48 protein-coding genes and 1 riboswitch (2 of these 49 cut by a window edge) are annotated in these 57,671 nt (G+C 34.6%); of the genes, 16 read left to right on the forward strand and 32 right to left on the reverse strand.

Annotated elements, in window-relative coordinates; genetic code table 11:
* The 4 genes from BLT80_RS05010 to BLT80_RS05025 form a co-directional block, all read left to right on the forward strand.
* On the forward strand, positions 1-985 hold the 3' portion of the coding sequence (locus tag BLT80_RS05010) for a carbon-nitrogen hydrolase family protein (RefSeq protein ID WP_092466467.1). Its footprint begins 548 nt before the window's first position; only the last 985 of its 1,533 coding nucleotides appear in the window; the start codon falls outside the window, past its left edge; it ends in the stop codon at positions 983-985.
* Between the two features lie 135 nt (positions 986-1,120).
* Positions 1,121-1,447, forward strand: a complete 327-nt coding sequence (locus BLT80_RS05015; protein ID WP_092466468.1) for a hypothetical protein — start codon at positions 1,121-1,123, stop codon at positions 1,445-1,447.
* A gap of 121 nt (positions 1,448-1,568) precedes the next feature.
* A complete protein-coding gene (locus BLT80_RS05020) occupies positions 1,569-1,982 on the forward strand; it encodes a VOC family protein (RefSeq protein ID WP_092466469.1) in 414 nt (137 codons plus the stop codon).
* Positions 1,983-2,152: 170 nt separating this feature from the next.
* On the forward strand, positions 2,153-2,524 hold the full coding sequence (locus BLT80_RS05025) for a hypothetical protein (RefSeq protein WP_139181015.1): 372 nt from the start codon (positions 2,153-2,155) through the stop codon (positions 2,522-2,524).
* 28 nt (positions 2,525-2,552) lie between these two features.
* On the opposite strand, the gene BLT80_RS05030 is transcribed toward BLT80_RS05025, so the two are convergent.
* The 5 genes from BLT80_RS05030 to BLT80_RS05050 are packed head-to-tail and all read right to left on the reverse strand — an operon-like array spanning position 2,553 to position 9,025.
* A complete protein-coding gene (locus BLT80_RS05030; protein WP_092466471.1) occupies positions 2,553-3,920 on the reverse strand; it encodes an MptA/MptB family glycosyltransferase in 1,368 nt (455 codons plus the stop codon).
* Positions 3,917-5,407, reverse strand: a complete 1,491-nt coding sequence (locus BLT80_RS05035; RefSeq protein ID WP_092466472.1) for a cellulose synthase family protein — start codon at positions 5,405-5,407, stop codon at positions 3,917-3,919. The genes BLT80_RS05030 and BLT80_RS05035 overlap by 4 nt, the downstream gene beginning before the upstream one ends.
* Positions 5,404-6,096, reverse strand: coding sequence for a glycosyltransferase family 2 protein (locus BLT80_RS05040; RefSeq protein WP_092466473.1), 693 nt, complete (start codon positions 6,094-6,096; stop codon positions 5,404-5,406). The genes BLT80_RS05035 and BLT80_RS05040 overlap by 4 nt, the downstream gene beginning before the upstream one ends.
* Before the next feature lie 32 nt (positions 6,097-6,128).
* Positions 6,129-7,718 (reverse strand): 4Fe-4S binding protein, encoded by a 1,590-nt coding sequence (locus BLT80_RS05045; RefSeq protein WP_092466474.1) that lies wholly within the window; start codon positions 7,716-7,718, stop codon positions 6,129-6,131.
* A complete protein-coding gene (locus tag BLT80_RS05050) occupies positions 7,718-9,025 on the reverse strand; it encodes an NAD(P)/FAD-dependent oxidoreductase (RefSeq protein ID WP_092466475.1) in 1,308 nt (435 codons plus the stop codon). The genes BLT80_RS05045 and BLT80_RS05050 overlap by 1 nt, the downstream gene beginning before the upstream one ends.
* Before the next feature lie 97 nt (positions 9,026-9,122).
* On the opposite strand from BLT80_RS05050, the gene BLT80_RS05055 reads away from it, so the two are divergent.
* The gene (locus BLT80_RS05055; protein ID WP_092466476.1) at positions 9,123-10,130 is read left to right on the forward strand and encodes a glycoside hydrolase family 113; all 1,008 of its coding nucleotides are present in this window, start codon (positions 9,123-9,125) and stop codon (positions 10,128-10,130) included.
* 76 nt (positions 10,131-10,206) lie between these two features.
* Positions 10,207-11,484: a POTRA domain-containing protein gene (locus BLT80_RS05060; RefSeq protein WP_245710114.1), complete on the forward strand. Its 1,278-nt coding sequence runs from the start codon at positions 10,207-10,209 to the stop codon at positions 11,482-11,484.
* 6 nt (positions 11,485-11,490) lie between these two features.
* Here the strand turns inward: BLT80_RS05060 and BLT80_RS05065 are convergent, their stop codons facing one another.
* A complete protein-coding gene (locus BLT80_RS05065) occupies positions 11,491-13,020 on the reverse strand; it encodes a carboxypeptidase-like regulatory domain-containing protein (RefSeq protein ID WP_092466477.1) in 1,530 nt (509 codons plus the stop codon).
* A 183-nt stretch (positions 13,021-13,203) separates the two neighbouring features.
* On the opposite strand from BLT80_RS05065, the gene BLT80_RS05070 reads away from it, so the two are divergent.
* Positions 13,204-13,935 (forward strand): metallophosphoesterase family protein, encoded by a 732-nt coding sequence (locus tag BLT80_RS05070; RefSeq protein WP_092466478.1) that lies wholly within the window; start codon positions 13,204-13,206, stop codon positions 13,933-13,935.
* 3 nt (positions 13,936-13,938) lie between these two features.
* Positions 13,939-14,406: a hypothetical protein gene (locus BLT80_RS05075; protein ID WP_092466479.1), complete on the forward strand. Its 468-nt coding sequence runs from the start codon at positions 13,939-13,941 to the stop codon at positions 14,404-14,406.
* Here the strand turns inward: BLT80_RS05075 and BLT80_RS05080 are convergent.
* The 13 genes from BLT80_RS05080 to BLT80_RS05140 form a co-directional block, all read right to left on the reverse strand.
* A complete protein-coding gene (locus BLT80_RS05080; RefSeq protein WP_092466480.1) occupies positions 14,403-15,185 on the reverse strand; it encodes a TIGR04283 family arsenosugar biosynthesis glycosyltransferase in 783 nt (260 codons plus the stop codon). The genes BLT80_RS05075 and BLT80_RS05080 overlap by 4 nt on opposite strands.
* A gap of 32 nt (positions 15,186-15,217) precedes the next feature.
* Complete coding sequence (locus BLT80_RS05085; protein WP_092466481.1) at positions 15,218-16,102, reverse strand: DUF547 domain-containing protein; 885 nt, start codon at positions 16,100-16,102, stop codon at positions 15,218-15,220.
* Between the two features lie 27 nt (positions 16,103-16,129).
* Positions 16,130-17,038, reverse strand: coding sequence for a sterol desaturase family protein (locus BLT80_RS05090; RefSeq protein ID WP_092466482.1), 909 nt, complete (start codon positions 17,036-17,038; stop codon positions 16,130-16,132).
* Between the two features lie 119 nt (positions 17,039-17,157).
* Positions 17,158-17,970 carry a purine-nucleoside phosphorylase gene (locus tag BLT80_RS05095; protein ID WP_092466483.1) on the reverse strand — a complete coding sequence of 271 codons (813 nt, stop codon included), beginning with the start codon at positions 17,968-17,970 and terminating at the stop codon, positions 17,158-17,160.
* Positions 17,963-18,592, reverse strand: coding sequence for a TIGR04282 family arsenosugar biosynthesis glycosyltransferase (locus BLT80_RS05100; protein ID WP_092466484.1), 630 nt, complete (start codon positions 18,590-18,592; stop codon positions 17,963-17,965). The genes BLT80_RS05095 and BLT80_RS05100 overlap by 8 nt, the downstream gene beginning before the upstream one ends.
* A complete protein-coding gene (locus tag BLT80_RS05105) occupies positions 18,585-19,079 on the reverse strand; it encodes a rhodanese-like domain-containing protein (protein WP_092466485.1) in 495 nt (164 codons plus the stop codon). The genes BLT80_RS05100 and BLT80_RS05105 overlap by 8 nt, the downstream gene beginning before the upstream one ends.
* Positions 19,080-19,109: 30 nt before the next feature.
* Entirely contained in the window at positions 19,110-19,937 is an 828-nt protein-coding gene (locus BLT80_RS05110; protein WP_092466889.1) for a metallophosphoesterase family protein, read from the reverse strand.
* Positions 19,938-19,962: 25 nt separating this feature from the next.
* The gene (locus tag BLT80_RS05115) at positions 19,963-21,303 is read right to left on the reverse strand and encodes a sodium:solute symporter family transporter (RefSeq protein WP_092466486.1); all 1,341 of its coding nucleotides are present in this window, start codon (positions 21,301-21,303) and stop codon (positions 19,963-19,965) included.
* A 6-nt stretch (positions 21,304-21,309) separates the two neighbouring features.
* Positions 21,310-22,752, reverse strand: a complete 1,443-nt coding sequence (locus BLT80_RS05120; RefSeq protein WP_092466890.1) for a SusD/RagB family nutrient-binding outer membrane lipoprotein — start codon at positions 22,750-22,752, stop codon at positions 21,310-21,312.
* 82 nt (positions 22,753-22,834) lie between these two features.
* Positions 22,835-26,029, reverse strand: coding sequence for a SusC/RagA family TonB-linked outer membrane protein (locus BLT80_RS05125; RefSeq protein WP_092466487.1), 3,195 nt, complete (start codon positions 26,027-26,029; stop codon positions 22,835-22,837).
* Positions 26,030-26,118: 89 nt separating this feature from the next.
* Complete coding sequence (locus BLT80_RS05130; RefSeq protein ID WP_092466488.1) at positions 26,119-26,799, reverse strand: DUF2064 domain-containing protein; 681 nt, start codon at positions 26,797-26,799, stop codon at positions 26,119-26,121.
* Positions 26,800-26,869: 70 nt separating this feature from the next.
* Positions 26,870-27,925 carry an arsenosugar biosynthesis radical SAM (seleno)protein ArsS gene (gene arsS / locus BLT80_RS05135; RefSeq protein ID WP_092466489.1) on the reverse strand — a complete coding sequence of 352 codons (1,056 nt, stop codon included), beginning with the start codon at positions 27,923-27,925 and terminating at the stop codon, positions 26,870-26,872.
* 56 nt (positions 27,926-27,981) lie between these two features.
* Positions 27,982-28,317 (reverse strand): arsenosugar biosynthesis-associated peroxidase-like protein, encoded by a 336-nt coding sequence (locus tag BLT80_RS05140; protein WP_020895861.1) that lies wholly within the window; start codon positions 28,315-28,317, stop codon positions 27,982-27,984.
* Between the two features lie 176 nt (positions 28,318-28,493).
* Between BLT80_RS05140 and xdhC the strand changes: the two genes are divergently transcribed.
* The 3 genes from xdhC to BLT80_RS05155 are packed head-to-tail and all read left to right on the forward strand — an operon-like array spanning position 28,494 to position 30,796.
* Positions 28,494-29,276 (forward strand): xanthine dehydrogenase accessory protein XdhC, encoded by a 783-nt coding sequence (gene xdhC / locus BLT80_RS05145; protein WP_139181016.1) that lies wholly within the window; start codon positions 28,494-28,496, stop codon positions 29,274-29,276.
* A 30-nt stretch (positions 29,277-29,306) separates the two neighbouring features.
* Positions 29,307-30,314 (forward strand): hypothetical protein, encoded by a 1,008-nt coding sequence (locus tag BLT80_RS05150; RefSeq protein ID WP_092466491.1) that lies wholly within the window; start codon positions 29,307-29,309, stop codon positions 30,312-30,314.
* On the forward strand, positions 30,311-30,796 hold the full coding sequence (locus BLT80_RS05155) for a nucleoside-triphosphatase (protein ID WP_092466492.1): 486 nt from the start codon (positions 30,311-30,313) through the stop codon (positions 30,794-30,796). The genes BLT80_RS05150 and BLT80_RS05155 overlap by 4 nt, the downstream gene beginning before the upstream one ends.
* A gap of 301 nt (positions 30,797-31,097) precedes the next feature.
* Here BLT80_RS05155 and BLT80_RS05160 read toward each other — a convergent pair whose 3' ends face one another.
* From BLT80_RS05160 to BLT80_RS05215, 12 genes are all read right to left on the reverse strand, one after another.
* Positions 31,098-31,472: a hypothetical protein gene (locus tag BLT80_RS05160; RefSeq protein ID WP_217630748.1), complete on the reverse strand. Its 375-nt coding sequence runs from the start codon at positions 31,470-31,472 to the stop codon at positions 31,098-31,100.
* A 121-nt stretch (positions 31,473-31,593) separates the two neighbouring features.
* Positions 31,594-32,169 carry a GNAT family N-acetyltransferase gene (locus BLT80_RS05165; RefSeq protein WP_092466494.1) on the reverse strand — a complete coding sequence of 192 codons (576 nt, stop codon included), beginning with the start codon at positions 32,167-32,169 and terminating at the stop codon, positions 31,594-31,596.
* A complete protein-coding gene (locus BLT80_RS05170) occupies positions 32,170-34,503 on the reverse strand; it encodes a xanthine dehydrogenase molybdopterin binding subunit (protein WP_092466495.1) in 2,334 nt (777 codons plus the stop codon).
* A complete protein-coding gene (locus BLT80_RS05175; RefSeq protein ID WP_092466496.1) occupies positions 34,496-35,905 on the reverse strand; it encodes an FAD binding domain-containing protein in 1,410 nt (469 codons plus the stop codon). Before BLT80_RS05175 ends, BLT80_RS05170 begins: the two co-directional genes overlap by 8 nt.
* A 21-nt stretch (positions 35,906-35,926) precedes the next feature.
* Positions 35,927-36,121 (reverse strand): hypothetical protein, encoded by a 195-nt coding sequence (locus BLT80_RS05180; RefSeq protein WP_139181017.1) that lies wholly within the window; start codon positions 36,119-36,121, stop codon positions 35,927-35,929.
* Between the two features lie 79 nt (positions 36,122-36,200).
* The gene (locus BLT80_RS05185; protein ID WP_092466498.1) at positions 36,201-36,674 is read right to left on the reverse strand and encodes a nucleoside deaminase; all 474 of its coding nucleotides are present in this window, start codon (positions 36,672-36,674) and stop codon (positions 36,201-36,203) included.
* Positions 36,675-36,782: 108 nt separating this feature from the next.
* Positions 36,783-39,065, reverse strand: coding sequence for a translocation and assembly module lipoprotein TamL (gene tamL, locus BLT80_RS05190; RefSeq protein ID WP_394331384.1), 2,283 nt, complete (start codon positions 39,063-39,065; stop codon positions 36,783-36,785).
* Positions 39,066-39,067: 2 nt separating this feature from the next.
* The gene (locus BLT80_RS05195; protein ID WP_245710117.1) at positions 39,068-44,152 is read right to left on the reverse strand and encodes a translocation/assembly module TamB domain-containing protein; all 5,085 of its coding nucleotides are present in this window, start codon (positions 44,150-44,152) and stop codon (positions 39,068-39,070) included.
* A gap of 151 nt (positions 44,153-44,303) precedes the next feature.
* Positions 44,304-45,311, reverse strand: coding sequence for an alpha/beta fold hydrolase (locus BLT80_RS05200; RefSeq protein WP_092466500.1), 1,008 nt, complete (start codon positions 45,309-45,311; stop codon positions 44,304-44,306).
* 9 nt (positions 45,312-45,320) lie between these two features.
* Positions 45,321-45,773, reverse strand: coding sequence for an OsmC family protein (locus tag BLT80_RS05205; protein ID WP_092466501.1), 453 nt, complete (start codon positions 45,771-45,773; stop codon positions 45,321-45,323).
* 81 nt (positions 45,774-45,854) lie between these two features.
* Positions 45,855-47,153, reverse strand: a complete 1,299-nt coding sequence (locus BLT80_RS05210) for an O-acetylhomoserine aminocarboxypropyltransferase/cysteine synthase family protein (protein WP_092466502.1) — start codon at positions 47,151-47,153, stop codon at positions 45,855-45,857.
* A gap of 144 nt (positions 47,154-47,297) precedes the next feature.
* Positions 47,298-47,421, reverse strand: a riboswitch (SAM riboswitch).
* Between the two features lie 102 nt (positions 47,422-47,523).
* Positions 47,524-49,071: a hypothetical protein gene (locus tag BLT80_RS05215; RefSeq protein WP_175455560.1), complete on the reverse strand. Its 1,548-nt coding sequence runs from the start codon at positions 49,069-49,071 to the stop codon at positions 47,524-47,526.
* 148 nt (positions 49,072-49,219) lie between these two features.
* Here BLT80_RS05215 and BLT80_RS05220 point away from each other — a divergent pair, with 148 nt between their 5' ends.
* From BLT80_RS05220 to BLT80_RS05240, 5 genes are all read left to right on the forward strand, one after another.
* A complete protein-coding gene (locus BLT80_RS05220; protein WP_092466504.1) occupies positions 49,220-50,395 on the forward strand; it encodes a 2-isopropylmalate synthase in 1,176 nt (391 codons plus the stop codon).
* A gap of 5 nt (positions 50,396-50,400) precedes the next feature.
* Entirely contained in the window at positions 50,401-51,783 is a 1,383-nt protein-coding gene (leuC, locus tag BLT80_RS05225; protein ID WP_092466505.1) for a 3-isopropylmalate dehydratase large subunit, read from the forward strand.
* Positions 51,784-51,863: 80 nt separating this feature from the next.
* Positions 51,864-52,454: a 3-isopropylmalate dehydratase small subunit gene (gene leuD / locus BLT80_RS05230; protein WP_092466506.1), complete on the forward strand. Its 591-nt coding sequence runs from the start codon at positions 51,864-51,866 to the stop codon at positions 52,452-52,454.
* A 47-nt stretch (positions 52,455-52,501) separates the two neighbouring features.
* Positions 52,502-53,620 (forward strand): 3-isopropylmalate dehydrogenase, encoded by a 1,119-nt coding sequence (gene leuB / locus BLT80_RS05235; protein WP_092466507.1) that lies wholly within the window; start codon positions 52,502-52,504, stop codon positions 53,618-53,620.
* Positions 53,621-53,629: 9 nt separating this feature from the next.
* The gene (locus BLT80_RS05240; RefSeq protein WP_092466508.1) at positions 53,630-56,209 is read left to right on the forward strand and encodes a phosphoenolpyruvate carboxylase; all 2,580 of its coding nucleotides are present in this window, start codon (positions 53,630-53,632) and stop codon (positions 56,207-56,209) included.
* A gap of 172 nt (positions 56,210-56,381) precedes the next feature.
* Here BLT80_RS05240 and BLT80_RS05245 read toward each other — a convergent pair whose 3' ends face one another.
* Positions 56,382-57,671, reverse strand: the 3' portion of a protein-coding gene (locus BLT80_RS05245) for an ammonium transporter (RefSeq protein ID WP_394331385.1). 6 nt of this gene lie beyond the right edge of the window; 1,290 of the gene's 1,296 nt are visible here — the last part of the coding sequence; its start codon lies beyond the right edge, outside the window; it ends in the stop codon at positions 56,382-56,384.

Below are 57,671 nucleotides of genomic sequence, written 5' to 3' on the forward strand. Positions count from 1 at the left end.
GATTCGGATTATCAAAGGTTACTTAGAAGGAGATACGGCATCTAGTGAGTATGCGGTTTTAATGGAATGGGATAATATTTATTATACCAAACCTAATAAAAAAGCAAGTAGCGTTAAAACAGTTGTACGTTTAGGTTTAATTCAGTGGCAAATGCGTCCATACAATGGTTTAGATGACTTAATGCAACAGGTAGAATACTTCGTAGATAGTGTTTCTGCGTATCGTTCAGATTTTGCCGTATTCCCTGAGTTTTTCAACGCACCATTAATGGCCAAGTATAACCATATGCACGAGCCACAAGCGATTAGAGAATTAGCAAGTTATACACAGACTATTGTAGAGAGAATGCAGCAATTATCAATTTCTTACAATATCAATATCATTACAGGTAGTATGCCAGAGGTTGTTGATGATGTGCTTTATAATGTGGGGTATTTATGTCGTAGAGATGGAAGTTTAGAGCGTTATGAGAAAATTCATGTTACTCCAGATGAAGCTAAAATTTGGGGAATGCAAAGAGGGCATCAATTAAAAACTTTTGAAACGGATGCTGGAAAAATCGGAGTTTTAATTTGTTATGATTCTGAATTCCCTGAATTATCAAGGTTATTAGCAGACGAGGGTATGGATATTTTATTCGTTCCGTTTTTAACAGATACGCAAAATGGCTATTCTAGAGTGCGTTTATGTGCACAAGCAAGAGCCATAGAAAACGAGTGTTATGTTGCTATTGCTGGTAGTGTTGGTAATTTACCAAATGTGAATAATATGGATATTCAGTATGCACAGTCAGCTGTGTTTACACCTTGTGATTTTTCATTTCCGAGTAATGGCATAAAAGCAGAAACGACGCCAAACACAGAAATGATATTAGTTGCTGATGTAGATTTGGGATTATTAAGAGAATTGCATTCCTTTGGAGCGGTGAAAAATTTAAAAGATCGTAGAAAAGATTTTTATGATGTTATACGAGTAACCAAATAAGTATTATATTTAAAAAAAAATAGCTTCAGAAATATTATTAAAGAATGACATATCCATTGCTAAAAGTTTATCATGGAGAATCATTTTTAAAATAGATATAACATCTGACATATAGAAAAAAATAGAATTTACCTGATGAAACCAAAAGACGCACATTTAAAACGAGTTATAGTTGATTTTAAAAAATTGACACCAGAAATTTTAGCACTTCTGGTGGAGAAATATCCTGATGGGTATGACGACGATAATGTTATCTCGTTTAAAAATGCAAAAAACGAAACAGTCGAAGCCGTAGAAGTCACTACAGAAGATACCAAATATTTGGTAAAAGTGAGTACGAAACTAGAGCAAACCATGGAGAATTATGACGAAGACGATTATGAAGACTTCGACGATGACGATCCAGACGCTGTTGTAGATCCAGATTTAGAGCCTGGAGCAGAAGACGAAGATTTCGATTAAAGTTTAGTTTAGTTGAAACTAATTTTGTAATTTACTATAAGATTTCAACTTAACTTTTTGGTTTATTAAAAGTTAAGTTGAACTTTAAATTAAAATTGTATAAATTTTAAATGGTTGAATTATGGAATCATCATTTCACATGTCATTACCATGTTTAAGTGTAGAAGACACGAAAAACTTTTATACTAATAATATTGGCGCTTCTATAGGAAGAACTAGTGAGAATTGGTTGGATATAGATTTATTTAATCATCAACTCACTTTTATTCAAGCCGAAAAATTCAATTTCAATAGTCCAAATTATGTGTTTGAAGGTAAGTTATTACCCTCATTTCATTTTGGTGTTATTATTGATGTTGAGAAATGGGGAGAACTCTATGCTAAACTAAATCAGTTGAATTTAAAAGTGGTTACTCAAACCACGTTTTTAAAAGATAAAACGGGTGAGCATTTATCATTTTTCATTAAAGATCCGAATGATTACATGTTAGAATTTAAGAGTTTTAAAGAGTCCAAAGACATATTTAAAATATAATTGTTACTATTTATTTAGTACGATACAGAAAAATAGACTTCACTTATATCCACGTAATTATAACCAAGAGGTTGTAATCTAAAAGCATTTGGGCTTGAGGTGGCAAATTCCCAAAACCACAATCTATATTTAAAACATGCTGATGACATTCAGCATAAAAATTAAACACAATGAATACAAAAAAAATTACAGTATTTGTGCTTCTGGTAATGGTTTTAAGCGCAAATGCATTTTCAATATCGAATGAAAAAATTCAGGAAAAGTTGAAAGTAACAACCACTGGTGTTTTTGATGGTTACGACCCAGACGATGGTTATGCTTTTTTAATTAATGAGGATGCAGACGATGAAGATAGTGAAGAAACAGTATATTTTGCTGAAATTTCTGAAGAAGCTCTTAAAGCTGTGAACCTAAAGTCTAAAGACATGGTTGGTAAGCGTTTTGAGATCACTTACGAAATTACTGAGTTTGAAGAAGACGATGAAAATGGGTTCACAGAAATATATGAAACTTATAAAATAGTTCAAATAAAGAAATTGTAAATAGAACTTAATTCATAGAATTAGACTGCTAGGCAACTAGTGGTCTTTTTTTTATAAAAACTTCCCAAATAAAAACGGAAAATACTAAGGTATATTCTAAGCCAATGATCCAAAGGTTTTCGGAATAGCTACTATTAGAATACGCCAAATAACTTAATATAATAACTAAGGACCAAACTAAAGGAAACTTGTAATTGGTGAATACACTAAGCATAACTAAGGTGGCAATATACCATGGATGGACCGTTGTACTTAAAAACAAATAGCAGGTGAGCGCTAACAACATCGACGTAGCTAATTTAGGTAAGCTATTGTTGTGTTTTAGGAATGTAAATCCTAGGATGATAACGACGGAAATTAGAGGTAGAATTTTACCTATAATTGCAATTTCATTGTAACCAGTTATGGCATATCCAATAGCTCTTGCTATATAGTAAATACTGGCATTAAATTCGAAATTACCAAACCAAAGTCCAACTGTTTTGGAGTAATTCGTTACAAATTCCATTGAAAAGAATGGTAAGAACAATAACAAGGTCGTGGCAATGACAATGATGTAAAATGTAATTAATTTTAATAGTCCTAATTTCTCGGTTTGACCATTCAACTTATTAGACGTGAACCATCCAAAAAATAACGGTAGCAACATTAAGGGTATTAATTTTATTGAAATAGAACACGCTAACACCACTGCCGCCCATTTCCATTTACGAGCGTGTAGTAAATATAATGCCCAGATGAAGAAGAAAATCATAACGCCTTCAAAATGAAGATTTCCAGTTAATTCAATAATAATAAACGGATTTAAAATGTACCAAAAGATTCTGTTTGAGGGTAGTTTTAAGCGTTCTAAAAGTTTCTTTCCAAAGTATATGGTTCCAATGTCTGCGGCTATAATAACAAGTCTTAAACCAATTGCAGAGCCTAAAATAGTTTGACTAGGAATTATATTAGCAATAACAAAGCACAATTGATTTAAAGGCGGGTAATTAGAAAAATGAGAGGAGCTTAAGCTTCCCATACCATTGTACAATTCCTGAGCGTTAGCTACAGGTAATTTTCCACTATTAATAAAAGAATCTGGCGTGTAGAGATACGGGTTAAAGCCTTCTAGAATCATTCGTCCATCCCAAACAAACCGATAGAAATCTTGAGATAAATTTGGAATTGAAAAAAGGAGTAATACCCTAAAAGCAATCGAAAAGATAACTAAGAGTCTAAAGTTAAATCCAGAAGTCTTTATAATTTTATAGGCAAATACAAATAAGGCAATGTATAAAAGTAGAAGTTGGGTTGTTTCAATACGTGTTGTATGATAAGCAAACCATAAATAAACAATACAACTAGCAATAGAAAATAGAAATGGAATTTTGTGATATTTCCAAAGCGAAATCACACCTTCGAACTTAAAGATTTAAAAAACACATATCCAAAGCCTATAAAAAGCATTAGATGAAAAGGAAATAACCCGAAGTCACCACCTTGGTCTCCAACTATAAAAGCACTATACATACCAAAAGCAAAATAAAGCATTAAAATACCTTCTATAATCACGTGAGGTGACATCTTTTTCATGATATATTTATTACCCTTCCAAGAATCTCTAATGGTACTAATATTAAACTTTGGTGTTCTTACAAATTCACTTCGTTTACCAATATGTCCTTCAATAACAGCTATAGAGTTATGAAGTGAAAAACCCATAGCAATTGAGAAAAAGGTAAAAAACATACCTATGTAATTGAAGAATTTTTTAAAGCCACTACCGTAAATGCTGCGGTACATAAACCAATAGCATACAAAGAAAATGATCGTACTCATTACAAAGAAACTCATTACATAAAAGTAGTTTCTTAAATGTTCGTATTCATTCTTTATATAGAGCATTGGGATACTTAAAATAGCGACTGTAAATATGCTTAAGAACATAGAGCTATTCAATAAATGAAGTAAACCGTGTGCTTTAGTTTTGGCTGAAATATTATCAGATTTTAGAACACGCCAAAGCATTTTCCTAAAGTTTTCTGCGCCACCTTTATTCCAACGAAATTGCTGTGATCTAGCCGCACTAATCACCACAGGTAATTCTGCCGGAGTTTCAACGTCTTCTAAATATTTAAATTCCCAATTCTTTAACTGCGCTCTGTAACTTAAATCTAAATCTTCGGTAAGTGTATCACCTTCCCAATTTCCGGCATCTATAATACAGGTTTTTCTCCAAACACCAGCTGTACCATTAAAATTGATAAAGTGCCCTTTGCTGTTTCTACCTACTTGTTCTAAAGTGAAATGGGCATCTAATGCGAACGCTTGGATTTTCGTCAATAAAGAATAATCGCGATTAATATGTCCCCAACGTGTCTGAACAACTCCTATTTTCTCATTTTTAAAATAAGGAATAGTGCGTTTTAACCAGTTAGGTTGTGGTAAAAAATCGGCATCAAAGATGGCAATATATTCACCTTTTGCAATTTTTAGACCTTCTTTAAGCGCACCAGCTTTAAAACCACTTCGGTCGGTTCTGGTAATATGAGTGATGTCTAAACCTGTTTTAGCCAATTGGTCTACATGTGCCTTTGTTGTTGCAATGGTTTCATCTGTAGAATCATCTAAAACCTGGATTTCTAATTTGTCTTTAGGATATTCTAAAAGCGCAATATTATTTAACAAGCGCTCCATCACATACATCTCGTTAAAAACAGGGAGTTGAATGGTAACAAAAGGAATTTCTTCAGGATTTGAAAAATCAAAGGTCTCACAATCTAGTCGCTTCTTTTTTGAAGACAAATAATTGTAGAGTAGATTTAGTTGCGCCAAAGCGTACATAAAGATGAGTACAATGGCAATGGTGTAAATAACAATAACTATTGATTCGAGAATCATTTTTTAAAACTGTATTTAAAAATCCAACCTAGGATTTTTATGCCTGCAAAGATAGCACCTTTTACGGTACCTGAAACTTTTGAGACACCAATTCTGTTTCTATAATTAACAGGAATTTCCTTATAACTTAATTTTTGTTTTAATACTTTGAGCTGCATTTCTACCGTCCAACCATATGTTTTATCTTCCATGTTTAAGCCTAAGAGGGTATGGTATTTAATAGCTCTAAAAGGTCCTAAGTCTGAGAAAGTTGAACGGAAAAATAACGCCATTAGGCTTGTTGCTAGCCAATTACCAAATATCTGAGGCGACGTCATAGAGCCTTCTTCTCGTAAGTCCTTGTCGCGAGCACCAATCACAAAATCAATATTGTCTTCTAAAATAGGTTGAATGATTTTTGTTAACTCTTCGGGGTAATCACTGTAATCTCCATCTAAAAAAACAATGATGTCTGGTTTTTTTTCTAGATTTGAAATATAATCCATGCCTTTTAAGCACGCATAACCATAGCCTTTTCTGTTTTCAACTAAAACCGTTGCACCAGCATTTTTGGCATTAATTTCCGTGTTATCAGTTGAGTTATTACTGACCACAATAATTTCACTAACAATAGAAGGGATGTCTTTAACCACAAGAGGAATTGACGCTTCTTCATTATAAGCAGGAATAATAACTTTTATATTGGGCATTGTGTGCGTTTAAAAGTGCAAAAGTAATCTTCTTATTTTTGATTCACTAAATCCATTAAATCTACATCGTTTCCTAAAAGCACTTCTGTTGGATTAATACGTCCTTTCATAGAATCATTTTCTAATTTTAATACACCTCTTGGGCAAACTGCAGAACAAATACCACAACCAACACAACTAGAACGTACGATGTTTTCTCCCTTTTGAGCATAGTGTCTTACATCGATACCCATTTCGCAACTGTTAGAACAGTTACCACAAGAAATACATTGTCCACCATTAGTGGTAATTCTAAATTTTGAAAACAAACGTTGTTGGAATCCAAGAATCGCTGCCATAGGACAACCAAAACGACACCAAGAACGATTTCCTAAAATGGGATAAAATCCAGTTCCAATCACTCCAGAAAAAATAGAACCTATATAAATACCATAAGCAGATCTTAAGGCTCCGGCTTTAATATAGAACAGATGATCGGTTGTGCCTGTATAATGCATAATTAGTAAAAGAGAAATCACAATGAAAAATCCTATCGCTCCGTATTTTGCATCTTTTTCTAATTCTTGTCTTTTAAATAACATTACGGCTGCAAAAACTATGGTTAAAAACCCAATCACTAAGCTTATAAAAACACCTCTAGTTAGCCAAAAATGATTTTTATCGTAACCTAAGTAAGTATAAACCATTGCAGTTGTCATTACAATAGAAAACACTAAAACGGTATGGATTAACCAACGTTCTAGTTTCCAAGCCGACATTTTTTTAGACGATAATTGTCTAAACGAATCACCAGCAGTTTCTGCTAATCCACCACAACCACAAACCCAAGAGCAATACCAACGTTTACCGTATTTGTAAGTTAAAATAGGTGTAAACACAAAGATGGATAGGATACCAAATATGAGTAAGGCGATACCAATATTTCCATTAGATAAAAAGCCGTTTACAGACCATTCATCAAAAATGTAATAGTTAAGAGGCCATATACTTTTAAGGTCGTAGTATGGTAAATCGTTGTTCATAACGTACATAAATTCAGGAATCAAAAAGGCAAAACCTAACTGAAAAAACATCACTGAAATAGTACGTAATTGTTGGTAACGATTATGTCTGTATTTTAATATGAATTTATATCCAAAAGCTAAAATAGCAACGGTATAAAGCGTTCCATACACAAACCATTGGCTCGCGTTTCTGCCACTTAATAAGTGACTTAACGGGTCGAATAAACTAATTAAGCCTGTGTTTTCTGCTCCGTCAGTACCTAAACCTAAATATTTAGGAAAGAAGTAAAGGACGATATAGAAGGTGGTTAAAATAACACCAACAATCCAGCCCCAAACTCCACGAGAAGAAATAGATTTAAACCAAACTCCATCATTTTTTATACCTTCTAATTTAGATAAATAGGCTTCTCTAGAATATACAACGATACCACCAATTATTAAACCTAATGACAAGGTTAAAAACAGGGCTTTGTTAGGGAAATTAGTATTAAAAAGGGCTAAGGCTAAAATAAATAACCCAATCACTCCTGCCGAAAGTGCTACTTTTTGTTTGTTCGAAATATCTAAAGCATCTGGTTTCGCCAAAGACATACTATGATTTAATTTATTACTCATTATGATACAGTTTGTAATTGGTTAGTGTAAGCTTGTAAAATTTCGTTTTCAAATCTTGAATAAAATTCAGGATCAAAGTTGGCTTCAGAGAGGTGATTCATGACGTAATCCATGTCGCGTTTTTCAGTAAGCCATTTATCAAAAACTTCATGGCGCATTCGTATACCGAAGGTGTTTATGCCTAAAAATTCATTGGTGTTTTTATCGTAGGCTACTGAGATACATTTAGTATCGTCTTCATGTTTCCAATGAAAATGTTGCTCATAATCTGGACGTCCATTTTTTCCAAACACCCAACCATAGGTTTGATATTCGATATCTAAGAATTTAGCCGAATTAAACCAATGACCTGGTTTGTATTCCATTTTATTACCACAAATGGTTTGCGCTAAAGTTTCACCCATCATGCGACCAGTGTACCAAACGGCTTCAATTGGTCTTCTGTTTCCAATAGCTTCATGTTGCTCGGCACAATCGCCAATGGCATATATATCTGGAATATTCGTTTCTAAAAATCGATTCACTTTAACACCACGTCCTATTTCAATACCAGAATCTTTTAAAAAATCAACATTTGGTGTCACTCCAGCAGTTAAACCAACTACGTTACATTCTAATTCTTCACCGGTTTCTTCAATAATAACAGATTTTACATTACCGTTCTCGTCTGAATTAATGGCTTTTAGATTTGTGGAAAGTCGTAAATCGATATGGTGATTCTTAATGTGTCTGTTAATCATTTCACTTTCTCCTTTTGGCAAAACACCATTCCAAAAGCTGTCTTCCCTAACGAGGAATGTTACTGGTATACTTCGGCTATTCAACATTTCCGCCAATTCAATACCTATTAACCCACCACCAACAATTACAGCACGTTTGCACACCTCATTATTTGGTGCATGTGCTTCAAGATTTTCTAAATCTTGTTTGTGGTACATGCCCATTACACCGTTTAAATCTTGTCCCGGCCAACCAAATTTATTGGGTTTACTTCCTGTTGCAATAATTAATTTATCGTATTGAAGCGTATCACCTTCAGCAAAATGAAGTGTTTTAGTTGCTGTTTCAACCTGTTTTACGTACCCTTTTTTGAGTTCAATTCTGTTTTTTTTCCAAAACCAATTCTCGTAAGGTTGGGTGTGTTCAAACTTCATATGTCCCATATAAACGTACATTAACGCAGTACGAGAGAAGAAATAATCGGCTTCGGCTGAGACGATAGTTATTTTTTTGTCGGATAACTTTCTGATGTGTCTCGCAAGTGTAACTCCAGAAATGCCGTTGCCAATAATAACGATGTGTTCCATATAATTGAGGTTGTTGATATGAGCTATAGGTCGAAGCTTTTGTTAAAACCTTAATCTATTAGTCGAATTTCTTTAAATTTAGGCATAATTTTACAGTATGCGATATGTTTTTTATTTCCTTTTAAGCGTCATTTTTATTAGTTGTGCTGCGATTCCACATCAATCTTCTAAGATTAATGGTGTTAGTTTTGTCGCTTCTAGAGGCGTCGTAGATTCGACACATGTTAAACCAATAATGAACATTAATGCAAATGCTGCTTCTGTTATGCCTTTTGGTTTTATTAAGGATATGAATCATCCTGAAATAATTCACAACACCGACCGTCAGTGGTTTGGTGAAACACGATCTGGAGCAGGACAATATATTGAAGCGCTTCATAAGGAAGGTATTAATGTGATGGTGAAGCCACAACTATGGATTTCTCACGGGGAATTCACTGGGTTATTAAAAGCATCTTCGGAAGCCGATTGGCAATTGTTAGAAGCCTCATATACTGATTTTATAATAGAATATGCTGAATTGGCTGAGGAGTTAAATGTGGAAGTATTTTGCATAGGAACCGAGCTTGAAGAATTTGTAAAAAATAGACCAGAGTATTGGCATCAATTAATAAAGGAGATTAGAACGGTTTATACTGGGAATCTAACCTACGCCGCCAATTGGGATGAATTTTGGACCACACCGTTTTGGTCGGAATTAGATTATGTGGGTATTGATGCTTATTTTCCGGTGAGTGAAATGCAAACACCAACGATTGAAGATTGTATAAAAGGTTGGGAAAAGCATAAACCAGGATTAAAGAATTTTTCCAAAAAATTAGATCGACCAATTCTGTTTACGGAGTTTGGTTATAGAAGCGTGGATTATTCAGGGAAAGAGCCTTGGCGTTACGATCGCTCTATGACTTCGGTAAATCTTATAGCACAGAACAATGCTACGCAAGCTTTGTTTGAAGCTGTATGGCAAGAAGATTGGTTTGCTGGTGGTTACTTATGGAAATGGTTTATTGATCACCATAAAGTTGGTGGTTTGCAAGACAATCAATTTACTCCACAGAATAAACCCGTTGAAGAAATACTTAAAGTGCATTACGGAAAGTATTAGCCATTCTCATTTTTATATTTTTTCTTTTGTAATGATGCGTTGTGCTAAACGTCTAATTTTTTATAAATTAAAGAGTTTGAACCAAAAATCAATATTATTTAGTCTTATAGTTTGTTTAGGGCTTTTTGGCTATGCACAAGACGTAAATGTCTCGGAGATTATAATTGAGGGCAATAAACGTACAAGAACTAATTTTTTAAAGCGTTTGGCTTTTGTAAAAGAAGGAAGTACAGTAGATTCTACAAGAATAGCTTCGGATGTTAGACGTTTTAGATTATTACCATCAGTTGCTAGTGCATCTTCAAAATTAGAAAAAGTTGATGATAACAACTATAGACTTGTTTATACAGTTGTAGAAAATTTTGCCATTATTCCAGGGTTGAATGTATCTCAAGATAATAACGACGATTTGGCCTATAGAACCTCCGTTTTCGATTTTAATTTTTTAGGTCAAAATCAAATAATTGGTGGATTTTATAGTAAAAATGTATTCGATTCTTATGGGTTTTATTGGGAAGCACCTAATCTATTTACCAGAAAATTAGGAATCGGCATAAACTATCAAAACAATGTATTACAAGAACCAATATTTTTTGAAGATGAACGCGATGTTAAATATAAAAACACGAGTCGAGCCTTTGAGATAAGGTTAATGTACGAGCATAATTTTAAGAATAAATTCGAATTTGGTTTTAACATCGCTAACGACGACTATAATTACTTAAGTGGTAATTTGCCAGAATCGATACCTGAGACTTTAGGTGTAGATAAAATATCGGCCGTTGGTGAATATGAATTTAACAACATCACCAATGAGTATCAATACGTCGATGGTTTTAGAAGTATTTTTACTTATAGTTTTACATTGCACTCTAATGGTGATAACGACCTATTGCGTAATTTTTTTATTGGTAGAAACGATTTTGAATATTTTAAACGTATTGGTGATAAAGGAAACTGGGCTAATAGATTACGTTTAGGTTATGCGACCAATGATACGACACCGTTCGCTCCATTTGCTTTAGATAACCAACTTAATATTAGAGGTGTTGGTAACACTATAGATAGAGGTACAGCTTCTGTAGTTCTTAATACAGAATATAGACATACGATACTAGAGAAAGGTTGGTTTGCCATGCAAGCAAATGCGTTTGTAGATGCTGGTACATGGCAAGAATCTGGTGGTAGTCTTGGGGATTTAATAGAAGGAAAAAAAGCGACTGTATTCTCTGGTTTAGGTGTTCGGTTTATTCATAAGCGCATCTTTAATGCTGTTTTTCGAATTGATTATGGAGTTGGCATAGGAAAAAAAGCTAATAATGGTATTGTCTTTGGAATCGGCCAATATTTTTAGAGCGTTCTATTCTAGTGGCATTACTTTAAATTCTTTTATGGCTTTATTAGGTTCAATAATATTATAACCTTTCCAAAACTCAGGATCGTATTGGTTTAGTTGTGTTGGTGTCACCTGTGATTTTTCATTGAAATTTTGAAAATCAGACTCAGAAATGGCATTGGTTTCAAAGACAATAAGTTCTGTTTTTTCAATATTTCTAACGATAAAATGAATGTCTCCTTTTAATTCATTTTGTTTGCGTCTGCCTTTTACATTTTTGTTTTTCTCTACAATTTTTATTGGTCGCTTAACTCCTACTAATTGACCTAAAGATTCATCTTTGTATTTTAGAGTATATTTTTCATTGTCGTTTTTTTGAAAGATGATAGTCCCTTCCTTTAAGTATTTTTTCATAGAAATGCCTAGAAGAGAAAACTTACTAAGGGGCTTCACATTTTTATAATCAACTCTTACAACCGCAAAGTCTTCAGTGTTCACATACATGGTGCCAGAAAAGTCTTCACTTCGTTTGGGCTTAAATGGAATGACATATACGAACATATCATTGATATAAGCATAATCTGCGATTTCAAATTCGTACCGTCTAGATTTATGAATAAAATTGAGGTCATTATCATCATCGATAAAATTATTGTTTTCAAAATTATGAATCTGCATTTTTCGCCAATGTAAAAAGCCGATTTTACGGATCGAATCTTTTTTCTTTTGTTCGGCAAGTAAAGCATCAGTAGCGGCTTCCTCTTTTTCATTTGTGTCGCCAAATAAAGACGAATCTATATCCTCTTTTACACTAAACCAACCCGATTTGATTTTAAAATACGAATCGCGTTTTACATACTTTTTAAAGATCTCGTTAAAGCGTTTTTCGTAGTTATCCATATTGATATCTTTAGATTTATCATATAAATAACAAGCTTTTAAGATGTCCATTTTTTGAGAGGCCTTTGGGGCGATTTCACCGTAAATTTCACCTAAAATTTCAGTGTGATTACTATTTGTTTTAGGCATTATTTGAAGCAAACTATCTATTAATTGCTGATTAAATTCGGGTATGGTCGACTTTTCTAAAGTGACATTGTACTTGTCCATTTCAGTATAATAGGATGTTCTATAAAAGAGTTTGCGTTTATTATAACTGAAGTCATAATTAACAGTTAAGCCTTCCTTTATTTTATCTAAAATTTCGTCAATCGTGTAGTTTTTATTGGTGACTAATACTTCCGATAAATCCACAGATTTTGACTTTAAGTAAATAGGGGAATTGTTGAAGTTAAGAAGTGGAATTCGTTTTTCTTCATAACCCAAACAACTTATCATTAGCGAGTCGGTTGCTTTTATGGCACGTGTAATACTGATGTTGAATTCTCCATTATCATTACTGATAACTCCATTCTTTGAGTTGAACTGAATCGTTGCAAAGGCAATGGCTTGTTCTGTTTTAGAGTCTAGTAATGTTGAAGAAAAGGTTTCCTGTCCGTAAGATTGCGACGCTAAAAATAGCATACACGCAATGATGATTTGATTGATTTTCATGATGATGTATTGGTTGGTTGATTACTGCCAAAGTATATGATTAGCAGAGTTTAGAGAGCCAATTTAATCTTTTGTTAAGTAAGATTTATCTTAAGTTTAACATCTTTAAGATAAATTAAGAATTCAATTTAAGAATGTATTTATTAGAAATTAAGCTTTAGCTTTGATGAAAAATGAAGTGATATGAGAACATTAGCGATTGGGGATATTCATGGTGGATTAAGAGGTTTAACTCAAATTATAGATAGAGCACATGTGAACTCTGAGGATGCTTTGATTTTTTTAGGAGATTATGTTGATGGCTGGAGTGACTCTGCACAAGTGATTCAATATTTAATTGAATTGTCTAAAACCAATACCTGTGTTTTTATAAAAGGAAATCACGATGTTTGGTGCGAACAATGGTTGGCCTCAGGTATTATAAATGATGTGTGGTTTAAACATGGAGGCAAGGAGACCATTGAAAGTTATGATGGGTTTTCTAAAGATCAAAAATTAATGCATCTTGATTTTTTTGAGGGCATGCCGTTATATCATCTCGATACAGAAAATAGATTATTTGTGCATGCAGGTTTTACGTCTATGTATCGTGTGGAGCGCGAGTTACACAAAGAAAATTTCTATTTTGATAGAACGCTATGGGAAATGGCATTAACCATGGATAAAAATATTGAACCAAATTCAAAAATTTATCCAAATCGTTTAAAGCATTATTCTGAAATTTATATTGGTCATACACCTACCATTAATTTTGGTGAAGACCAACCGATGAATTGTGGTAATATTTGGAATGTAGATACAGGAGCAACCTTTACAGGGAAATTATCTGCTATAGATATCGATACCAAGGAAGTTTTTCAGAGTGATAAAGTCATGGATTTGTATTCTGATGAATTAGGACGAAATAAGAAATAGTAAATGAAAAAAATATTAGGTACATTATTCGGATTGATTCTCTTTAGTTGTAGTTCTGCTGTTGAAGTTAATTACGAAGTTTTGACTTTTGAATTAGCTAAAGAACAAATGAATTTAGCTGAGTATTCAAACAGAAAAATTTTTGAAAACAAACAAGAGACTTCATTGAGTAGTTTTGAATTAATAGTGCTCAATGAGTTGTTAGATTCAAGTATAAACACATATAATAAAAATCATCCAGATTTTAAAAATATTGATATTAAGGGATACAATTTCTTCTATATTCCAACGAAAAACGATAAAAATGAAAAATGGATATTTATTTATGGTCTATGTAGTTATGAACCCGAATTGAATAGAACACTCAGTCAGTTTTTCTTAGTAGATGATGGTGGAAGTTGTTATATTCAAACAGTAATTAATTTGACTAAAAATGTCGAGGGTTGGATTGCTATTAATAGCAGAGCTTAACAAACATACTTCTTATAATAAGCCAATAACTCATCAGCCGAAGCACCAAACCATTTCTTTACATAAATCGTCCAGAAGTGATATTGTAGTTTCCAAACACCATGTTTACGATAGAGTCGTGCTGAGGTTATTAATTTTTTATTGATGACTGTAAATTCATTCCGAGCATACAATTCATTAATCAGAATATTGTCTTCGTAGATAATATAGTTCTCATTATAACCACCAATGTCGTTAAATAGTGTTTTTGTAATAAACTGACTTTGATCGCCACCTCTACTAGCACGCCAAGAAAATTGGGTAAGCCAACTGGCTAAACGTAACCACCAATGGTTGCTGTCAAATTGCATTCTAAAACAACCTGCTTGGTTCTCTTTTTGGACTTCATTTATAATAAGTTGATCAAAGTCTTTAGGTGGGAAAGAATCGGCATGAAGAAAATACAGAATAGTTCCGGTTGCATGTTTTGCCCCCAAATTCATTTGTTTTGCTCTTCCTTTTTCTGAATGAATTAGTTGTATGTCAGTTCGAGTGAAATTCTTTTTTTGGAATTTTGTATCGAGAACATCTGAAAAAGCTTCTCGATACAATTCTTCACTGCGTTCAGAATCACTCGAAGTGACGAAGTCTTTAACAATGTCCAAAGTCCCATCCGTACTACCTCCATCAACCACAATGATTTCAGAAATGTTCTTAGACAACGAATTCTCAATTAAATGCGTTAACAATCGACCTATACTATCGACTTCATTTAAAACAGGAATAATAATACTAATCATATAGTACTTACGATAAATTTATGACCGTAGTTTTAATCATTTAAATCCCAATTGTAATCGGTGTAACTTTTTTTAGCAGACTCTGAAATGGTAATGTCTGAGTATTGATTTAAGAAATCAATTAAACTTCCACTTTGTTCAAAGTCTTTTTTAAACCATTTAAAGATTTTCGAAATTTTGATTTGGTCTTTTGAAAGTTCATTTTTAGTTGAATCCGCTAAAAATTCCTTTGTGGCTTTGGTTAATTGTGCGTCTAAGTTTGAAGCAGTGAAGGCTTCATTTTGCAATTTCGGACAAGATACAGAAGCACAAACAATAGCAAAATGAATGCGTGGTTCATCCATGTTTCTAAGAATCTTGTGCTCAATATCATTAAGATTTTGCCAAGTATCACCAAATTTCCAAAGTCGTTGATCCCAAGGATCTTTAATGTCTTTAATGCTTTTTGTTGGGTAATTTCTTAGAATTAAATCTACGGTAAGAGCGTTATAAGCGTTTATCCAATAGGCTAGTTTTTGTGTTTTCATCCATTCTTCAGTTGGAAGATTTTTGGATAAATAAGTTATGTATTCTTTGAGTTTCTTTTTGTCTCTTTGAATTCCGTTGTAGTTAACATTACCTATATCAGAAACATGACTTTGTAATAATTCTTGCCATTTTTCATGACTTGTTATTTTGATAACGTAGACATTGTCATGAAGTTTTTTTGTTTTTAATATATAATCAGAACTGTCATTTAGTTTGTTGTTATTTTTAGACTCAATGGGGTTATCAATTTTAACATCAACTAACTTTGACGTTTCGGTCATTTCAACAACTTCTACTGTTACATTTTTCTGATTTTCAGTTGTTTTTTGTAATCCACTACATGATGATGTAAATATTAAGGTGACGATTAAGACTGATAAATATTTCATGTATGGTGTTTTTATATGTTAGTAGTATTATTCTGAACTCTTGATGTCCTGCTTTTTAGAAAACGCAGGATACAATTCTTGTTTTAAAAAATCTTTAGGAAAATTTTCATCACCTTCAAAACCGAGTTCAATATCTCTACCATCGTGTGGTATATAATCGGTTTTAAAAATGTAATCCCATAGACTTAACGTTAGTCCAAAGTTGACACCATACCTTACATCTTCAGGTAATTCTTTAACATGATGCCATATATGCATTTTAGGATTATTGAAAATGTATTTTAAAACACCATAATCCCAACCCAAATTAGCATGATTGAGATGACCAATAGCAATACTAAAGAAATAGACGATAGCAACATCTTGTGCATCAAAACCTCCGATGATTGCGATAGGAATGTAAAGTATAGATTTATAAACTACAGGTTCCATCCAATGGTAGCGCAAGTGTGCCGCAAAGCCCATTTCTTTTACAGAATGATGCACTTTATGGAAATTCCATAGCCATTCAAAACGGTGTAAAAGCCGATGCGTATTCCATTGTACAAAATCTGAAACAATAAAAAAGATAAATAAGCCTAACCATTTAGGAAGTTCATCAACATCAAAAAGTTGAAAGCTTGAAGCTGACAAACCAACAACGCCTAAAATATCATTAAATAGTTCTGAAACCGTATTAGATAAGGCAATGAAAACAATAAGATTCAATAAAAAGAAATTGAAAAACATGTAAAATGTATCTAGCCAAAAATCTTTTCGGAATAAGGCTTGCTCTTTTCTCCAAGGAAATGCAATTTCTAGAATCCAAACTAGAACAGAAATAAGGATAAGTCCATAAAAAAAGTTATCCCAATGATTGAGATCAATGAGTTCGTATTTGAGGTAATTCCAATATCCGGAATAAGAATTTTTAATGAGGTCTAAGTACTTTTCCATGTTTGTTTCCTGAGTAGGCAGGAATTTCTTTTGTTATCCTACAAGGTTTTTAAAACCTTGTAGGTATTATTCTAGTATTTATAGGGTCAACAAGGTTTTTAAATCTTTGCAGGTCTTTTTTATAAGGTCTTAATCAACTCTTTAAAAAGTGTAATCATATTGGGTTCTGCTTTTCCGGCCATAGCAATGATTTCAGAAATATCAACGGGTTTTAAATTTTCCGGATCACATTCGTCTGTTAACACAGAAACGGCAGCAACCTTTAAATTCAAGTGATTTGCCACAATAATTTCTGGAACCGTACTCATGCCAACAGCATCAGATCCCATGATTTTTAACATGCGATATTCAGCACGTGTTTCTAATTGCGGTCCAACAACACTAGCATAAACACCTTTATGTAATGTAATATTATGTTCTTTTGCGATATTTTCAAATTTAGAATTGATATCAGCATCATAAGGAGCGCTCATGTCTGTAAAACGTTCTCCTAGTTCTGAAACGCCTTTAAATGCTAAAGGTGAACCGCCTTGAAGATTAATATGATCGTCAATAAGCATTAATTCTCCTTTTTTATAATCGAGATTAATGGCGCCAGAAGCATTAGAAACCAATAAGGTTGTTATACCTAATTTCTCCATAATTCTCACCGGAAACGTTACATCTTGTAATGAGTAACCTTCATAAACATGAAAACGACCTTGCATAACAACCACCTTTTTACCTTCTAAAATGCCGTAAATAAGTTTGCCTTTATGAAACTCTACGGTTGCTGTAGGAAAGTTTGGAATGTGATTATAACTTGCTTCGGCTATGATGTCAATTTCATCAACTAATTGTCCTAAACCGGTACCTAAAATGATTCCGATTTCGGGTTGATCAAAGCCTTTGCTTTGTAAATATTCTGTGCTTTCTATTATTTGGTCAATCATTAAGTTGCTGTATTTTTTCTTGTAATTTATTGTTCGATTTATAAAAGTCTGAAGCAATTAAGTCTTCATAAGTATCAATATCGTTTAAAGTGTCTAAGGTACCAACTGAAATTTGATTACTCTGTAACTCTTGTAACGTTAATTCTAATAAATTGGGTTGACTCCATGGTTTATTGGTGAAAATTTCGGTATTCAATTTAGACATACCTACTAAATAATAACCACCATCTTCTGCTGGTCCAAAAACCACTTCATTAGTGTTTAAAGCCTCTAACCCGTTTTTTATGTGAGCGACATCTATATCTGGTAAATCAGAACCAACTAAAACGATGTTGTTATAGCCAGCACCAAAGCCATCTTTAAAAGCATTAAGCATGCGTTCTCCTAAATCAGCTCCATGTTGCACCACTTTATATTCCCCTTTCCATTGGTCATCTACAATAGCATTAGAAAAATAAATGCGTTTATCTATGTCTAATTTCTGAGTTGCTTTTTCTGTGATTTTTACCAACTCGGTGTACACTTCAAACGCACCAAAATCGCCAATGGTTTTAGCGAGTCTTGTTTTTACAGTTCCTAATTTTATGTTTTTGACAAACACAATAACAAGTGATTTATTCATAGATTTTAATGCCTTTTAATAACCATTTACTCCAATCTTTAGAGTAAGCGTGTACGTAATCTGTTTCATTTCCTTCTGAATCTAATAGAGGAAAATTGTTGTTCTTCCATTCAAAAATACCACCAAATAAATTGTAAACATTGGTGTAACCTTTCTTTTTAAGTTGTTCTGCAATGTCTTCAGATCGAATACCAACAGAACAATAGATTACAATAGTTTTTGAAGTATCTGGAATTGATTTTACGACAGTATCTAAATCAAAATCATCATAACCAACATAAGTTGAGTTAGGGATATGACTTACATTATATTCTTTAATTTCTCTGGCGTCCAATAAAATAGCATCAGTTTTTGGCATTGCCAATTCTTGAACAGAAATATAAGGAATACGCTCTTTATTATGAGTTTTTAATAACTCTTGAAGGGTTTCTTGGCTATTTCCAAAGCAACTTAAGAGTAAAAACGATAAGATAATGAGGTTTCGCATTTCTAATTAGTATAAATAATTGGGTTAACCTTACAGTTCTAGTGGTTTTCCTTGCTGCTGTTTTTCGGGTTCAGGTAAAATTTCCATGTTGTCCCAAATCCCTGAAACGATCGTTTTTGCATACGATTCTGGAAGCAATCCGTTTAGCATTAATTTGTTAGTGAGCGTATGGTTATAGTCTAACTTACGAAAATTTACCTGTAAGGGTTTTACCGAATCCTCCAAAATAGCAAACCAAACATTCGATTTTCCATCATTAGCAGGCATACCAATCACACCAGGATTTATCCAAAGTTTATCGCTGTTTTTGTGTTCGAAAGGTAAACCACAATGACCAGCAATAATGATATCGCTTTCAGTAGCTTCAAAATTAGATTGCTTAGTTGCCCAAGGTGTCGATTTGAAAATAAATTCTGAAACATTAAAATACGAACCATGAACTACAGTCACCTTCTGATTTTCAAATGTGAATTGTATATGATCTGGAAGCGTGTTAAGATAGTCAAGTGAATCTTTAGAGAGTTTACTTTTCGCATAAGGATACCATTGTTGTGAAAAACCATCGCATCGTGAACCTTCTCTAAAATCGCAACCGCAATCGTCTTCATCATCACGTAATTGTATTTCTACATTACCAACAATACTTCTGGCATTCCAATTTTTAAATGTCTGAATGGTTTCTTCGGGTTGTGCGCAATAACCAATAATATCGCCAGTGCAAAGACAATTTTCAGGTGGAATACCTTCATGTTCTGCCACAGCAATTAATGCTTCAAGTGCTTGAAGATTACTGTAAACACCACCAAAGAGTAGTACTTTACCTGAAATTTTTCCTATGTCAACTATATTTTTATTCATAACATTTTCCACGAAAGTGGACATCTTATTTATTTGATTTCAACCATTTCGGTATGAAATATAAAATATTACAACTTAAAATTCCCCAAATATTCACCCAAAGTAAATCCGCATACTTACCTTCTGTAAAAATTAAGGCTTCCGGAAACACATTAAAAACCAAGGTAAATCCAAATACTAATCCGGTAATAACACTCAAATAGAAACTCATTTTGGGTACTTTAATGTTCCAAAACAGAAAGATGGGTGTTAAACCAATAACCATGGTGCCAGATATGGTGGTTGCGGATAAAATTTCGGCTTCAAGAAAAACGGGTAGTGTGCCTAATATAGCAATAGCTGCCATGGATGCTCTACCGAAGGTGATATCGTTAACCATACCTAAATCAATCGCCAATAATTTTGAAAATGATGAAAACGTAGAGTCTAGTGTGGAAGCGGCTGAGGTAATCATTATAAAATTAATGACTAATAAAATAACCACGCCAAAGGCTTTACCAACTTCTACGGCGGCTTGACCTTTAAAGCCTTGGGTTTGTGCATAGACGCCAATAACACTAAATAGTATAATACAAATAGCACCTAATAAACTTGCCCATAAAAAGCTTTTTCGGGTGACTTTTGGTGAACTAATAAAGGCTCTATCCGTTAAAACGGGATCGTGAAACGGATAACTAAAGGATTGGATAATAGCTGCGAAAAATAAATTTAAACCCAACTCAAAGCTCCACGTACCAGAAGTTACCACATCAGTAAAGCTAAAGGTTTCTATAGAAAAGATATTCCATAAAATTACCATGAGTAGAATACTAAACAATACCATTTGAATCACATCAGTAAAAATAGAACTGCTTAAGCCTCCTTTTATCGCATACGCTAGAGTCAAAATGGTAAAAACAATAATCGCCCAATAATAATTGGAACTGCCTGTTTCGCCAAAATAACTACCAATAACCATGATGTTACTCCACACTTCATTAAACAACCTGATGGCAATCAATATAGAAAATAAAGCCATGGCTCCTTTTCCAAATTTGGTGGTTAAAAATTGATGAATACTTTTAAATCCACCAACTACGCGTATTTTGTAAATTAGTAAACCAGCGACAGCAAAGGATACATAATAACCAGCATAGGCAACACCACCAACAATACCAAAGTCTAAACCTAAATTGGCGGCGTTGGTAATGCTCTTGGCAAAAATCCAAGAAATGATAAGACTTCCAGTAAGCACTAAGCTGTTTGGTGCTTTCTTTTTATGAACCGCCTTAAAAAATTCGTCTGTAGTTTTTGCTAATGGTGATAATAGAAAGAGTAGTAAACTCGATACGATTATCAAGGTCCATTGCCAGTTAATTATATCCATCTATGTTTATTCGTTCCACCAAACTGGCACGTTTATACTATTGTTGTCTGTTGCGGTTGCAGCAACACTGTAATTTTCAAAATTTAAAGCTGCCTCTTCAGCAGGATAAGGCATTCTAATCGGAATTAAATCATTGTTTAAACTCGCCGAAATGGTTTGTAGTTCGGGCAAACCTGTTCTTCGGTATTCTATCCAACCTTCATAACCATTAATGACATTAGCTATCCATTTCTGCGTTAAGATTTGTTCTATTGAATTTGACCCAAAAGCATCATAAGCCGCAGGACCAGTGAGGTAATCTGCCGGTAATGCTGTGTTCCAATATTCAAAAGCTAAAGTGACTCCAGTATTATAAAGCGTTTGTGCATCTGCGTTGATAATGCCTTCGGCAGCCGCTTCGGCTAAGGCAAATTGCACTTCCCAGGCGGTAATAAAATTGGCGTCTAAAGTTGAAGTGTCTTCTCGAAAAGCAGTACTTGCTAAAGAATAATTAGCTAAAGCAATAGACGTTGAGGATGCGTCAATACCATTTAGTAAGCCATTGAATTCATTGGAAGTTGAATTGGAAAATGGTCGGAACAAACTTGAAAGTCGCGTATCATTCAAACCCACTAAAATCGTTTCCATTGTTTCGGATAACACAAAATTGTTGAAATCACCAATGCGTAATTGAGCTAACCTAAAACTGTTTGGGTCTGTATTGGTAAAATTGAAAATAGCATTTTCACTGTTGGAAGTGATATAATTACCTTCATCAAAAAGGGATTGTAAATCATTAGAAACATCAATTTTATCAGAAATACGCACCAAATGTTTAATTTTTAAAGCATTCGCGAATTTTATCCAAGCCTCCAAATTGCCATTAAATAAAATATCTCCTTCTAACGGAATCACATCCGTATAGGCTTCAATAGCCGCAATGCCTTTATCTAAGTTGTCTAAAATGCCGTTTTCATTGAGGTAAATCTCTTCTTGCAAATCATATGCTGGTGTTACTGTGCCGTAAACGCCATTAAAAGCTTCAAAATAAGGCACATCTCCAAATAAATCGGTTAAACCAGCCGCCATATAAGCCTTAAGAATTAAAGCAGGGCCTTCGTAAACGGCAAAGGTTTCTATGGTTCTAGCTTTGTTGAGAATAATCTCATTATCTCTTAAATTGGTATAAAAAATAGGCCAAGGATTACCACCTAATTGTGGTGATTTTAGCGCATGTCTATCAAACAAATTAAAATCTAAAGCGGTTCTGTGTTGCGCTAATAAATCGCCAGCAACAAAACCTTCGTAGCTCATGTTTTCGCCAAAATCGTAAATCACTTGTCGCAGTAATAAGCTAGGCTGAACAGAACTTGGTGCATTTGGATTGGTATTAATGTCTTCAAAATCTTTGGTACAGCTTGTGGTGAACATCAAGCTTAAAACCGAAACGATATATATAATTTTTTTCATTGAAAATTTTATTTTCATTCCCTTAAAAAAGGGAAGTTTATTATTTTGTTCACTATTCTTGAGATTCTCATTGTTGTGAGAACTAGAAATTAAATCCGGCTTTAAAACCAATACTTCGTGTGGTCGCATAACTCATATCTTCTACACCACTTACAAAAGCATTCCCTTGAACCGCTAATTGTTCTGGGTCAAAATGCGGATTCTCAGTAATGGCAAATAGATTATTTCCAACTAAGGAAAGGCTTAAATCAGCACCTTCTTTCAATCCTAAAAAGCCATCTTTTATATTGAATGTATAGCCAACGGAAAACTGACGTAGCTTTAAAAAGGAAGCGTCGTAAACGTTGTTTTCTTCGTGATTTCTATCGTAAAACTGTCGGTAATAACTTTCTGCCGAAACCGCAACGGTATTTGCCTGTCCTGTGTTTATGTTAACACCTTGTGCCACAATACCAGCATCTGGCCTATAACTGGTTTCGGCTAATTGACCACCAACATTTCCTAAAGCGCGTGTTCTCGAAACAATTTCGCCTCCTTGTCTCCAATCGAATAAAAAACTCATATTCCAATTTTTATAATTGAAATTGTTACTCCAGCCTAAAGTGAAATCCGGATTGTAATTTCCTAATTTTTTTAAATCATTATCTGCGATAAATTGACCTTCATCATCAATTAGAAATTCGCCATTGTCGTTTTTTTTATAACCTGTTCCATAGAAATCACCAACACGTCCTCCTTCTTCCACCTGAAACCAAACGGTTTGGTTGGCACTATCATAAATTCTACTGTAAGCCAATGTTAATCTGCCATCGGCTTGCGGTAAATCTTTAATTACAGAACGGTTGGTTGTGAAGTTGAAAGTGCTATTCCAATTAAAATGATCGGTTTGAATAGGTGTGATCCCTAAAATAATTTCTACACCTTGCGTATTTACTTTTCCGCCATTAACCACTTGCTGATTGTAGCCCGAAGAAATAGCCACAGGTAATGAGATAATTTGATCTTCGGTATTGGCATTGTAATAGGTAACGTCTAATCGCAATTTATTTTCAAAAAAGCGCAGGTCTGTACCAAATTCATAAGAGGTGGTGCGTTCTGGTTTTAAGTTGGCATTTGGGATAAAATTTTGATCGCTAAATGTGGGTTGACTATTATAAGGGGTTTGCGATACAAAAGTACCAGAAGTTTGGTAAGCGCTTGTGTCGTTTCCAACTTGTGCCACACTCGCTCGTAGTTTTGCAAAAGATATGGCAGTTGGTAATTCCACAACATTAGATAGTATAAAACTAGAAGAGACAGAAGGGTAGAAAAACGAGGTACCATCGACAGAAAAAGGTGTGGCTAAAGCACTAGACCAATCATTCCGTCCTGTAATATCTAAGAATAAAAAGTCTTTATAGCCCAGTTTTGTAATACCATAAAATGAATTGATACGCTTTTCACTTTTAAATTGAAATACTTCAATAGGTGATGCTGCATTGTTTAAATTGTAAATTCCGGGTTGTGCTAAATTAACCGTTTGTGATTGTTTAGTTGATGCGGTTTGGTTCAATCTATTTCCTCCTAAAAAGACATCAAGTGAAAAGTCTTTAAACTGATTGTTGTAGTTGATGAGAAAGTCGGTGTTAATCTCTCTAAACATCACATCATGCTCGGCATAAGCACCGTTATTGAAACGATTACTACTGTATGCTCTGCGTAATTCACGCTTTTCAGTACTATAATCCATCCCTGTTCTTAAGGATATGCTTAAGTTTTTAGTCAGTTCTTGTGTAATGGATAGATTTCCAAAAATACGATCGCGATTAAAGGAATTGGTATTCTCATTTAGAATGAAATACGGATTGTCAAAAAAGGTGTAGTTAAATGAATATTGTTGTGTGCCTTCTAAACCAGGTTGCCAATAATTTTTAAGATTTTCAATATTTAAAGAACGAGGTCCCCAAGCTACTAAAGAGTAATTTGCGTTTTCACTTCCGTAACCATTGGATGGTCTATTGTCGCTACTAGAATTTATGTAGCTAAAAGATGAATTGATTTCGGTATTGTCACTTGGCTTAAAGTTTAATTTAGCAGCAATGGTTTGGCGGTCTAAATTCACGCCAGGAATGATCGATTCACTTCTCAAATCGGTAAAAGACAATCGGTAATTACCGGAATCAAATCCATTAGAAACTGAAATATTATTAATGGTTGTAACACCAGTTTCATAAAAATCTTTTAAGTTGTCCGGATTCGATTTAAAAGGTGTTGCTGTGATTTCTAAACCATCGTAAAGCGCAGTATCTCCACCTCTAACAAAAGTGCCATTTGGTAATTGCACAGGACTATCAAATTGCGGAATTAACAAACCCGTGTCTAATCGTGGTCCCCAAGAATAGGTGATGTTGTCGTTAATTCCGCCGCCAAGGCCATCACTATATTCAAACTGACCCGAATTTCCTTGACCGTAAGAATTTTGAAAATCGGGTAATTTAAAAGCAGTGTCTACAAAAAGAGAGGAATTAAAACTGATGCCTAAACCTCTTTTGTTTTTGCCGTTTTTGGTTTCAATAACGATAACACCATTCGACGCTCTTGTGCCATATAATGCTGCGGCACTTGGACCTTTTAAAACGGTAACAGAGCCAATATCATCAGGATTGACTTCCATGGCGCCATTACCAAAATCAATTTCTTGAAATCCGGCTGCAGCTTCGTTTGTGAAATTAAAAACCGTTTCATTATTTATAGGGACACCATCAACTACAAATAAAGGATTGTTGTTAGAAAAGGACGCTTCGCCTCGAATCGTAATTTTGGAAGAAGAACCAACACCTGTGGCGCCTTGCGTTACGGTAACTCCGGCTAATTTACCTTGTAGGTTGTCTAGAAAGTTCACCGTTTTTACTTCCGTTAATTTTTTAGCAGAAATGGCTTGAACTGCGTAACCCAATTCTTTGGTGTCCCGTTCTAAACCTAAGGCAGTAATGACCACTTCGTCTAAAGCTGCGGAATCTTCTTCAAGTGCAATATTGATTATAGTTGTATTACCAACACTAATGGTTTGGGTTTTAAAACCTAAAAAGGAAAAAGTAAGTTGTTCGGTACTTGAGTTGACGACAATGCTATATGTGCCTTGCTCGTCTGTTGTTGTTCCATTGCCATTGTTAGATGAGATGTTTACAAACGGTAAAGGTGTGTTTGAAACGGCATCGGTGACGGTTCCAGTAATTGTAATTTGCGCATTGCCCAATAGACATAAGCATAGCAGTAAGCATGAGTAAATGTACTTCATATCACGACCACAAAACGTGGCAATTTTTTAAGATGTGAGAATCGTTAGTTGTAAAAATTCTTGGACTTTAATAGCGTTAAAATCCCTCTTTATAGATGAAGTGATATTGGTGAGCCTTTGTTGTATGGTGATTCAAAGACTGTAGCATATTGAAAAACGGAAGCAGACGTTACAATGGTCTTAATTGTTTTTCGAAGTATTAATAGCAATCGTTTTATCTTAAAATCTAAAGTTTTAAAACTTTCTAAAACGGAGTCGATATCGGAAACATCATCAATATCTGTGAGTATTTCTAAATAAGAAACACTTTCGTTTTGATGTTGTAATTCGGTATTTAAACGCTGTCTTAATTTAGAAGTTTGCCAAGGTAAATTCTGGAAACTAGTTTTATTGAAATGTGTTTTTTTGAAACCCATTAAATAAAAACCACCATCGGTTGAAGGTCCTAAAACATAGTCTGAAGTTGCTAAGTTTTGAGTCGCCTTTAGAATATGATTGGCCCTAAGATGAGGTATGTCGTTTCCGAGAGAAATAACATGTTCAAAGCCTTTATTAAAAACAGCTTCAATGGCATTAGTAAAGCGCTCGCCAAATGAACTACCTATTTGTTCTTTTTCGGAAAAATGAAAATAAGGTAAATTCGTTTTCTTAACCGTTTTTACAGTATCAGAATCAAGCAAATTAAAGAAGTCAGAAGAAGAAATTGATTTTGAAGTCAATTCTTTTTCTGCAGAATTTGCAAAGATTAATATGGCGGTTTTAGTCTTCATTATTTATTCCTGCGAAGGCAGAAATCTTAATTGGTTTAAATCTAAGATTCCTGCCTTCGCAGGAATTTTGTTATGCTACAACACCTTGACAGCTACTTCCTGCACCAGCAGTACAACCATAACAGTGCTGTGAAATGACGATGTTTCGTCCTTCTAATAATTCTTCGTTAAATTCAGATATGTGTCTCGACTTACTATTTACAGGCAATTCTAACATTTGGTTAAAATCGCAATCAAATAAATAACCATCCCAACTAATAGATAAGGTATTGGTACACATCACGTTTTCTACAGCAGCCGGATTATAAGCTTCCACTAAAGAATACATATAATCTTCGTAGTTTTCTGAAGCGATTAAATAATCTAAGAATCGTGCGATAGGTAAATTTGTAATGGCAAATAGATTATGAAATTCAATTCCGAAATCGTCCATCAATGCCTTTTTGAAATCCTTTTCCATCGCAACTTGATCACCTGGTAAAAAGGCTCCAGACGGATTGTAAACCAAATCTAATTTTAAGTCACTTCCAGGCATTCCATAACCTACAGCATTTAATTCTTGTAAGGCTTTTATAGATTTATCAAAAACACCATCTCCACGTTGTTTATCCGTTTTTCCACGTGTCCAATGCGGCATAGAACTTACCACGTGTACATTGTGTTTTTTAAAGAATTCTGGTAAATCGTAATATTTTTTATTGGCTCTAATAATAGTTAAATTAGAACGTACTATAAAATCTGTAATACCAACCTTTGAAGCTTCTTCTACAAACCATCTAAAATCAGGATTCATTTCTGGTGCTCCACCAGTTAAATCTAGCGTGTGTGCTCCAGAATTTTTAATCACCTCAAGACATTGTCTCATGGTGTCTCTCGTCATAATTTCTTTTCGGTCCGGACCAGCATCTACGTGGCAATGATCACAAACTTGGTTACACATGTAACCTACATTAATCTGTAGAATTTCTAGTTTTTTTGCTTTAATAGGAAATTGACTCGTTTCTGAAATCTTATCTTTAAAGGTTGGTAATTCACCAGTTTTAAAGATACCATTAGAGAGTATTTCTATTTGTTTATTGCTTTGAGCTAAATCGCTTCCTAATTTTTGTAGGGACTTTGTTGCCATTAATCGTTTCTCTTGTTTGTAATTCTTACGAAATTAATGCGGTTGAGGTTTTTATCTTAACCGTCTAATTTGTTAACTTTATTCATCATTTGGACACCATGTACTAAAGTGGCTCCGCTTTTTATTGCTGCACCAACATGTATGGCTTCCATCATTTGCTCTTTAGTAATGCCACGTTGCAAAGTGTCTTTTGTGTAGGCATCTATACAATATGGGCATTGTTCTGTATGTGCTACTGCTAAAGCTATGAGTGATTTTTCACGAGCCGTTAAAGCGCCTTCCTCAAATACTTTTCCGTAATAGTCAAAGAATTTAGTTCCTAATTCTTCACTCCATTCCGTGATTTTTCCAAATTTGCGTAAATCCGCAGCATCGTAATATGGTTTCGACATAAAATTATTTTTTGATTTAGAAAAATCAATATAACGATTAAGTCGAAGTTAAATCTTAAAGATTACAGAAAATTTTAAAAGATTGATTTCTATTAAAAGGTTTGACGCTAGTTTTAAAAATAGAAAATCATTTAAGTCAAAAAACCTTACTTTTAAATTCTCTTTTTTTATTAGAAATGCAAAACTGGATTGAATTACTTTCTGAATTTAAACAAAAGCAAATACCTGTAGCCTTTATAACGGTAACCAAGTGCTTAGGCTCAACGCCTTGCGTAGTGGGTTCGCGTATGCTTGTGACTGAAAACAAAGATATCCACGGAACTATAGGAGGTGGGAAGCTTGAATTTAAAGCCATAGATGAGGCTATCGTTGCTTTAAAAGAGAATAGAATTATTGAATCCACCTATACTTTAGGTCCGGAATTTGAGCAATGTTGCGGAGGAAAAGTGGAATTTATCATAGAACCTATGAATCAATCACCAGAATTATTTTTATTTGGAGCAGGACATATTGGTGTTGAAATCGCCAAATTATTAGTAGATACGCCTTTTAAAGTGAACCTTATAGATTCACGTGACAATTGGTTTTCTAATTTAGAATTAGACAGCAGTGTAACGACGCATCAAGCCAATGAAACCGATTTTAAATCGTTTAAAGATGCTGTGAAATGGGGACCTAATTGTTATGTTCTCGTGCTAACACATAATCATGCTATCGATTTTGATTTGATAACTATGGCTTTGCAAAATGAAACTAAATTTTTAGGACTAATAGGAAGTAAAACCAAAAAAGTAAGGTTTAATAATATGCTCATTAACGAGATGCATATTCCAGAAGGTATGACAAATGTGGTTTGCCCTATAGGTTTAGACATTGGAGGAGATACACCAAAGGAAATTGCGATTAGTGTGGTGGCTCAATTGCTTCAAGTGCATTATAAAGACACCGTTGAGAATTAAAAGAGATTCCCGTTTTTACGGGAAGTATGCATGAAAAACAATAAATCCATTATAGAAAAACTAACCGCACTTTGGGCTTTAAACGAGTCAGGTTTAGGTGGTTTTTTACACGTGTTTAATTCTCCATTTACAGGATTGATTGTAGGTGGCGTGTCCATTTTACTTATAAGTTTAATTGCTTATTATGCCGAAAATAAATGGCAAGCCATCTTAAAGGCATTGGTCATTGTCTTAATTATAAAAATGGCAGTGAGTCCATATTCACCTTTTGGAGCTTATGTTGCTGTGAGTTTTCAAGCGGTTTTAGGAGCAGTTTTATTTTCTAATTTCTCATGGAAAGGAGCTACGATAATGGTTTTAGGAATGATGACCTTTTTAGAATCGGCACTTCAAAAATTATTAATACTAACCATCGTTTACGGAACAAATCTCTGGGAAGCCATTGATATTTATGGGGCTTGGGTTCAGAAAAAATTAAATTTTGTTTCAGAAACCTCTACAACATCGGTTTTAGTCACCACCTATCTTTTGGTTTATGGGATTTGCGGAATTTTAGCTGGGATTTTTATTAAAAACACGATTAAGATTATTTCAAATAAAAAAGAAACTGATTTTTATCTTCATCTTGAAACGGATAAACGCGATAAGAAAACCAAAAAAGTAGCTTTTAAAACGAAAGTCATTTGGGTGTGGCTAGGCACAGTTGCGGTTATGGTTTTGGCCTTTTCAATATTTGGAGGTCCGCTTTTGGGGTGGCAAAAAGCCATTTATATTGTATTGAGAAGTTACTTGATTTTAATGCTTTGGTATCTAGTAATTGGTCCTTTTTTGTTGAAAGTGGTTCAGAAATATCTTCGAAAAAAAGAATCTAAATATCAAGAGGATATTGCGAATGCGATGGATTTGTTTCCATATTTCCGTCAAATTATTGCATTTACATGGAAAGACACAAAACATTTAAAAGGTTACACGCGATTCCAATATTTTATGGCGAATAGTATTTCTAATTGTATTCATTTTAAAGTGCCTTCAGAATGATATATATCCTCAGAGGTGATATCCGAACAGGAAAAACAACGGCTTTATTAGAGTGGTGTAAAAACCGTGATGATGTTGATGGAGTATTGTGTCCTGATAATGCCGAAGGAAAGCGCTATTTTCTAGAAGTAAAGTCTAAAAGTGAATTTGAACTTGAAACTGAACTTGAAACTGAAGCCATCATTGAAATTGGATACTTTAAGTTTTTAAAATCAGCTTTTGAAAAGGCGAATGCTTATTTGCAATCTGTTGCTTTAAAAAATGAATCGAAGTATCTTATTATTGATGAATTAGGGAAGTTGGAATTGAAAGGAGAAGGCTTGCATTTGTCAGTAGAAAGATTGATTCCTAATTATGAAACTAATGAAAACAAGCACCTCATTCTTGTTGTTAGAGATTATTTATTGGAGGCTGTTTTGACGCATTATTCAATAGAGAAATATAGGATTCTCACAAAAGTAAATTTAGAAACACTGAATTAGTCCTGTAAGGTTTTTAGAACCTGACAGGTCTGGTAAGTAGATGTTCCGCATCACACAATCTCATTTGTGTTTGTATGGTGAGGTCTTATTTGAAATAGTAAGACCTTTCAGGTTTTTCAAACCTAGCAGGTCTGGTAAGCAAGAACGTATAATCTATTTGTCGGGTGTTATCCTGATGTGATTTTAAAAATTTGCGACTGTTAATTAGCTTTTGTACCTGTCAGGTTCTAAAAACCTTACAGGATATGTACGATAGTAATTTTCTTCTCATTAATGAGATTCCTGCGTTTGCAGGAATTGGTTAAGAAAAAATAGTCTCACTCAAAGCATAATAAATCGCCATTAAAGCAGAAAAAGCGGCAGATCCAAGAAACCTCCATTTCAGTTGGAATCGATTTTGAATAATATAATTTGCCATAAAGGAAATAGGAATATTCACTAAAAACGACCAAAACGCAATCTCTAAAAGGTTAAAATCAATAGCTTCAAACTGGCCTGAAAATAATTTAATAAACAGTAAATGTCTGGCGACCCACAAGGGGTTAAAATAGGCTATTGCTAAAATAGTTTTGCTTAATGTGGCTTTAGCCCCTTTTCTAAACTGTGTTGTTTTTACAATCCAATCAAAATAATTCGGGATTTCAAACGCATAAAAAGTAGCACCAATAAACATCATGCCTAGTAGGCGATACCAGATGAATTCACCAAGTAAAAGAGCAGCAATAGTGTCACCAGCACTGTAAATAAGTGCGCCTTTAAGGATGTTTTGTTTTTTGTAATGTAGTGCGATAAGGCGTTTAGTTTAGATCTGATTTTATGAGACAATAAATTTCGCTATCTAAAAATTGGCCATCATAATAGAAGTCCTCTCTAAAACGCGCCTCTAATCTAAATCCAAATTTAAGTAACAGTGCCTTAGAATTTTCATTTTTAGTATTAACATTAGCATCGTAACTATGAAGATTTAAATTATTGAATCCAAAACGAATTAAGGTATTAAAAGCTTCTGTCATGTATCCTTTTCCCCAAGAGTCGGGATGTAAAATATAGCCTATTTCTCCTCTTGAGTTTTGCCTGTCAATGCGCCAAATCCCAAAATCACCTATAGGACAATTACTAGACTTTTCAATAATAGTCCAAGTAATACCTTTTTTTTCCTCGAAAGCGCTCTGATAGTCTATGATTTTATTTTCAGCATCTCCAATCTGTTTAGGGATTGTGGTATCCATATATTTTGAAACATCTTTATGACTTCTAAGATTAAAAAGCGCTTGAGCATCATCCTTTTTATAAGCTCTAAAAAGTAATCTTTCGCTTTCTAATTCAGGGAATGTTTCAAAAATGCGTTCGTTGATTTGTGTTTTTGTAGTCATTTAAACGCTTTGGTTGTTGTACAAACTCATCAACACTTTTTCAGGTGTCATCGGTGCATGAAATTCTAAATCATAATTAGAATTAAAAGCCTTTATCGCATTTTGAAGTGCAAAATAAGCGCCAATACCATACATTAATGGTGGCTCACCAACGGCTTTAGATTTTAAAATTGCCATGTCATTGCCTTCGGTTTCTACTGGAATCACTTCCACACATTTTGGTACAGAAAATATATCAGGTACTTTATAAGTGGATAATGCATTAGATAATAATTTACCATCATCATTATAGGCGATTTCTTCCAAAGTCATCCAGCCGATACCTTGTATTAAAGCACCTTCTACCTGGCCTAAATCAATACCTTCACTCATACTTTTTCCGTAATCGTGTACAATTTTAACGGAGTCAAATTCGTAAGTACCACGCGTACAATCTACAGTTACCGTTGTAATCGCTGTGCCGTATACGTGATAGGCAAAAGGATGTCCTTTTTCTTTGGTTTTATCAAAGTGAATTTCTGGTGTGGCGTAATGGGCATTTTCAGTTAAAGCAACACGTTTGAGCATGGCACTACTGATGAGTTGTGTCCAGGATAATTCTGATGGTTTATCATTTATAAAGACAGATTCATCTTTTAAAGTAATGTCCTTTTTTGACACATTTAAATCTTCTGAAGCCACTAGTTTTAAACGTTCTACTAAAGCATTACAAGCCATTAAGGTCGCTTTTCCGTTTAAATCTGCCGTAGAACTCGCAGCAGAAGGCGACGTATTGGCAACACGCGTTGTATTGGTCGTTTCAATCTTAATTTTTTCAATAGGAATCGAAAATACATCCGCAGCAATCTGCATCATTTTTGTATTTACACCTTGACCCATTTCTACAGCCGCTGTGCTTATGCCAACACTGCCATCTAAATAAATATGAACCAAAGCACGTGCATGATTCATTGGTGTATTGGTAAACGAAATACCAAAAGTAATTGGCATAAACGAAAGCCCTTTTTTGAAGGCTGTATTATTTTTGTTGAAATCAGCAACTTCTTGTTCTAAAGCATCACTATTAAATATGTTTTTAGCAGAATGCCATGTGTTTTTGGCTTCTACTTTTTTAGCAATTTGTCCATAGGAGAACGTGTCATTTTCATCTAACAAATTCGCTTCCTGAATTTGTCTAGCTGAAACCCCAATTTCAGAAGCTGCTTTTGCAATTGCAGACTCAATTACAAACATACCTTGTGGTCCACCAAAACCTCTAAAGGCCGTATTTGGTGGTAAATTGGTTTTGCAACTCAACACTTTTGTGGTCACGTTTGGTACGTAATAACTATTGGTAGCATGAAACAAAGTACGTTCTGCAATCGCAGGTGATAAATCTGCTGCTGCTCCAGAATTTTGTAAAAATTCCGTTTGATAAGCAAGAATTTTTAGGTCTTTAGATAATCCAATTTTATAGGTGCTTTCATAAGGATGACGCTTTCCTGTCATGCGTAAATCATCATGACGATTCAGTATTAATTTTACCGATTGATTTAGGTGATGCGTTGCCAAAGCAACCATAACTGCCCAAGGTGTGGCTTGATCTTCTTTTCCACCAAATCCGCCACCAAGACGTGTCACATCCACTTCAATTTTATGCATGGCAATACCCAAAACTTTGGCAATAGTTTTTTGTACAGCTGTTGGGCCTTGCGTAGAAGAAGTCACTTTTATGTTGCCATTTTCCATGGGTTCGGCATAAGAACCTTGCGCTTCAATGTATAAATGTTCTTGTCCGTTGGAAAAGGTTTCCCCTTCAAAAACGTAGTCACAGTCTGCAAATGCTTTTTCGGTATCACCTAAACTAAAAGAGCGTGGCGCGTTGATAAAACTACCTTTTGCTTTGGCTTCTTTTGCTGTGGTGATGACTGGTAAATCTTCAATTTCAATCTCGATTAAACCTCTTGCTTTTCGTGCAATAAATTCAGATTCGGCAACAATTAAAGCAATTGGCATGCCCCAAAAATGAACCTCGTCTTCTGCAAATAATGGTTCGTCTGCGATGATGCCTCCAATTTCATTTTCGCCAGGAACATCTTTGTAGGTAAAAATACGTTCGACACCTTCCAGAGCTTCCGCCTTAGAATAATCGATATGTTTTATTTTTCCGTGTGCTTTTGGTGAGTCAAAAACTACGGCATGAAATGTACCTTGTCTGACATTAACATCATCAACATATAACGATTCACCACGAACATGCGTATAAGAATCTAAGTTTTTAATGCTTTGTTTTAATGACAGAGAAACGGCGTCTAACTTCGTGTCTAAGACTTTATTTGATTTGTTTTTATGCATGTTGAACAAAATCGTTTAAGGTGAAATGATTGGGGAACAACTCCGTAAAATGCGCGAAAAACAATTGTCTTGCGAGCAAACGTTTATAATCACTAGTTCCTCTGACATCACTAATTGGAGTGATTTCCTTTTGAAGTATCTCATTAGCTTCTAATATCGTTTCTGAAGTCAAGGGCTTTCCTGTTAAAAATGCTGAGGTATCGTGTAAATACTTCGGAATTGCAGCAACACCGCCAAGAGACACATGCGCTTCTGAAATGGTACTATTTTCAACTGATAAATGTATTGCTGAATTGACACTCGCAATATCCAAATGGGTGCGTTTACAAACTTTTTCAAAATTGAAAAATGACTGCGCTGTTGGTAACTTAAAGCTGATGGCTTTTAGAAGTTCATCATCTTTTAAGTCGTAAGTTTTATAACCTTGATAAAAGTTATTTAGTGCAACACTGCGCTCTTCGTATTTTTTATTGATAATCGTAAGATCACTATTAAGTGCTAAGAAAAATATTGTCATATCTCCAATAGGTGAAGCATTGGCGATGTTTCCACCCAAAGAAGCCATGTTTCTAATTTGTTCTGAAGAGACCAACTTTAAGTGTTTTCTTAAATTGGGTAAAATGCTGTTTAACTCTTTGTGATTCCATAAATCAGAAACGGTAGAGTTGGTTCCAATGGTGCAAATCCCATTTTCAATTGAAATGCCTTTTAAAAAGTCTTTTTTAGCAATAAGATGAACAGGATTGTCGATTAATTTGTCGGCTTGCTGGACGTATAAATCGGTTCCTCCAGAAACATATTTTCCTTTGGGTTGATTCAAATCCTTTGCTTCAATATCTTTTAAACGTTGTGGAATGCTTTCAAAATACTCTGGAATAAATCCATTGTCAATTAACCATTTGAAAGAATTTTTTTCTTGATGCTCTAGTTTTTCCACCACTTGATGTGCCGCTTTTTCAATGGCTTTATAACCTGTGCATCTACAAATGTTTCCACTTATAGCGTCAATGGCATTACTATAATTTTTATCTGAATTAGATAAAGCAAAGCCAGTTAGAGCTACGACAAAGCCTGGTGTGCAAAATCCGCATTGGGTAGCGTAATTAGCTTTCATGGCTTCTTGAGCTGTAGTGAGTGTGTCTTTTAGATTGGTACCTTCAACCGTTACAATATGTTTGCCATGTGCGTTTCCTAATGGTGAAATACATGAAGTAATACTTTGGTATTCCATCGTATCGTCGTTTAGTGTACCGACCAAAAGTGTGCAAGCACCACAATCGCCTTCACGACAACCAATTTTGGTGCCAGTTAAGCGTTGTTGGTAACGTACAAAATCCAGTAAAGTGGTTCCGGAATGTTCCGATGTTTTAATGGTTTTGTTATTTAGGATGAAGGTGATCACTCTGTAATTGTATTTTATAGATTATTGAATTACTTGATTATCAATTATGAATTCATCGAATAATTTTTGTTCTCGTTTTGCTTCTTCCGACATTTCTGATAATTTCATATCACTCATTCCACGAGGGGAATAGAAATGTGTTTTCCAAATTGGTCTATGTTTAATAAATAGATGTTTTTCATCAAATTCATCATGATCATATAAGCCAATCCACAATTTTGCAAATATTAGAATTACAATTATTAATATATATCCAATTCTTTTATTCAATTCTGTTTCAAAAAAATTCTATCAATTAATATTCCGTTTTATCTAGCTTCTTAGTCCATTCCTGAAAAGGCTCTAAAGCAACTTCTCTCGCTAATTGTTCAAATGGAATGCTACGTTCTGAGTATGGTAATGGAATTTCCTTGTAAATAAATTCATCATCAAAACCAATATTAGCAGCATCTACTTGATTGCTTCCATAATATACTTTGTCTGGTCTCGCCCAATAAATAGCGCCTAAACACATTGGACAAGGCTCGCAAGAGGTGTAAATTTCGCAACCATCTAGTTGAAAAGAATCTAAGTTTTTACAAGCATCTCTAATGGCTGTAACTTCAGCATGAGCCGTTGGATCGTTGGTAGAAGTAACTTTGTTATTTCCGCGACCTACTATTTTTCCATCCTTTACAACGACGCAACCAAATGGTCCACCTTCGTTGTTATTCATTCCTTTTAAAGCTGCGTTTACAGCTTCTTTCATGTATTGTTCTTTATCTGTCATATGTGTAGTTGTTGTCTTATTTTGAAACGTGTGTTTCAATAAAGGTATTAAATTCAAATATAATAAGGTATTTTTTAATGTATTTGATTTCTTCAGGTTTTCGCAATATTAAAACGAATAGCCAATAGCGAAGTTAAGCACAGGTTCGTCATATTTAAAATCGAAACGTTTTCCTGGTGCTAATGACGGATCGTGGAAAGGTGCTGCCAAATCGAAACGAATAACAAAACCTTGCACATCAATATGCAACCCAAATCCGGCTCCCATACCTAATTCATTGATGAAGTTAGAGGTGAATTTATCTTCTCCGTCAAACACAGAATTGGATTTAGAGTTCCAGACATTTCCAGCATCGGCAAATACCGCACCTTTAAAATATGAAACTATAGGAAAACGATATTCTACATTGGCTTCTAATCTAATATTTCCGGTTTGATCCCAATAGGTTACATCGTCGTTATTGCTATCGTCATTGTAAGTTCCTGGTCCTAAAGAGCGCGTTTTAAAAGCTCTAACACTATAAGGGCCACCTGAAAAATATTGCTTTACATACGGAATAACATCCGAGTTTCCATAAGGTAAGCCGTAGCCAGCAAATAATCGTGTTGCTAAGGTTTGTGCTCTATCTTTACCGAAGTTAAGATGGAACCTTAAATCTAAATCGGCTTTCGCATATTGCGCATATTGCAATCCTAAAAATTCTTTTGGTTCGCCAGAAGTGGTTTCTTTTCCTAGCAAACTAATCGAATTACCTGCAACATCTAAAGTTGTGTTTAGGTAAAACTGATTAGGATCGTTGGCATCTACCATTTCGTTATAAGTAAATGAAAAGGTCATACCTGAAATAAATTGCTGATCGAAACTTTGTTGTAAGTATGAATTTTCGTCTAAAATAGTTTCAAATTCAGCGGTCGTATTTGAAAGTTTAGTGTAGCTTATTGAAATAGGATTAAATTGATAGGTTATAAATTTATTGGCATTCCAAGAGTACCCAAACTGCCCAGTTCCTGAAAGTAAAGTATACAATTCACTCCGATTCAAATAATTAAGTCCAACACTTGTTTTTGTTTTTGGGATGGAATATTTAAAGAAATCCGTATTGATTTTTACAGGAAATAAAACACGTGGAAAAATAATCTCAGTGGTTAGACCTAATTCTACACTGCTAAGTCCTGTGTTGTCACCACTGATAAATTGCGATTCGTAACCAACATTTGTGCTAATGTTTAACGTTTCTCCTCCTTTAAAAACATTACGATTACTGTAGGTTAACGCTAAATGAGGACCTGTGTAATTATTGGATTTGGTGACGGCTTGTATTTCGGCACGGACGGCACGTTTAGTTAGTGGTGATAAAAAAATATTGGTTTCGAGAACTCCTAAACTATCCGTGAGTAGCGAATCAACTTCTTTATATTGAATGTTGACATATTTATACGCTCCAATTTTTGATAAGCGCCTGGCGGTATTTTTAGAATTTTCAGGACTGTAGAAATCACCTTCATTTAGTGTAATAAATTCATCGAGGAATTTAGGTTTTATAAACAGTGTGTCTTGTATGTAATTCTTATTGTTGAACCGTTCTGTTTTGGCGTATGTGGAATCTTGTAAGTCGTAATTAGCAAAGACATTTATCTTTGAAATGCGATAAGGAATAGTCGCTTTTTTAGGAACTTCGGCTTTCAATTTTAAAAATAAATCGAAGCGTTTATTGTCGTATTGATTAGTATCTGCTTCAAAAATGAAAAAATCAGGATTGAGATTATAATAGCCTTTTTGCTTTAGTTGTGCATCAATACGCTGGCGTTCTAATTTCATATTAGACAAATCGAAACGCATGTTCTTTTGAAATGGGGATTTGTCAGTTTCCTTTTTTACATCTTCATAGAGTGGTGAAGGCATAGAGTCAATTTGGAAACGCTCCATTTTATAAGGTTCTGTAATTTTTAGTTTATAATTAATGGAGGCTTCCATCTCTTTTTCTTCAAAAGCGGAAGTTGCAGTGCTGTAGAAAAATCCTTTGTTTTCAAGGCGATTTCTTAGTACGTCTTCAATCTCAAAAGGTTCTACGCTAGATTGATAAATAGGTTTTTCTCCTATTTGTTTATATAGCCATCTGTTGATGAAACCTGGTTTTTTCTTTTGCATTTTGTAATAATAATACAAGCCTAAATGCATTCCCAAGAACTTAGAATTCGGTTCAGGTCTTAAAACGGTTTCTAATTCTGTTTTTAGTTCTTCTTCATTTTTTATGATAGAATCCGATTCAATTTCAATTTTAGCACCAGTATATAAACGTTCGCCTTCAGGAATGTGTTTTTTTATACTGCAGGAGTATAAAATCATTCCGAAGAAAATAAAAGAGATACTATGTTTTAAGATTCTTTTCAAGTTTAATTCTTTTTCTGTTCTATACTTTCGTCCGTTGCTTCTTGCTGTTTTTCTTGTGCCTCTTTCTCGGTTTCAGGTTTTGCTTTCTTCTCTTTTTTAGAACGCAAAATAGCATCCCAAAGTTCGCTAAATTGATTGAATTCTTTTGTGAATATTAAACTAATACCACTCACTATGGTTTGGCCATCTATCACATTTTCAAATTCACTTTTTCTAAAGCCCTTTAGTCGGTATCTGCCGTCTTCTGTTAATGCATATTCTAAGCTTACATTACCAATTACAGGTGCTTCCTCATCAGTGCTACTGCTGCCTTGTATGTCTACGTCACTACCAACACTAACCGTTAATCTGTCGTTAAACAATTTTTTCTTTGCTGCGATTTCTAACTCAGTACGATCTGATGGTGAATCGCCTTGATAATCGGTGTAGCTGTTAAGTCCAAAATCGAGCTCTATACCAGTACCACCTAATATTTTATCAGAAAATGTATTTAGCTGATCGGATACTGCATCATTTAAATTGTCTCTTGCAATTGTAGCAAAGCCTCCGTCACTACCATCACTGCCAGAATCTGGATAAAAACGATTGAGCACTAAAAGTGAAAAAACTTGGCGATTAAGTTCTCCTTCTTGCTGGTTCACTTGTTGTACTCTAGAATATACTTGTCCGCTAATGGCACCTTGGTCTTCTTCTGGCATATCTAAACCAAATGAAATTTTAGGTTGTAATAATTCGCCATCAATATTGAGGTAGACATTAAAAGGTAAAACTTCTTGGTATTTAGTTTTTACAGAGGAATCTGCACCAGAGATTTGCGATGCCATCAATCCGTAAGCCGAAGTTTCTAAATTGTATATGGCGCGTATATCTAGTTTCGCATCAAAAGGATCGCCAGACCAAGTGACACGACTGCCTTGAGCAATTAAGAATTTTCGATTCACTAAATTGTAAAGGTTGAGTTCGTAATGGCCTTCTGAAATTTCATAGGCACCAGTAAGTGTGATTCGCCCATTTGGTTTCATGGTGAAAACAAAATCACCTTCACCTGAAATTTTAAAATTATCTCCGGTTTCTTCATCTATAATTATAGTGACTGCTGCATTTTTTCCAACGTTGAATAACGCTCTAATATCAAAGCCTTTTATCGTAGCCGTTTGTTCTTCAGTTTGGGTGAGAATAGCATCTCGATTTTCACGATTAACAAATACAACAACTCCATCGCGTTCCTCCACACTGGCTACTGATGATGGTAGTACATAAGTGAGATCGGTATCGGAACCTAAAGTGAGTTTGGCGTCTAATTTTGGGATTTGTAAATCGCCAGTTAGTTTTGCATTGGCGTCAAAAGTGACCTTGCCGTAGAATTCTTGATTGTCTTCTTTTGAAGCGTTTAAGACTTGAAAATTTGTAGTTTTTACACTTAAATCGAATGTTGGATTGATAAAACTCTCGGTACCAACCTTACCAGAAAGTACCAAGGCATTATTGTTTTCATCACGAATGGTGAAATCTTTCATTGAAAGGCCATCATTATTGATGCTCAGCGTTTCTTTAGTCATGCTAAATTTAGTGTTCAGTTTAGCGACATTGAAACCAGCATTGTTGAATGTTATAGAACCATCATACTTTAAATCTGATGTTGAACCTGTAACTTTAAAAGCACCAGAAAAACTACCGTCAGCATCTTTAATTTCACCCATAGATAAGGTGTTGAGTGCTTGTATTTTGAATTCGTTGATATTAAAATCGAGATCGAGATTTGCTATGTTGTTAGTGACAGTGTAATCACCGACGAGATCAAAATCAATATCACCACCTTTTAGTCCAGCATTAAAAGCATAACTATTGTCGTCCAATGAATTTCCATTCACGCTTAAAGTGCCTAAATCGGTTTTAAGCATGTTTAATTGTTCAATACTTAAATCGGCTAAAATACCAGCATTAGTAAACGGATCTTCGAGAATAAAATTACCATTTAGTTGCCCGGTTGCTAATTCGGCTTCTGGATTTAAATAATTAAAGATGGCATTGATGTCAAAATTCTCGAATTCAATGGCAATATGTTCTTTCGAAATTTGCTCTAATTTGTCTGTAAGCGCAATAGATTGATTGTTTTGGTTGATTTTAAAGTTATTAAATTCGAGATGCTTATCTGTTAGGATGATTTCATTGTCTTCAGGAATTAACCATTTCTCTTTATTGAGTATTAAGCTATCCGGATTTACTGTAAATCTTAAACGCTCTCTGCTGCCAGTGATTTTGGTGTTGACATTCATGAGTTGCTCTCCTTGATGATAGCCCAAAAAGTTAAGCGCTAATTCGTTGTTGGTTTGGTGGCCAGTTATGATGGTTTTAGGCACATCTAACGGACCAGCAGTGATGTTTTTAAAACCTAGATTAAAATTGAAATTCTCTTTGTCGGTGTCCATAGAAAAAGCAAGACTGTCCAATTTATTGCCGCTATAGTTAATATGTGGCGCCGTAATATTTGCTTGTAGTTGTCGCGCTTTTTCGTTGAAATCTACAGCCACGTTAATGGTGTCTAAACCTTGAACATTAACTAAGAAGACGTCATTCAGTAAAGGGGATTGCGAAATTTTACCTTTGAGGTTTAAGTTCACAAAATCGCTAATTGTGTCTGAGACATTTTCATCTCTATAAAAATAACTTAGAACGTGTCGTTTAATCGCTTTACTAAACGTTTGAGGATTGGTATTTGACTTTAAATCAAGATCTAAAATGTTGTTTTTAACCGAAACCGAAGTCGTGTCTCTATCCACATGCGCCATGGCTTTAATATCACCTATTAAATAACTTCTATTGTCATACACAACAACACCGTTGTCAATGTTAGCGCTAGCATCGTAAGTTTCACCATTACCTTTAAAATCTACAGTGACATTCATGGCCGTTCTAATATTACGACTCATTACACCAAGCGCTTCTAGGTTGGCGCCAATAACGTTAATTTTAACTTTAGCTTCAGGAGAAATAGAATCTAAAACCACAAAAGCATCTAGGTTCGCATTGAGATTACTGTCTTTATATTGCGACTGAATATTTCCTGTTCCGTTTTTAATATCACCATTAAGATGAAGATCTTTTATAGCATAATTATTAAGTTGAAATTCAGAAATAGTAGCATCCAAAATGGCATCGAGTGTGTTGATGGTGTTCCCGCTTCCTTCAGATGTAAGGGTAAGACTTAGTGTTCCAAATTGTGGATTGTTAAGCAATTCATTAACTTTATAATCTTCAATAGCGACTGTAGCATTAAACGCAATTTTATCCGTGTTTTTATAACTACCATCAATATTCGCAAGGCCTTGAGAGCTTGTTAGGTTTGCTTTTGCTGAAATGTCTTGAGGGTTGCCTTTGAGTTGTGCTACAAATTTCACGTCATTTGGAAAGCTAATTCCTAAGTCTTCCTCATTTACAAACTGAATTAAATCAGATCGCTTTGTAATTGCTGAAAACTGTGGAATATCAAATTGAAGTGTTTCAGGATTGGTGACGTTTTGAAGCGTTCCTTTAGTGGAGATTTTTGTTGAATTTCCCCAGTTAAGTTCTGCTTTATTCAAATTAATTGATGCTAAAGTTCCGGAAGCATTTAGATTTCCTAGAATTAGTTTTTTGCTTAATTTATTGAGGTATTCGTTATTTTTTAAATCAGGTTGAAATTTGAAAATCTCTGTCAATGAGAGTTGAAAGGCTGGGAGGTTTAAGTTGACCTTAGTAGTTTCAGGAGCTTCTATTAATTTTGAAAGTGACTGATACTCTAAATGTGCATCACCTGAAATTGAATTGTTATTTAATTTGAATTGTAAATCATCCAAACGCATATCTTGATCTGTAGCGTTAAAATTAACAGCCAATTGATTGAGGTTTAATCCTGAATATTCGTTAAAATTTAGTTGTTCTAAGTCTAGTGTCGCTTTTTTATCTTTTAAAGAAATGTCTTTCGCTTGAAGCGTAAAATTTGAAAGTGCGATAGCATTCGGGTTAAAAATATCCTTTGTAGGTTTTGCGTTACCCACGCTATAATTAATCTGATTGTTTTCAAAATCAATGGACGCAGTATTAATTGTTAGTTGTGGCCATTCAAACGTTGTGATGTCTGTTTTTACTTCCTCAGTAACTTCCTCTATTTTTTGCGTTAAGCCATTAATTTCAGCGTCTGTGGTTAAGCTGATTTTAGAATTTTTAAGCGTGATTTTTTTAAGATTGAAATCACTAGCTGCTAAATTTATGAGTGGTGATTCTGTTGAGAATTCTGAAATATCAACATCTGCAATCAAACGGTCAGGTTGCGATTCGTAATAAGCAACCACATTGTTTAGCGCAATAGTTTCAAAAGCTAATTTTGGTAAAGGAGTATTTGAAGTTGTGGTGTCAATCGCCACTGGTTTTTGAATAAACTTGATATTAGCATCACTGAGTTCAACCGTTGAAGCATTAAAAATCATGTCTTCAATATTGGTGGTTTTCATATTAGCCTTCAACTTCCCAATTTTAAATCTAGAATCAATGCCTGCAACCGCATCATCAAAAACAACATCAAAATTATTGAAATTTAAGTTGCCTAAAACAAGGTTCAGTGGAGTAGAGGTGGTATCTGTTGCAACAGCTGTAGTGTCGGTAGAAGCAAAAGCATCAATTAGAAATTGAAAGTTATAACCTTCAATGCTATCTTTTCTAATCACATTGGCACGCAAACCATCCCAATCTAAAGCATCAACTCCGATGCCATTACCACTTATGATTTTAATTAGAGGGATGTTAGCTTCCAATGATTTTGAATAGACTAAGGTGTCTCCTTTTTTGTCTTCGAGATACAGGCCATCGAGTTGTATATCACCATCAAACGTAATAAAAAGTTTTTCTATGGCGACCTTAGTTCCGGTTTTATCAGAGACGTAACTGACTGCTTTATCCACAATGATACCTTGTCCCCAAGGGCTACGAACAAAAAGAATTACCAAAAAAAAGAACACAAAAATGCCTAACAGTACGCGTAAGGTTCTGCGAAACCAACGATATTGTCGTTTTTTTGGTATTTGAGGCTCTGTATTTTCGATCTTGTTCAATAGTCAAATATATACGTGTAAAAGTATAACTATTGTCTTTAATGCTAATAATATTAACGCTCTCACATTAATTTTTAACTAAAATTAAAACTAAAAAATAAAAAAGCCGAACGATTTGTTCAGCTTCTATTTTGTTAAATGCAAGGTTGTTTTAAGCAACGTGCTGTTCGAGTTTTTCGTTTGATTTCAATACCGTTGAAAAAATAGGCTTCAAAAAACGTGCTAATTGATCAAATTCTATTAAAAAAGCATCGTGGCCATGCACCGATTTAATTTCATGAATATGAACGTTGTCTTTCACTGCTTTTAAGTCCACATAAGTATTCCAATTTTCATCCGCTTTAAAAAACAAATCAGAATTAATAGTGATGATATGAATATCACTTTCAATTTTTGAAGCGACTTCTAAAAAATCAGTTCTGTTTCTTGTAATATCAATAGTACGCAAAATTTGATTCATCAGTTTATAAGCTGCCACCTGAAAACGATTGTCTAGTGCATTTCCATGATAACTCAACCAAGATTCAATATTGTAAAGGGCATCGTTTTTCTTAGTGCGATCAAATTTTTGTGTTAGCGATTCTGGTGTACGATATAAGGTCATGGCGTGCATTCTAGCATCCACTAGTGGTTGTGTAGAATTATTCAATATCGCATCTTGAATGTGGCAATTCGCAATGACCCAATCCGTAGATTTCCAGTCGGTCGCAATAGGAATTAAATGTTGAATTAAACGAGGTTTTAGTGCGGCTAATTCCCATGCAATTCCCCCACCGACAGAACCACCTATAACCGCAAATAAATTTTCAATTTCTAATTGTTCTATAGCTAAAGCAAATAGTTTGGCAATGTCTCTTGCTGTAAAATCTTTATAATTTTCAATGCAGTTATCTGCAATATTATCGTAGCCATTACCAAGAATGTTAAAGGCTAAAATAGTATAATCATTAGTGTTAATACATTTGTCGTCTCCAATAATATCATTCCACCAGCCGTCTTCTCCAACCACATTTGAGTTTCCGGTAAGGGCATGGTTGACTAAAATTATGGGTGCAGAATGTAATGCTTTACCAAAAGTTTGGTAAGACAATTTAGGGGTAATTGTCTTACCGCTTTCAGTAACATAATTAGTTAGGGTTATGTAGTGTAAATGTGCCATGGCAAATTTTTATATAGCTGTATATTCTTTTTCTACGGAAATTTTTAAAGGTGTTTTATTCTGTAAATTATCCTTTACAGGACAACGTTCTTCAACAATTTGAAGCCATTTTGTTAAAACTTCAATACTGGCATCGGTCTCTGGAATAAGGTTGAGGTTAATGGTTTTAAAGCCTGCGCGTTCTTTGGTAGAGGTACCTAAAAACCGATCCGGATTTAATTCACCCGTCACTTCAATCTTTAAATTTTTAATTGTGAAACCTAATTCCTTGGCTACGAGATGTCCGACAACATTGGCACAACCAGCAAAGCCTGCTAAAATGTATTCCACCGGATTGGCATCTTCATCGGTGCCGCCTAAAGCTTCAGGTTCATCTACAACTAAAGTAAATTGTCTTGTTTTTCCTATAAATTGGGTTGCAGAAGCACTGTCTCCTACAACGGAGAATTTTAAATCACTCATGTTTTTGTCTTTTTAGAATTGAATATTATAAAACAGATGCCTTTATAATTAAAGACATCCGTCTTACTTCACAATTTAAATTTAATTTTGAAGGGCTTTTTTCTGTTTTACAACAGCAAAAGCTTCTTTTAAATCGTCTTTTAAATCTTCGATATTTTCAATACCTACAGATAAACGAATTAAATCTTTAGTAACACCTGTGGTTTCTTGTGCATCATCACTTAATTGCTGATGCGTAGTACTTGCAGGATGAATGATAAGTGATTTTGTGTCTCCTATATTGGCTAATAATGAGAATAATTTGGTCGTATCAGCAATAGTTTTTGCAGCTTCGTAACCACCATCCACTCCAAAAGTGACGACGCCACTTTGACCTTTTGGTAAATACTTTTTAGCTAACGCATGATACTTGCTAGATTTTAATCCTGGGTAATTCACCCATTTAACTTCAGGTTGAGATTCTAACCATGTTGCTAATTCAAGAGCGTTTTCACTATGTTTTAGAATACGTAATTCTAAAGTTTCTAAACCTTGAATAATTTGAAAGGCATTAAACGGACTTAAGGCTCCACCATAATCCCGTAAACCTTCAATTCTGATTTTTGCTATAAATGCAGCAGCTCCAATAGCTTCGCTATATACTAAACCATGATAACCTGCAGAGGGTTCTGTGAATTCTGGAAATTTTCCGTTAGTCCAGTCAAAAGTACCAGCATCGATAATGATGCCTCCTAATGATGTTCCGTTTCCGGTGATATATTTGGTTAACGAATGAATAACGATGTTTGCACCGTATTCAATTGGATTTAATAAATAAGGTGTAGCTACTGTATTATCTACAATTAAGGGCACTTTATGCGCTTTCGCTCCTTTCGAAATCGCTTCAAGATCTAAAACATCTAGTTTCGGGTTTCCTAAAGATTCTATAAAAAAGGCTCTTGTGTTTTCTTGTGCTGCTTTTTCAAATTCTTCTGGGTTTGACGCGTCAACAAATGTCGTCGTAATACCGTGTCTTGGTAAGGTAACGCTCAATAAATTGTAGGTGCCTCCATACAAACTGCTCGATGCGACAATATGATCACCAGCTCTTAAAAGTGTTAGTAAAGTTGTTGCAATTGCTGAGGTTCCAGAAGCTGTAGCCACAGCTGCAATTCCGCCTTCTAATGCTGCTAATCGCTGCTCTAGAATGTCGTTTGTTGGATTGTTTAAACGTGTGTAAATGTATCCAGGAACAGAAAGATTAAATCGTCCAGCGGCTTCATCTGAATCTTTAAAAACATACGATGATGTTTGGTAAATAGGAACAGCTCTTGTTCCTGAGGTTAGATTGGTGTCGTGACCTGCGTGCAACGCTTGTGTTGCAAATTTTTGTGTACTCATTTTTCTAAGTTTTTGAGTTAATAAATGATTAAACCAAAAGCCAAATAAGCCTCTTTTGTTCCTTGAGCGTAGTCGAAGGAAGAAGCGTACTTAATAGAAAAATATTAAAAAGAAAATGCTAATTACAGATGAGTAATTAGTCTTGAGTTATCTATCCAATTTTTCGATTAATGAATCAAATAATTAAGTAGAATTTAGCACCTTCTTAGTAAATCTAAGGGTTGCTAAGGCTTCATAGGGTCATTCCCTCCGCCTTTCTTGATAACATTTCAGTAAGTGTTTGAACTTTGTGAGCACAAATATTGCAATACAAAAACTACAAATCCAAATAATTTGTCAATTTTATGAGTTTTTTGTGAAATTCGTAGAATTATGAACTTTTCTTTGCTAAATACTTAGTTTGAATTATTTCGCCTACGGGTTTGTTTTCAATTTTACTCTCTAGCCAAGAAATAATATCGAGGTACAAAAAGGCACGTCGCTCGTACGGATGATCTTCAAAAGTCTTCAACGTTTTGTGTAATTCTCTAAACGCATGTTTAAGATCGTGTGGATAAATATCCTGAAGTCCTCTAATGAATTTTATCATTTCCTTTTGCACTTCATGCAGGTCATTCATCTTTATTAAAAATTTATACGTGCTTCGTAAAAGGGTTTCTAAATGATAATCTAAACCAGCTTCATAATGCGCTACAAGGTTTAGAACTCTCGAAAAACAGAGTAAATCTTCACGCATTGAAAGTGTTTTGTTTGAGATAATTTTATCCAAATATTTTATGCACGCTTTGTTGTTGCCGGCTCCAAAATGTAAACTTGCAAACTTGTAATAAAATATCATTTTATGATGGGGATCAATTCTGTCATTAAAAGGAATTAGTGCTTTTTCTATTTTAGGAATTAAATCTAAGCCGTCCTCAAAACTGCCGTCAATAAAGTGTTTATTGATGCTGTGGAAATTGGTGTAGAGAAAAACTAAAGTGGCCACATTTTCATCTTCGGGAAAATCGGACTTTTGAATTGTGGCTTCAAATTCTGAAAGTTTTTCTGAAAATTTTGGTTTGTTTCCAATAAAAAATAAGGCTTCTAAAAGATAATTATTTCCTTTTAAAAAGAATACAGGATTCAGATTAATCATGCTTGGATTCTGATAAAATAAATCCACCCATTTTGAAGCATATTTATAACAGCTCAAAAAATCTTGAAGTAAAAAACTCTGCCATAAATTAGCTTTGTAAAGCCATAATTTTTCTCGGAATCCTAATTTTTCAATGTTTACTTTAGGAACATGTTTATTAAAATAATTAATAACCATGTTAGCTTCTTTTTCATTTCTTATATAGCCTGTTTTTAGAATGGTGCTATAAAGTTGAAGTGATAAATTGGAGAGTTTACTTGCTATGACATTTAGTGAACTCAACTCTTTGGCTTGCACTGCCAATTCATCTGCGCGAGTACTAATACTTCGTGTAATGTATTGGGATTCAATTACTTTTTCGAGTTCGACAATCTCGAAAGCTGAATTTTTTTCCTCGTTAATAATCGCTAATTCCTTGGCTTTGTCTAAGATTTTCAAGCTTTGTTTATATAAGCCTTTATGGTACAGAATGGAAGCGAAATCGAGTTGTTCTCTTATTTGTAAACGCACATTTTGATGTGATGGATTGAGCTTAAGACTGATTAGAATTTGTTTATACAAATGCGCTTTTACATTGGCAAGTTGTTGCTTTTTTACAATACCACTCTTTAAAATTAAAGCTTCATTGTAGGTTTTAGCTTTGTCCAAAAGATTGAATAAATTCAAGAATTTAGAATCTGAATTTACCCCAAGTCTTCCTACGTAAAGTTTAAATTGCCGTTTTTCGGATTTTGTTAAGGACTTTACAAGTGAGAATAAATTATCTTTTTGGTCTTTAGTTATCAATAGAAAATAGATTTATAAATCTGTAAATCAGTTATTTAAAGTATATTTTGGCAACTGAACATCGTAAACTAACTATATCAATAATGTTTAAATCTAAATCAAAACATACATTCGTTAGACAATACTATAAAATATATTTTGATATATGTCAAATAATAACATACAAATCTTCGATACAACACTTCGTGATGGCGAGCAGGTTCCAGGTTGTAAACTTAACTCAGAACAAAAAGTGGTTATTGCAGAGCAGTTAGATCAACTTGGAGTCGATGTCATTGAAGCAGGATTTCCAGTTTCTAGTCCAGGTGATTTCAAATCTGTAGAAGCGATTTCAAAAATTGTTAAGAATGCTACTGTTTGTGGTTTAACAAGAGCCGTAGAAAATGATATAAAAGTAGCGGCAGAATCATTAAAATATGCTAAAAAGCCTAGGATCCATACAGGAATAGGCACTTCAGATTCGCATATCCTTCATAAATTCAAATCGAACAGAGAAGCTATTGTTGAGCGTGCTTTTGAAGCGGTAAAATATGCCAAGTCATTTGTTGAGGATGTTGAGTTTTATGCTGAAGATGCTGGACGAACAGATAATGAATATTTAGCAAGAGTATGTGAAGCAGCAATTAGAGCTGGCGCAACAGTATTGAATATTCCTGATACAACAGGGTATTGTTTGCCTAGTGAATATGGTGCAAAAATTAAATACTTAAAAGAAAATGTAAAAGGTATTGAAAAGGCTATTCTGTCTTGTCATTGTCATAATGATTTAGGTTTGGCAACAGCAAATTCTATTGAAGGTGTCATTAATGGAGCACGTCAAATTGAATGTACGATCAACGGTATTGGTGAGCGTGCAGGAAATACGGCTTTAGAAGAAGTGGTGATGGTGCTAAAGCAGCATCCTTATCTTAATTTAGATACAAATATTAATACATCGATGCTATTTGGAATGAGTCAATTGGTAAGTGATAGTATGGGTATTTATACACAACCCAACAAGGCAATTGTTGGAGCTAATGCTTTTGCGCATAGTTCTGGGATTCATCAAGATGGTGTGATAAAAAATAGAGCAACTTACGAAATTATCGACCCTAGAGATGTCGGTGTTACGGAGTCGGCTATTGTGTTAACCGCAAGAAGTGGACGTGCTGCTTTGGCTTACAGAGCAAAAAATGTAGGTTATGAACTTACGAAGTTGCAGTTAGATGATGTGTATGCTAACTTTTTAAGTTTTGCAGATAGAAAGAAAGAAATCAATGATAATGATATTCATCAAATTATCGAAACGAGTAATGTGTATCAACAAATAATTTCAGCATAAGATAGATGAGTAAAACATTATTTGATAAAGTTTGGGATTCTCACGTGGTCAGTACTATAGAAAATGGGCCGCAAATATTATATATAGATAAACATTTAATACATGAAGTAACAAGTCCACAGGCTTTTAATGAGTTAGAAGATCGTGGCATTCCTGTATTTAGGTCCAATCAAATTGTGGCTACAGCAGATCATAATACTCCGACGTTGAATCAAGATCAACCGATAAAAGATGAGTTGTCTAGAAAGCAATTGGAGCAATTATCTGAAAATTGTAAAAAAAATAATATAACACTATACGAATTAGGACATAAATATAACGGTATTGTGCATGTAATGGCTCCAGAGTTAGGGGTGACACAACCAGGCTTGACCATGGTCTGCGGTGATAGTCATACGTCTACACATGGTGCGTTTGGGGCCATTGCTTTTGGTATTGGGACAAGTCAGGTGGCGCAAGTATTTGCGAGCCAGTGCTTGTTGCTTACAAAGCCAAAAAGTTTAAGAGTTACCGTTAATGGTAAGTTGAAAAATGGTGTTTTACCAAAGGATGTAATTCTGTATATCATTTCAAAATTAGGAACCAATTCTGGTACGGGCTATTTCTGTGAGTATGCAGGAAATGTGTTCGAAGACATGAGTATGGAAGGTCGAATGACGGTCTGTAACATGAGTATCGAAATGGGGGCAAGAGGGGGAATGATTGCACCAGATGAAACGACTTTTGAATATGTAAAAGGTAGAGAATTCGCGCCAAAAGGTGAAGCGTTTGATAAGAAAGTGGCCTATTGGAAAACCTTGCCAACAGATAGCGATGCTAAATTTGATAAAGAATACAGCTTCGATGCAGAAGATATAGCGCCAATGATTACGTACGGTACTAATCCAGGAATGGGAATTAAAATTTCTGAAACGATTCCTGTGGATGAAAATCCATCGTTTAAAAAATCTTTAGCTTATATGAATTTTGAAGCTGGAGAAAGTTTAATTAATAAGCCTATCAATTTTGTGTTTATAGGGAGTTGTACCAATTCTAGAATTGAAGATTTTAGAGTCGCAGCCAACTATATAAAAGGCAAGAAAAAAGCCGCTAATGTTACGGCTTGGTTAGTGCCAGGAAGTAAGCAAGTGGAAACTCAAATAATAGAAGAAGGTCTAAAATCTATTTTTGATGATGCAGGTTTTGAATTGCGTCAACCAGGTTGTTCAGCGTGTTTAGCGATGAACGATGATAAGATTCCTCAGGGAGAATATTGTGTATCAACCTCAAATAGGAATTTCGAAGGTCGACAAGGGCAAGGTTCACGTACTATTTTAGCAAGTCCTTTAGTAGCGGCAGCAACTGCAGTAGAAGGTAAAATTATAGATATTTCAAGGCAATTGAATTGATATTATCCTGCAAGGCTTCAAAAACCTTGTAGGTATTTAAAATGAATTAAAAGAAGATACCCACTTTTGTGGGCATTACTATGGAAAAGTTTACAACATTACAATCGAGAGCCATTCCATTACATATTGAGAATGTAGATACGGATCAAATTATACCTGCTCGTTTTTTAAAAGCGACAGATAGAGAAGGATTTGGAAACAATGTATTTAGAGATTGGAGATATCACAAAGATGGAACAATTAATACGGATTTTGTATTAAATGATTCAAAATACTCAGGGAGTATTTTAGTTGCAGGAGATAATTTTGGTTGCGGATCGAGTAGAGAACATGCCGCTTGGGCCATAACAGATTTTGGATTTAAAGTGGTGGTGTCTAGTTTTTTTGCAGATATATTTAAAGGGAATGCCTTAAATAATGGATTGCTGCCAGTGCAGGTTTCTCCAGCGTTTTTAAGTGACTTAATGCAGCGAGTTGTGTCCAATCCAGAGACAGAATTAGTGGTTGATCTCGAAAAACAAACCATTTCAGTAAAAGATTCAGAGTTATCCGAAAATTTTGAAATTGATGCCTACAAAAAAACATGTATGATCAATGGTTATGATGATATCGACTATCTGATTAATAATAAAGAACAAATTGAAGCTTTTGAAGCTCAAAAAATATACTAATAATTAAACGTAAGATTTTCGTTAATTCGGGAATTGATTTTTCTTAGATGAAATTAAACATAGCAATTTTACCAGGTGATGGTATTGGTCCAGAAGTTACAAATCAAGCTATAAAGGCTTTGAAAGCAATTGCTTCGGAATTTAATCATAATTTTAAATTTACAACGGCAGATGTTGGAGCTGTTGCCATAGATAAGCATAATGATGCTTTACCTGAGAAAACATTAGAACTTTGTAAGAAAAGTGATGCGATCTTATTTGGAGCTATTGGTGATCCTAAATATGATAACGATCCTTCTGCAAAAGTGCGTCCAGAACAAGGCTTGCTTAAATTGCGTAAAGAGTTGGGTTTGTATGCTAATATTAGACCTGTAAAAGCTTATAAAACCTTATTGGATAAATCGCCATTAAAGAAACATATCATTCAGGGTACGGATATTTCTATTTATAGAGAATTAACTGGTGGTATTTATTTTGGTGAAAAACATACGTCGGAAGATGGTAATTACGCTTCGGATTTATGTGGGTATTCTCGCGAAGAAATAGAGCGTATTGCACATTTGGCATTTGTTGCCGCTGAACATAGAAGTCATAAGGTGACTTTAGTGGATAAGGCTAATGTGTTAGAAACATCTCGACTTTGGAGAAAGGTAGTGAAAGAAGTTGCTGAGCAATATCCAGATGTAACTCTCGACTTTTTATTTGTAGATAATGCAGCGATGCAAATGATTTTAAACCCAAAACAGTTCGATGTAATTTTAACAGAAAATATGTTTGGCGATATTATTAGTGATGAAGCTAGTGTTATCGGTGGTTCTATAGGATTATTAGCATCTGCTTCAGTTGGAGATAAATATGCGATGTTTGAACCTATTCATGGTTCATACCCTCAAGCGGCTGATAAAGGTATTGCAAATCCGATTGCGTCAATTTTATCTGCTGCTATGTTGTTGAGTCATTTTGAGTTACATAATGAAGCCGAATTAATTAGGTTAGCTGTAGAAAAATCGTTAAAATTAAACATTACAACACCAGATATAAATTCGGTGGTAAATACAGTGACGACCTCTAATGTTGGTGACTTTATTGAAGATTTCATTTACAATCCAAAAGATACTAATCTCAATTTTAAGAATATCCATTTAGGGCAGTCTACAATAATATAATTTAAGATAATGTCCACACAACCAAAATTAACACGTTTTAATCAAAATGTATTGTCTAAGTATCAGATATACAATAGTATATTTATGACCTTGCCGTTTGATGCAGTTACGAAAACAGGAGCGCTTTTGCCGCTGTTTCATGAAACTTGCCAAAAGGGATTTGCAAATCAAGATAATCCAACAGCTATAGTAGATTCATTTTTTAAAAAATACCAAGCCAGACGCTCTTCTGAGAGTCAGGTGAATTTGTTATTTCGATTTATTCAATATATCGAAAGACAGGTCGTTTTATTCGATGCTATTGAAGATGCCGCTTTTCCAATTGTTAATAATATGGATGGCATCGGTACACTGAGAAGTTTGAAAGAAACTGTTTCAGCAAATAATAAGTTAGAGACTCTTCAAAAATATTTAGAAGAATTTAAAGTAAGAATTGTTCTAACAGCCCATCCAACACAGTTTTATCCAGGTTCCGTTTTAGGGATTATTACGGATTTAACGGAAGCGATTCGTGAGAATGATCTCTTAAGAATTAATGATTTATTAGCGCAATTAGGAAAAACACCATTTTTTAAGCACGAAAAGCCATCTCCTTTTGACGAGGCTGTGAGTTTAATATGGTACCTAGAGAACGTATTCTATAAATCTTTTGGAGGTATATACGATTATATTCAACAGAATATATTTGATGGAAAACCAATTAGTAACGATATTATTAATATTGGTTTCTGGCCAGGGGGTGATAGAGATGGAAATCCTTTTGTAACACCAGAAATTACGTTGAAGGTTGCAGGAAGATTACGACTTTCAATTATTAAAAATTATTATAGAAACGTAAGACAATTAAAACGAAAGTTAACGTTTCAAGGTGTCGAAGATCGTATGGGTAATTTGGAGCGTGAGCTTTATAGTATCATAACGAATGAATCTTCCGATTTAACTTTAGAGTATTTCGTTTCAGAATTAAAAGCGGTAAAGCAAATTATTATCGATAAGCATCAGTCTTTATATGTTGATGAGTTGAATAGTTTGATTAATAAAACACATTTATTCGGATTTCATTTTGCGAATTTAGATATCAGACAAGATAGCCGAAAACACGAGCAGTTTTTTAATGATATGGTAAATGCGTTGCTTGATAACGGTAGTGCTATATTTCCAAAAAATTATCACGATTTACCAGAACGTGAGCAAATTCAAATTTTATCTAAAGTTGAAGGTTCTGTTGATTTATCTTTAATAAAAGATGAAGAAACCTTAATGGCTTTAGAGACGATTAAGGCCATAAAAACCATTCAAGAAACAAATGGTGAGCAAGCTGCAAACCGTTATATAATTAGTAATAACCAATCGACTTTGCATGTTATGCAATTGTTTGCAATGTTAAAATTAGTGGCATTCCAAGACAATTTAACGGTTGATATTGGGCCATTATTTGAAACCATTACCGATTTAGAGAATGCGCCAAAAGTGATGGAGGAATTATATTCTAATCCTGATTACGCGAAGCATTTAAAAGCAAGAGGAAACAGGCAAACCATTATGCTTGGTTTTAGTGATGGTACCAAAGATGGTGGTTATTTAATGGCGAACTGGGCGATTTACCAGGCTAAGGAAAATTTAACCAGAGTGTCTAGAGAACATGGCATCAAAGTGATTTTCTTTGATGGACGTGGTGGACCGCCGGCACGAGGTGGTGGAAAAACGCATAATTTTTATGCGTCATTAGGTCCGACAATAGAAGATGAAGAAGTACAGTTAACGATACAAGGTCAGACGATAAGTTCTAATTTTGGAACTTTAGAATCTGCACAATATAATTTAGAACAATTGATTAGTTCTGGTATTGGTAACAGTTTAAACGATGCGGATTTAAGCATGCAGCCAGAAAACAGGGAGGTTATGACTGATTTAGCGAATCGTAGTTATGAGGCGTATGTGAATTTCAAAGCGCATCCAAAATTTATTTCCTATTTAGAACATATGAGTACGCTTAAATATTATGCGAAAACAAATATTGGTAGTCGTCCGTCTAAAAGAGGTAAATCGGAAGGTTTGGTATTTGAAGACTTAAGAGCGATTCCTTTTGTCGGATCTTGGAGTCAATTGAAGCAAAATGTACCAGGCTTTTTTGGAGTAGGTACGGCATTGAAACATTATGAAGATATTGGTGAGTTTGATAAAGCTCAGCATTTATTTAAAACATCAGCGTTCTTCAAAACTTTAATTGAAAACAGTATGATGTCTTTGTCTAAGTCTTTTTTCGACTTAACACGTTATATGTCTGAAGATGAAGAATACGGTGAATTTTGGAATGTGATTTATAAAGAATATGAAACTTCAAAACGTCTAATTTTAAAACTTACAGGTTATAGTGAATTGATGCAAGAAGAGCCATCAGGAAAAGCATCGATTGCAGTAAGGGAATCTATTGTATTACCGTTATTAACGATTCAGCAATATGCCTTAAAGAAAATTCAAGAGCTTGAAAAAGCTGAGGTACGAGATGAAGAGCAGATTAAAATCTTTGAGAAGATGGTAACACGTTCTTTGTTTGGGAATATAAACGCGAGTCGTAATTCAGCATAAAAACAAATAGTTTGTAATATTATAAATCCTCAGGAGTTTTAAACTTCTAAGGATTTTTTTTATGCAACTATATTAAAGCAAAAACCCTCGAAGGTTAGGCTTCGAAGGTTTTCATTCTAACAACTAAATTAATTATCAATTTAAACTCATGTGAAAGAATGCAACACGTTAATTAGCGTTCTCTTTTTCCTGGGTAGGCAATTTCACCGTGTTCTGAAAGGTCAAGTCCAACTAGTTCCTCTTCTTCACTAACACGAAGACCCATTGTAGATTTTAATATTTTTAGAATAATGAATGACAGTCCAATAGACCAAGCAGCGTAAGCTAAAACACCAGTTGCCTGAGCGCCTAATTGCGTAAATCCACCTCCATTAAATAGGCCTATTCCAGTTTCACCGTCAATTCCCCAAAGGCCAATAACGATTGTTCCCCAAACTCCGGCAACACCGTGAACAGAGGCAGCACCAATAGCATCATCAATTTTAAGTTTTTTCTCAATAAATTCTATAGAGAATACAACGATAATACCTCCAATTAAACCGGCTAAAAGGGCGCCTAATGTAGACATGTTTCCGCAACCAGCAGTAATACTTACTAGGCCGGCTAATGCTCCGTTTAAAGTTTGTGGTAGATTTGGTTTTCCGTACCAGATCCATGTCGTTATTAATGCGCCTAAACCACCGGCAGCTGCTGCTAAGTTTGTTATTAAAATAACATTAGAAGCTGCGATAGAATCGTCACCTCCCCAAGCTAGTTGAGAACCTCCATTAAAACCGAACCATCCTAACCATAAGATAAAAACACCTAAAGTTGCTAGTACTTGGTTGTGTCCTGGAATTGGCATTACTTTTCCATCAATATATTTTCCTATTCTTGGTCCTACCATGTAAGCAGCAACTAAAGCAGCCCATCCACCAACAGAGTGTACAATTGAAGATCCTGCAAAGTCAATGAATCCGAGTTCGGTTAACCAACCAGATCCTTGCCATTGCCATCCACCAGCAATAGGGTAGATTAACGCGGTCATTACGATTGAAAATATAGCGTAAGTAGAGTATTTTGTTCTACCTGCAATAGCTCCAGATACAATAGTTGCGGCTGTAGCAGCAAACATAGTTTGGAATAATAAATCAGCTCCTTCACCTTGCATTAAGCCACTCCAGAAAAACCATCCGTTAGATGTGTCACCGTACATTAAAGAATAACCAACAAACCAATAGGTTAATGAGCCCACACAAATGTCTAGTAAATTTTTCATTGCGATATTGGCGGCATTCTTGGATCTGGTCATTCCAGTTTCAACTAGCGTAAATCCAGCTTGCATAAAGAATACTAGAATGGCAGAAATCAGCATCCAAAGCATTCCCATGTCTCCATTTATTGCGGCAACGGCGGCTTCGACTTCGGTAGGTTCAGCAGCATCTTGTACTGCTGCTAGAGTTGGGAGTATTGTTAAAAAATT

This window comes from Winogradskyella thalassocola (assembly GCF_900099995.1).
GTDB lineage: Bacteria > Bacteroidota > Bacteroidia > Flavobacteriales > Flavobacteriaceae > Winogradskyella > Winogradskyella thalassocola.

What these genes read in the sequence shown, in the direction of transcription:
- BLT80_RS05165 (WP_092466494.1), bottom strand. Translation starts at nt 32,169, where the DNA reads ATGACTACAAAAACACAAATCAACGAACGCATTTTTGAAACATTCCCT.
- BLT80_RS05220 (WP_092466504.1), top strand. Translation starts at nt 49,220, where the DNA reads ATGTCAAATAATAACATACAAATCTTCGATACAACACTTCGTGATGGC.
- BLT80_RS05115 (WP_092466486.1), bottom strand. Translation starts at nt 21,303, where the DNA reads ATGGATATAATTAACTGGCAATGGACCTTGATAATCGTATCGAGTTTA.
- leuD (WP_092466506.1), top strand. Translation starts at nt 51,864, where the DNA reads ATGGAAAAGTTTACAACATTACAATCGAGAGCCATTCCATTACATATT.
- leuC (WP_092466505.1), top strand. Translation starts at nt 50,401, where the DNA reads ATGAGTAAAACATTATTTGATAAAGTTTGGGATTCTCACGTGGTCAGT.
- BLT80_RS05140 (WP_020895861.1), bottom strand. Translation starts at nt 28,317, where the DNA reads ATGTCGAAACCATATTACGATGCTGCGGATTTACGCAAATTTGGAAAA.
- xdhC (WP_139181016.1), top strand. Translation starts at nt 28,494, where the DNA reads ATGCAAAACTGGATTGAATTACTTTCTGAATTTAAACAAAAGCAAATA.
- BLT80_RS05095 (WP_092466483.1), bottom strand. Translation starts at nt 17,970, where the DNA reads ATGATTGACCAAATAATAGAAAGCACAGAATATTTACAAAGCAAAGGC.
- BLT80_RS05070 (WP_092466478.1), top strand. Translation starts at nt 13,204, where the DNA reads ATGAGAACATTAGCGATTGGGGATATTCATGGTGGATTAAGAGGTTTA.
- BLT80_RS05160 (WP_217630748.1), bottom strand. Translation starts at nt 31,472, where the DNA reads ATGATGTTTATTGGTGCTACTTTTTATGCGTTTGAAATCCCGAATTAT.
- BLT80_RS05050 (WP_092466475.1), bottom strand. Translation starts at nt 9,025, where the DNA reads ATGGAACACATCGTTATTATTGGCAACGGCATTTCTGGAGTTACACTT.
- BLT80_RS05205 (WP_092466501.1), bottom strand. Translation starts at nt 45,773, where the DNA reads ATGAGTGATTTAAAATTCTCCGTTGTAGGAGACAGTGCTTCTGCAACC.
- BLT80_RS05185 (WP_092466498.1), bottom strand. Translation starts at nt 36,674, where the DNA reads ATGACAGATAAAGAACAATACATGAAAGAAGCTGTAAACGCAGCTTTA.
- BLT80_RS05210 (WP_092466502.1), bottom strand. Translation starts at nt 47,153, where the DNA reads ATGAGTACACAAAAATTTGCAACACAAGCGTTGCACGCAGGTCACGAC.
- BLT80_RS05130 (WP_092466488.1), bottom strand. Translation starts at nt 26,799, where the DNA reads ATGAAGACTAAAACCGCCATATTAATCTTTGCAAATTCTGCAGAAAAA.
- BLT80_RS05200 (WP_092466500.1), bottom strand. Translation starts at nt 45,311, where the DNA reads ATGGCACATTTACACTACATAACCCTAACTAATTATGTTACTGAAAGC.
- BLT80_RS05100 (WP_092466484.1), bottom strand. Translation starts at nt 18,592, where the DNA reads ATGAATAAATCACTTGTTATTGTGTTTGTCAAAAACATAAAATTAGGA.
- BLT80_RS05090 (WP_092466482.1), bottom strand. Translation starts at nt 17,038, where the DNA reads ATGGAAAAGTACTTAGACCTCATTAAAAATTCTTATTCCGGATATTGG.
- BLT80_RS05105 (WP_092466485.1), bottom strand. Translation starts at nt 19,079, where the DNA reads ATGCGAAACCTCATTATCTTATCGTTTTTACTCTTAAGTTGCTTTGGA.
- BLT80_RS05150 (WP_092466491.1), top strand. Translation starts at nt 29,307, where the DNA reads ATGAAAAACAATAAATCCATTATAGAAAAACTAACCGCACTTTGGGCT.
- BLT80_RS05020 (WP_092466469.1), top strand. Translation starts at nt 1,569, where the DNA reads ATGGAATCATCATTTCACATGTCATTACCATGTTTAAGTGTAGAAGAC.
- BLT80_RS05040 (WP_092466473.1), bottom strand. Translation starts at nt 6,096, where the DNA reads ATGCCCAATATAAAAGTTATTATTCCTGCTTATAATGAAGAAGCGTCA.
- BLT80_RS05025 (WP_139181015.1), top strand. Translation starts at nt 2,153, where the DNA reads ATGAATACAAAAAAAATTACAGTATTTGTGCTTCTGGTAATGGTTTTA.
- leuB (WP_092466507.1), top strand. Translation starts at nt 52,502, where the DNA reads ATGAAATTAAACATAGCAATTTTACCAGGTGATGGTATTGGTCCAGAA.
- BLT80_RS05080 (WP_092466480.1), bottom strand. Translation starts at nt 15,185, where the DNA reads ATGATTAGTATTATTATTCCTGTTTTAAATGAAGTCGATAGTATAGGT.
- BLT80_RS05240 (WP_092466508.1), top strand. Translation starts at nt 53,630, where the DNA reads ATGTCCACACAACCAAAATTAACACGTTTTAATCAAAATGTATTGTCT.
- BLT80_RS05155 (WP_092466492.1), top strand. Translation starts at nt 30,311, where the DNA reads ATGATATATATCCTCAGAGGTGATATCCGAACAGGAAAAACAACGGCT.
- BLT80_RS05075 (WP_092466479.1), top strand. Translation starts at nt 13,939, where the DNA reads ATGAAAAAAATATTAGGTACATTATTCGGATTGATTCTCTTTAGTTGT.
- BLT80_RS05055 (WP_092466476.1), top strand. Translation starts at nt 9,123, where the DNA reads ATGCGATATGTTTTTTATTTCCTTTTAAGCGTCATTTTTATTAGTTGT.
- BLT80_RS05125 (WP_092466487.1), bottom strand. Translation starts at nt 26,029, where the DNA reads ATGAAGTACATTTACTCATGCTTACTGCTATGCTTATGTCTATTGGGC.
- BLT80_RS05035 (WP_092466472.1), bottom strand. Translation starts at nt 5,407, where the DNA reads ATGATTCTCGAATCAATAGTTATTGTTATTTACACCATTGCCATTGTA.
- BLT80_RS05045 (WP_092466474.1), bottom strand. Translation starts at nt 7,718, where the DNA reads ATGAGTAATAAATTAAATCATAGTATGTCTTTGGCGAAACCAGATGCT.
- BLT80_RS05110 (WP_092466889.1), bottom strand. Translation starts at nt 19,937, where the DNA reads ATGAATAAAAATATAGTTGACATAGGAAAAATTTCAGGTAAAGTACTA.
- BLT80_RS05120 (WP_092466890.1), bottom strand. Translation starts at nt 22,752, where the DNA reads ATGAAAAAAATTATATATATCGTTTCGGTTTTAAGCTTGATGTTCACC.
- BLT80_RS05170 (WP_092466495.1), bottom strand. Translation starts at nt 34,503, where the DNA reads ATGCATAAAAACAAATCAAATAAAGTCTTAGACACGAAGTTAGACGCC.
- BLT80_RS05015 (WP_092466468.1), top strand. Translation starts at nt 1,121, where the DNA reads ATGAAACCAAAAGACGCACATTTAAAACGAGTTATAGTTGATTTTAAA.
- arsS (WP_092466489.1), bottom strand. Translation starts at nt 27,925, where the DNA reads ATGGCAACAAAGTCCCTACAAAAATTAGGAAGCGATTTAGCTCAAAGC.
- BLT80_RS05085 (WP_092466481.1), bottom strand. Translation starts at nt 16,102, where the DNA reads ATGAAATATTTATCAGTCTTAATCGTCACCTTAATATTTACATCATCA.
- BLT80_RS05065 (WP_092466477.1), bottom strand. Translation starts at nt 13,020, where the DNA reads ATGAAAATCAATCAAATCATCATTGCGTGTATGCTATTTTTAGCGTCG.